At 44.8% G+C, this 57671-nt stretch carries 56 protein-coding genes, 1 pseudogene and 1 other annotated feature (1 of these 58 running past the window's edge); of the genes and pseudogenes, 13 read left to right on the top strand and 44 right to left on the bottom strand.

Annotation, left to right across the window (positions count from 1 at the left end):
* A protein-coding gene (locus MOC09_RS10225) for a DUF441 domain-containing protein (RefSeq protein WP_268370427.1) crosses the window boundary here: on the bottom strand, nt 1-307 show its 5' portion. 158 nt of this gene lie to the left of the window's left edge; 307 of the gene's 465 nt are visible here — the first part of the coding sequence; the start codon lies at nt 305-307; the stop codon falls past the left edge of the window.
* Nucleotides 308-403: 96 nt separating this feature from the next.
* Here MOC09_RS10225 and ytvI point away from each other — a divergent pair, with 96 nt between their 5' ends.
* Nucleotides 404-1519, top strand: coding sequence for a sporulation integral membrane protein YtvI (ytvI, locus tag MOC09_RS10220; protein ID WP_268358993.1), 1116 nt, complete (start codon nt 404-406; stop codon nt 1517-1519).
* A 32-nt stretch (nt 1520-1551) separates the two neighbouring features.
* On the opposite strand, the gene MOC09_RS10215 is transcribed toward ytvI, so the two are convergent.
* The 7 genes from MOC09_RS10215 to dnaE form a co-directional block, all read right to left on the bottom strand.
* Entirely contained in the window at nt 1552-1935 is a 384-nt protein-coding gene (locus MOC09_RS10215) for an FxsA family protein (RefSeq protein ID WP_268370426.1), read from the bottom strand.
* A 93-nt stretch (nt 1936-2028) separates the two neighbouring features.
* Nucleotides 2029-3786, bottom strand: a complete 1758-nt coding sequence (gene pyk / locus MOC09_RS10210; RefSeq protein WP_268358989.1) for a pyruvate kinase — start codon at nt 3784-3786, stop codon at nt 2029-2031.
* 42 nt (nt 3787-3828) lie between these two features.
* Nucleotides 3829-4788 (bottom strand): 6-phosphofructokinase, encoded by a 960-nt coding sequence (pfkA, locus tag MOC09_RS10205; RefSeq protein WP_003237788.1) that lies wholly within the window; start codon nt 4786-4788, stop codon nt 3829-3831.
* Between the two features lie 183 nt (nt 4789-4971).
* Complete coding sequence (gene accA / locus MOC09_RS10200) at nt 4972-5949, bottom strand: acetyl-CoA carboxylase carboxyl transferase subunit alpha (protein WP_268358988.1); 978 nt, start codon at nt 5947-5949, stop codon at nt 4972-4974.
* Entirely contained in the window at nt 5934-6806 is an 873-nt protein-coding gene (gene accD, locus MOC09_RS10195) for an acetyl-CoA carboxylase, carboxyltransferase subunit beta (RefSeq protein ID WP_268370424.1), read from the bottom strand. Before accD ends, accA begins: the two co-directional genes overlap by 16 nt.
* A gap of 327 nt (nt 6807-7133) precedes the next feature.
* Nucleotides 7134-8372, bottom strand: coding sequence for an NADP-dependent malic enzyme (gene maeB / locus MOC09_RS10190; RefSeq protein WP_268358984.1), 1239 nt, complete (start codon nt 8370-8372; stop codon nt 7134-7136).
* 137 nt (nt 8373-8509) lie between these two features.
* Nucleotides 8510-11857 carry a DNA polymerase III subunit alpha gene (gene dnaE, locus MOC09_RS10185; RefSeq protein ID WP_268370422.1) on the bottom strand — a complete coding sequence of 1116 codons (3348 nt, stop codon included), beginning with the start codon at nt 11855-11857 and terminating at the stop codon, nt 8510-8512.
* A 139-nt stretch (nt 11858-11996) separates the two neighbouring features.
* Between dnaE and ytrH the strand changes: the two genes are divergently transcribed.
* The 3 genes from ytrH (at nt 11997) to MOC09_RS10170 (ending at nt 13131) form a co-directional block, all read left to right on the top strand.
* Nucleotides 11997-12338, top strand: a complete 342-nt coding sequence (gene ytrH, locus MOC09_RS10180) for a sporulation membrane protein YtrH (RefSeq protein ID WP_268358980.1) — start codon at nt 11997-11999, stop codon at nt 12336-12338.
* The gene (gene ytrI, locus MOC09_RS10175) at nt 12335-12838 is read left to right on the top strand and encodes a sporulation membrane protein YtrI (protein WP_268370420.1); all 504 of its coding nucleotides are present in this window, start codon (nt 12335-12337) and stop codon (nt 12836-12838) included. Before ytrH ends, ytrI begins: the two co-directional genes overlap by 4 nt.
* Before the next feature lie 101 nt (nt 12839-12939).
* Complete coding sequence (locus tag MOC09_RS10170; RefSeq protein ID WP_003229407.1) at nt 12940-13131, top strand: hypothetical protein; 192 nt, start codon at nt 12940-12942, stop codon at nt 13129-13131.
* 17 nt (nt 13132-13148) lie between these two features.
* On the opposite strand, the gene nrnA is transcribed toward MOC09_RS10170, so the two are convergent.
* Complete coding sequence (gene nrnA / locus MOC09_RS10165; RefSeq protein ID WP_268358977.1) at nt 13149-14090, bottom strand: bifunctional oligoribonuclease/PAP phosphatase NrnA; 942 nt, start codon at nt 14088-14090, stop codon at nt 13149-13151.
* A 130-nt stretch (nt 14091-14220) separates the two neighbouring features.
* Between nrnA and MOC09_RS10160 the strand changes: the two genes are divergently transcribed.
* On the top strand, nt 14221-14523 hold the full coding sequence (locus MOC09_RS10160; RefSeq protein WP_268358976.1) for a YtpI family protein: 303 nt from the start codon (nt 14221-14223) through the stop codon (nt 14521-14523).
* 18 nt (nt 14524-14541) lie between these two features.
* Here the strand turns inward: MOC09_RS10160 and MOC09_RS10155 are convergent, their stop codons facing one another.
* The 15 genes and pseudogenes from MOC09_RS10155 to sppA form a co-directional block, all read right to left on the bottom strand.
* The gene (locus MOC09_RS10155; protein ID WP_268358973.1) at nt 14542-15861 is read right to left on the bottom strand and encodes a CBS domain-containing protein; all 1320 of its coding nucleotides are present in this window, start codon (nt 15859-15861) and stop codon (nt 14542-14544) included.
* 116 nt (nt 15862-15977) lie between these two features.
* Entirely contained in the window at nt 15978-16661 is a 684-nt protein-coding gene (locus tag MOC09_RS10150) for a metal-dependent hydrolase (RefSeq protein ID WP_003245964.1), read from the bottom strand.
* Nucleotides 16662-16723: 62 nt separating this feature from the next.
* On the bottom strand, nt 16724-17491 hold the full coding sequence (locus MOC09_RS10145) for an SDR family oxidoreductase (RefSeq protein ID WP_268358972.1): 768 nt from the start codon (nt 17489-17491) through the stop codon (nt 16724-16726).
* 126 nt (nt 17492-17617) lie between these two features.
* Nucleotides 17618-17749 (bottom strand): hypothetical protein, encoded by a 132-nt coding sequence (locus MOC09_RS10140; RefSeq protein ID WP_003237840.1) that lies wholly within the window; start codon nt 17747-17749, stop codon nt 17618-17620.
* Nucleotides 17750-17814: 65 nt separating this feature from the next.
* The gene (gene argH / locus MOC09_RS10135) at nt 17815-19200 is read right to left on the bottom strand and encodes an argininosuccinate lyase (RefSeq protein ID WP_268358970.1); all 1386 of its coding nucleotides are present in this window, start codon (nt 19198-19200) and stop codon (nt 17815-17817) included.
* Nucleotides 19197-20408, bottom strand: coding sequence for an argininosuccinate synthase (locus tag MOC09_RS10130; protein ID WP_268358969.1), 1212 nt, complete (start codon nt 20406-20408; stop codon nt 19197-19199). Before MOC09_RS10130 ends, argH begins: the two co-directional genes overlap by 4 nt.
* Before the next feature lie 170 nt (nt 20409-20578).
* Entirely contained in the window at nt 20579-21091 is a 513-nt protein-coding gene (locus tag MOC09_RS10125) for a MogA/MoaB family molybdenum cofactor biosynthesis protein (protein ID WP_268358967.1), read from the bottom strand.
* Nucleotides 21092-21173: 82 nt separating this feature from the next.
* Nucleotides 21174-22361, bottom strand: coding sequence for an acetate kinase (locus MOC09_RS10120; RefSeq protein WP_003223511.1), 1188 nt, complete (start codon nt 22359-22361; stop codon nt 21174-21176).
* Between the two features lie 180 nt (nt 22362-22541).
* Nucleotides 22542-22634 (bottom strand): annotated as a pseudogene (locus MOC09_RS10115) (hypothetical protein); the annotation flags it as partial.
* A gap of 72 nt (nt 22635-22706) precedes the next feature.
* Nucleotides 22707-23693, bottom strand: coding sequence for a class I SAM-dependent methyltransferase (locus tag MOC09_RS10110; protein WP_268370418.1), 987 nt, complete (start codon nt 23691-23693; stop codon nt 22707-22709).
* 60 nt (nt 23694-23753) lie between these two features.
* Nucleotides 23754-24257: a thiol peroxidase gene (gene tpx, locus MOC09_RS10105; RefSeq protein WP_003223506.1), complete on the bottom strand. Its 504-nt coding sequence runs from the start codon at nt 24255-24257 to the stop codon at nt 23754-23756.
* A gap of 108 nt (nt 24258-24365) precedes the next feature.
* Nucleotides 24366-24821 (bottom strand): GerW family sporulation protein, encoded by a 456-nt coding sequence (gene ytfJ, locus MOC09_RS10100; protein ID WP_003223504.1) that lies wholly within the window; start codon nt 24819-24821, stop codon nt 24366-24368.
* Between the two features lie 13 nt (nt 24822-24834).
* Nucleotides 24835-25515 carry a DUF2953 domain-containing protein gene (locus tag MOC09_RS10095; RefSeq protein ID WP_268358963.1) on the bottom strand — a complete coding sequence of 227 codons (681 nt, stop codon included), beginning with the start codon at nt 25513-25515 and terminating at the stop codon, nt 24835-24837.
* Between the two features lie 74 nt (nt 25516-25589).
* Nucleotides 25590-26084, bottom strand: coding sequence for an RDD family protein (locus MOC09_RS10090; protein ID WP_268358962.1), 495 nt, complete (start codon nt 26082-26084; stop codon nt 25590-25592).
* Between the two features lie 12 nt (nt 26085-26096).
* Nucleotides 26097-27104, bottom strand: coding sequence for a signal peptide peptidase SppA (gene sppA / locus MOC09_RS10085; RefSeq protein ID WP_268358961.1), 1008 nt, complete (start codon nt 27102-27104; stop codon nt 26097-26099).
* A gap of 186 nt (nt 27105-27290) precedes the next feature.
* Between sppA and MOC09_RS10080 the strand changes: the two genes are divergently transcribed.
* Entirely contained in the window at nt 27291-28094 is an 804-nt protein-coding gene (locus MOC09_RS10080) for an NAD kinase (RefSeq protein WP_268358959.1), read from the top strand.
* A 35-nt stretch (nt 28095-28129) separates the two neighbouring features.
* Here MOC09_RS10080 and MOC09_RS10075 read toward each other — a convergent pair whose 3' ends face one another.
* The 5 genes from MOC09_RS10075 to MOC09_RS10055 form a co-directional block, all read right to left on the bottom strand.
* Complete coding sequence (locus tag MOC09_RS10075) at nt 28130-29716, bottom strand: amidohydrolase (RefSeq protein ID WP_268358958.1); 1587 nt, start codon at nt 29714-29716, stop codon at nt 28130-28132.
* 19 nt (nt 29717-29735) lie between these two features.
* Nucleotides 29736-31325, bottom strand: a complete 1590-nt coding sequence (mbcS, locus tag MOC09_RS10070; protein ID WP_268370416.1) for an acyl-CoA synthetase MbcS — start codon at nt 31323-31325, stop codon at nt 29736-29738.
* Nucleotides 31326-31505: 180 nt separating this feature from the next.
* Nucleotides 31506-31715: an alpha type acid-soluble spore protein SspA gene (sspA, locus tag MOC09_RS10065; RefSeq protein WP_003223491.1), complete on the bottom strand. Its 210-nt coding sequence runs from the start codon at nt 31713-31715 to the stop codon at nt 31506-31508.
* Between the two features lie 91 nt (nt 31716-31806).
* Nucleotides 31807-33012 (bottom strand): tRNA uracil 4-sulfurtransferase ThiI, encoded by a 1206-nt coding sequence (thiI, locus tag MOC09_RS10060; protein WP_268358955.1) that lies wholly within the window; start codon nt 33010-33012, stop codon nt 31807-31809.
* Between the two features lie 3 nt (nt 33013-33015).
* Nucleotides 33016-34161 carry a cysteine desulfurase family protein gene (locus MOC09_RS10055; RefSeq protein WP_268358953.1) on the bottom strand — a complete coding sequence of 382 codons (1146 nt, stop codon included), beginning with the start codon at nt 34159-34161 and terminating at the stop codon, nt 33016-33018.
* Nucleotides 34162-34354: 193 nt separating this feature from the next.
* On the opposite strand from MOC09_RS10055, the gene brnQ reads away from it, so the two are divergent.
* Nucleotides 34355-35692 (top strand): branched-chain amino acid transport system II carrier protein, encoded by a 1338-nt coding sequence (gene brnQ / locus MOC09_RS10050; RefSeq protein ID WP_268362427.1) that lies wholly within the window; start codon nt 34355-34357, stop codon nt 35690-35692.
* Between the two features lie 92 nt (nt 35693-35784).
* Here brnQ and ezrA read toward each other — a convergent pair whose 3' ends face one another.
* Nucleotides 35785-37473, bottom strand: a complete 1689-nt coding sequence (ezrA, locus tag MOC09_RS10045; protein ID WP_268362425.1) for a septation ring formation regulator EzrA — start codon at nt 37471-37473, stop codon at nt 35785-35787.
* Nucleotides 37474-37669: 196 nt separating this feature from the next.
* On the opposite strand from ezrA, the gene hisJ reads away from it, so the two are divergent.
* The gene (gene hisJ, locus MOC09_RS10040) at nt 37670-38482 is read left to right on the top strand and encodes a histidinol-phosphatase HisJ (protein WP_268362424.1); all 813 of its coding nucleotides are present in this window, start codon (nt 37670-37672) and stop codon (nt 38480-38482) included.
* Here the strand turns inward: hisJ and refZ are convergent.
* Nucleotides 38475-39098: a transcriptional regulator RefZ gene (gene refZ, locus MOC09_RS10035; protein WP_268285045.1), complete on the bottom strand. Its 624-nt coding sequence runs from the start codon at nt 39096-39098 to the stop codon at nt 38475-38477. The genes hisJ and refZ overlap by 8 nt on opposite strands.
* A 126-nt stretch (nt 39099-39224) precedes the next feature.
* On the opposite strand from refZ, the gene MOC09_RS10030 reads away from it, so the two are divergent.
* Nucleotides 39225-39716 carry a GAF domain-containing protein gene (locus MOC09_RS10030; protein WP_268370413.1) on the top strand — a complete coding sequence of 164 codons (492 nt, stop codon included), beginning with the start codon at nt 39225-39227 and terminating at the stop codon, nt 39714-39716.
* Between the two features lie 37 nt (nt 39717-39753).
* Here MOC09_RS10030 and MOC09_RS10025 read toward each other — a convergent pair whose 3' ends face one another.
* A complete protein-coding gene (locus MOC09_RS10025) occupies nt 39754-41493 on the bottom strand; it encodes a diguanylate cyclase domain-containing protein (protein ID WP_268370412.1) in 1740 nt (579 codons plus the stop codon).
* Between the two features lie 294 nt (nt 41494-41787).
* Between MOC09_RS10025 and rpsD the strand changes: the two genes are divergently transcribed.
* Nucleotides 41788-42390: a 30S ribosomal protein S4 gene (gene rpsD, locus MOC09_RS10020; RefSeq protein WP_003229304.1), complete on the top strand. Its 603-nt coding sequence runs from the start codon at nt 41788-41790 to the stop codon at nt 42388-42390.
* Between the two features lie 22 nt (nt 42391-42412).
* Here rpsD and sr7p read toward each other — a convergent pair whose 3' ends face one another.
* From sr7p to acsA, 3 genes are all read right to left on the bottom strand, one after another.
* The gene (gene sr7p / locus MOC09_RS10015) at nt 42413-42541 is read right to left on the bottom strand and encodes a small protein SR7P (RefSeq protein ID WP_268370410.1); all 129 of its coding nucleotides are present in this window, start codon (nt 42539-42541) and stop codon (nt 42413-42415) included.
* 131 nt (nt 42542-42672) lie between these two features.
* On the bottom strand, nt 42673-43941 hold the full coding sequence (gene tyrS / locus MOC09_RS10010) for a tyrosine--tRNA ligase (protein ID WP_268370408.1): 1269 nt from the start codon (nt 43939-43941) through the stop codon (nt 42673-42675).
* 51 nt (nt 43942-43992) lie between these two features.
* Nucleotides 43993-44231 (bottom strand) — a binding site (T-box leader).
* A gap of 54 nt (nt 44232-44285) precedes the next feature.
* On the bottom strand, nt 44286-46004 hold the full coding sequence (acsA, locus tag MOC09_RS10005; protein WP_268370406.1) for an acetate--CoA ligase: 1719 nt from the start codon (nt 46002-46004) through the stop codon (nt 44286-44288).
* Between the two features lie 159 nt (nt 46005-46163).
* Between acsA and acuA the strand changes: the two genes are divergently transcribed.
* The 3 genes from acuA to MOC09_RS09990 are packed head-to-tail and all read left to right on the top strand — an operon-like array spanning nt 46164 to nt 48627.
* The gene (gene acuA, locus MOC09_RS10000) at nt 46164-46796 is read left to right on the top strand and encodes an acetoin utilization protein acetyltransferase AcuA (protein WP_268361137.1); all 633 of its coding nucleotides are present in this window, start codon (nt 46164-46166) and stop codon (nt 46794-46796) included.
* 26 nt (nt 46797-46822) lie between these two features.
* Nucleotides 46823-47467: an acetoin utilization AcuB family protein gene (locus MOC09_RS09995; RefSeq protein WP_268370404.1), complete on the top strand. Its 645-nt coding sequence runs from the start codon at nt 46823-46825 to the stop codon at nt 47465-47467.
* Entirely contained in the window at nt 47464-48627 is a 1164-nt protein-coding gene (locus tag MOC09_RS09990; protein WP_268361141.1) for an acetoin utilization protein AcuC, read from the top strand. The genes MOC09_RS09995 and MOC09_RS09990 overlap by 4 nt, the downstream gene beginning before the upstream one ends.
* 11 nt (nt 48628-48638) lie before the next feature.
* Here the strand turns inward: MOC09_RS09990 and motS are convergent, their stop codons facing one another.
* The 9 genes from motS to MOC09_RS09945 all read right to left on the bottom strand — a co-directional run.
* Nucleotides 48639-49358 (bottom strand): flagellar motor protein MotS, encoded by a 720-nt coding sequence (motS, locus tag MOC09_RS09985; protein WP_268361143.1) that lies wholly within the window; start codon nt 49356-49358, stop codon nt 48639-48641.
* Nucleotides 49348-50166, bottom strand: coding sequence for a flagellar motor protein MotP (gene motP, locus MOC09_RS09980; protein WP_268361144.1), 819 nt, complete (start codon nt 50164-50166; stop codon nt 49348-49350). The genes motS and motP overlap by 11 nt, the downstream gene beginning before the upstream one ends.
* 63 nt (nt 50167-50229) lie before the next feature.
* Nucleotides 50230-51234: a catabolite control protein A gene (gene ccpA / locus MOC09_RS09975; RefSeq protein ID WP_101863503.1), complete on the bottom strand. Its 1005-nt coding sequence runs from the start codon at nt 51232-51234 to the stop codon at nt 50230-50232.
* A gap of 278 nt (nt 51235-51512) precedes the next feature.
* Entirely contained in the window at nt 51513-52589 is a 1077-nt protein-coding gene (locus MOC09_RS09970; protein ID WP_268361145.1) for a bifunctional 3-deoxy-7-phosphoheptulonate synthase/chorismate mutase, read from the bottom strand.
* Nucleotides 52590-52824: 235 nt separating this feature from the next.
* Nucleotides 52825-53151, bottom strand: coding sequence for a bacillithiol system redox-active protein YtxJ (gene ytxJ / locus MOC09_RS09965; RefSeq protein WP_268361146.1), 327 nt, complete (start codon nt 53149-53151; stop codon nt 52825-52827).
* A 23-nt stretch (nt 53152-53174) separates the two neighbouring features.
* The gene (locus MOC09_RS09960) at nt 53175-53630 is read right to left on the bottom strand and encodes a YtxH domain-containing protein (RefSeq protein ID WP_268361147.1); all 456 of its coding nucleotides are present in this window, start codon (nt 53628-53630) and stop codon (nt 53175-53177) included.
* A 29-nt stretch (nt 53631-53659) separates the two neighbouring features.
* A complete protein-coding gene (locus MOC09_RS09955; protein ID WP_268361148.1) occupies nt 53660-54082 on the bottom strand; it encodes a DUF948 domain-containing protein in 423 nt (140 codons plus the stop codon).
* Nucleotides 54083-54243: 161 nt separating this feature from the next.
* Nucleotides 54244-55542 carry a UDP-N-acetylmuramate--L-alanine ligase gene (gene murC, locus MOC09_RS09950; RefSeq protein WP_268361149.1) on the bottom strand — a complete coding sequence of 433 codons (1299 nt, stop codon included), beginning with the start codon at nt 55540-55542 and terminating at the stop codon, nt 54244-54246.
* A gap of 248 nt (nt 55543-55790) precedes the next feature.
* The coding region (locus tag MOC09_RS09945) for a DNA translocase FtsK (RefSeq protein WP_268370403.1) at nt 55791-57671 on the bottom strand (1881 nt) is incomplete at its 5' end.

The raw sequence follows: 57671 nt of genomic DNA, 5'->3' as shown, positions 1-57671 counted from the left end.
CGTTTTTGGCAATCAGCGCCACTGCGATTCCTGCTCCCAAGGCGATCCACGCATAGGAAGACCGCACTGCTTCTCCAAGCTGCTTAAATCCGATTTCTCCCGTGGCAATCGGAACGAGAACAGCGATTGTGATAATGGTCACTCCCCAATTAATGCCTTTTGACTGGATGGTTGGAAATAATTTCTGGTCAAGCCCAACGATTTTGATGATCAAAAGGACGGATACAGCAAAGAGCAATGATTGGTTTTTTGCGATAAGTGCAATAGTCAAGAGGATAATTAAAAATAAATTCGCTTGTGTAAACACATGCCATCCCTCCTTTAAGATGAATGTATACATATTCAGCCGGGGCGTGAATACATATAAAAAATAGGACATGCTGACGAGAGGAGGAGCGTTTTCGTGAATCAATCTTATATCACTGTTTTTTTCAGAACCCTCTTTGTCATATCAATTACCGCAGGATCGATAGCTGCGGCCTATTATTCGTTTCCGTTAACTTATCCGTTCCTGATCGCCCTTATTCTCTCATCAGTGATTCATCCTGTTGTTGACTATTTGGACAAAGTGACAGGATTCCCCCGAACGATAAACGTTCTGGGCGTGCTTGCTTTTTTTCTGCTTGCAGCCTTCGGCGTGCTCACCATTCTAGTAGCGGAAATCATAACGGGAACAGCCTATCTTGCGAAAACGCTGCCTCCGCATATCAGCACGTTTATCTTATATTGCGAAAAATTGTTTACGACTCATATCCAGCCGCTCTATAACGAACTGGCCCTCTTGTTTCAAGAATTGGAGACCAACCAGCAGGCTTCGATCGTCACCCATATTCAGACACTCGGTGATTCCGCCGCTAAAAATGCCGGACTGCTGCTGTCCCACATTCTAGAAATGATCCCGAGGTTTTTCGCGCTTCTTCCCAACACGGCGGCTGTTCTGATTTTTTCTCTCCTGGCAACATTTTTTATGACAAAGGACTGGCACAAGCTGAAAGCAATGCTCGTTTCGATTCTGCCGGATCGGGTTACAGCTAACAGCAAGGCGATCAGCAGCGAATTAAAAAAAGCAATGACCGGTTTTATCAAAGCGCAGGCCGTTCTTGTTTTCATTACAATGGTGATTGTATTTATCGGCCTTTCTCTCTTAAAAGTTGAACATGCCGCAACAATTGCCTTTTTAATCGGGCTTGTTGATCTTCTCCCTTATTTAGGTGCGGGCTCCGTATTTGTGCCGTGGATTTTATATTTATCGGTTACCGGACAGCTTCCCCAGGCGATCGGGATCGGGGTATTGTACCTCGTCGTACTTATTCAGCGGCAGCTGACAGAGCCTAAAATATTAAGCAAATCTATCGGGATCGATCCGCTGGCAACGCTCATCGCCCTGTTCGCCGGTTTTAAATTATTTGGGTTTTTAGGACTGATTGCCGGGCCGGCTTTTCTCGTCATGATCCAGGCCTTCATCACAACAGGCGCATTAAAGGAAATATGGTCCTATATCACCGTTCAGCAAAAATAAAACAGCAGCCCATGTTGCATGGCTGCCGTTTTTTATTTGATGATGATCCGCTTGTTCTTCGACATTCCTCTCAGCCATTTGAACAGAATCGGCTTACACCAGCTGCGGGTGAACGGGATAAGCAGACAGGCGCCGGCCAAATCTGATAAAAAGCCCGGAAGCATCAGCAAAAGACCGCCAATGAAAATGCACAGGCCGTCAGCAATCGCTTCCCCCGGCATTTTTCCATATTGAAGATCGCGCTGAACCTTGTAATACACTTCGGTTCCTTGTTTTTTTGCAGCTGCTGCGCCGATAATGCCCGTCAGAACCATTAAAAGGATCGTCGGCAAAATGCCGATCAGCTTGCCTGAAAATAGGAATATGCCGATTTCTATTGCCGGAAACACAATAAAAAGCAAAAATAAAAATCTCATATCCAAGCCCCCCACACGTGTAACACGCCTCTGTTCAACATAAGGCAAGATAAAGAGAAAAGGAAGGGATTCCCCTTCCGTTTTCACCTGTGATTAAAGAACGCTTGCACGGCCTTGGTAAACAGCGCCTCTGGAAGCGTCAACTGTAATATCCTGGCCTTCTGTCAAAATAGATGTCGCATTTTCCATACCCACGATAACCGGAATGCCTAGGCTTAAACCGACTACCGCAGCATGGCTTGTCAAGCCGCCTTCTTCTGTAATAAGAGCAGACGCCTTTTCAAGAGATGCAATCATGTCACGGTCAGTGCTTTTCGTAACAAGAACCGCACCGTCAGTCATTTTTTGCTCAGCTTCTTTTGCATTTTGTGCAATGACAACCGGACCGTAAGCTGATTTGCGTCCGATGCCTTGGCCTTTAGCGATGATATCGCCGACAGTGTAAACTTTCATCAAGTTCGTAGTGCCAGACTCACCGACAGTGCCTGCTGTAATGACGATCAGATCGCCGTGTTTTACAATTCCGCTGTTCAATGATTTTTGGACAGCATCTTCGAGCATCTCATCTGTAGAGCTCGCATTTTGGCCGCTTTCTGCGAATACGCCAGATACGAGGGCAAGCTTTCTGGAAATAGAGTCATTTACAGTAACCGCTACAATCGGCGCCTGTGGACGGTATTTTGCGATCATACGTGCTGTATGGCCGCTTTCAGTTGGCGTTACGATCGCTGCAGCATTCAGGTTGATCGCCGTATGCGCGACAGATTGTCCAATCGCGTCTGTAATCGTCATGCCTACTTGATCTCTGCGTTTTGAAAGAATTTCTTTATAATTTAAAGCTTCCTCAGAACGGGACGCGATATTGTGCATTGTTTGAACCGCCTCAACCGGATAGCTTCCGGCAGCTGTTTCACCAGAAAGCATGATCGCATCTGTTCCATCGAAGATCGCGTTTGCAACGTCACTTGCTTCCGCACGAGTCGGACGCGGGTTGCGCTGCATGCTGTCAAGCATTTGTGTCGCTGTAATAACAGGTTTGCCCAGCGCGTTGCATTTTTTGATCAGTTCTTTTTGCACAAGCGGCACTTCTTCAGCTGGAATTTCCACACCTAAGTCTCCGCGTGCAACCATTAAGCCGTCTGACACTTCGAGAATTGAATCGATGTTGTCAACGCCCTCTTGGTTTTCGATTTTCGGGATGATTTGAATATCCTGAGCATTGTGCTCTTCAAGAAGCTCACGGATTTCAAGCACGTCCGTAGAACGACGTACGAAAGACGCTGCGATGAAGTCTACTCCCTGCTCAATACCGAAAACGATGTCTCGCGCATCTTTTTCAGTAATACCAGGAAGGTTAACGCTGACGCCCGGTACGTTAACACCCTTTTTATTTTTAAGTGTTCCGTTGTTTAGCACTTTTGTTTTGATTTCGCGTTTAGCTGCATCAACATCAAGCACCTCTAGTCCGATAAGGCCGTCATCTAACAGAATCGTTGAACCTTGTTCAACGTCATCGACTAAACCTTCATATGTCACTGAAATTTTATCTGTTGTTCCTACAACCTCGTCCATTGAAATGATAAGCTCTTTGCCTGTTTCAAGCTCAATGCCGCCGTTTTCCATTGTATGTGTGCGGATTTCAGGACCTTTTGTATCAAGCAGGATACCAACGTTTTTGCCAAGCTTTTTGCTTGCTTCGCGAATATTTTTTATTCTTGCACCGTGCTCCTCAAAATCTCCGTGAGAAAAATTCAATCGAGCCACGTTCATTCCTGACTCCATTAATTTCGTAAGCATTTCAATACTTTCACTTGCCGGACCGATGGTACAAACTATTTTCGTTTTTCTCATTTGGTTCACTTCCTTCTGAAATCTTCAGCCTTCACCTGCACATTAGATAGACAGTTCTTTTGAAAGCTGATACATGTTTTGCTCAACTGTGTGCTTTGTCTCCAGTATTTCTATAATATCATGGTCTACAAGCTTATTGTTTTGTATACCTACACAGCGTCCGCCTTTTCCTTCAAGCAGCAGTTCAACTGCATATGCGCCGAGACGGCTTGCCAGTACGCGGTCAGCAGCACTCGGTGAACCTCCGCGCTGGATATGGCCCAATACAGATACCCTAGTTTCAAGATTTGTTTCTTCTTCAATGCGTTTCCCGAATTCAACACCGCTGCCTACACCCTCGGCAACAATAATAATGCTGTGCTTCTTGCCGCGTTCGTGGCCGCGTTTTAAACGGGCAATGATTTCGTGCATGTCATAGTCTGCCTCAGGGATTAAGATTGATTCCGCGCCCCCTGCAAGACCGGCCCACAATGCGATATCGCCGGCATGGCGGCCCATTACTTCGATCACATATGTACGTTCATGAGAAGTCGCTGTATCGCGAATCTTATCAATTGCGTCAATTACTGTATTTAAAGCTGTATCGAAACCGATTGTAAAGTCAGTGCCCGGAATGTCATTATCAATTGTACCCGGTACACCTACACATGGAAACCCGTGCTCCGTCAATTTTTTCGCACCCATATAGGAACCGTCTCCGCCGATGACAACAAGGCCTTCAATACCAAGCTTCTTCAAGTTTTCTATCCCTTTTTCACGGCCTTCAACCGTTTTAAATTCAGGACATCTTGCCGTATAAAGCTTTGTTCCTCCGCGATGTATAATATCGCCTACAGATCCGAGTTCAAGCTTTTCAATCTTTCCGCTGATTAATCCTGCGTATCCGTTGTAAATGCCGTATACTTCAACGTCATGATAAATCGCCTTTCTGACTACTGCGCGAACTGCTGCGTTCATTCCCGGGGAATCCCCGCCGCTCGTTAATACCCCTATACGTTTCATTCTCCATTCACCTCAGCAACATATATGATTAAACATAACATGATCATTGCCATAAAAACAATGAAAAGGGATCTCCATCCTCCCTATGAAACCTTACCTATTATACAATTAAATAAATTGTTTTTAAATAAAATTTAAGGAATGTCACAAAAAATAAACGTGAGCCAAAGGCTTCACGTTTATTTAGTTTACCCCGATATATTGATCTTCAATCGAGACTTTGCCAATTGCTTTATATTTTTCATAGCGCTGCTGGACTAATTCTTCCTCGCTCAGCTTCAGCAAAGTTTTTAACGATTGTTTAAGGGTTTCGTCCATATAGCTTGCCTGCAGCTTTACATCGTGATGCGCTCCGCCTTTTACTTCTTTTATCATATGATCTATAATACCTAATTCTTTTAAATCCGGCGCAGTGATTTTCATTGTTTCTGCTGCTTTTTTAGCAAGACTGGAGTCCTTCCATAAAAGTGCCGCGGCACCTTCAGGAGAAATAACAGAATAAGTAGAGTTTTCCAGCATATGCAAGTGATTTCCAACACCTAGACCTAGGGCTCCGCCGCTTCCGCCTTCGCCAATGACGATGCAGATAACAGGCACTCGAAGGCCGGCCATCTCAAACAGGTTTTTGGCAATGGCTTCGCTTTGTCCTCTTTCTTCCGCTGCTCGACCAGGGTATGCCCCCTTCGTATCAATAAAACAGATAATTGGTCTGTTGAATTTATCCGCCTGTTTCATGAGACGAAGCGCTTTTCGATAGCCTTCAGGATGCGGCATCCCAAAATTGCGGACAAGGTTTTCCTTCGTGTCTTTGCCTCGCTGATGCCCGATTACTGTTACAGGAAGGCCATGGAATTTCGCAATGCCGCCGACAATGGCTTCATCGTCTCCGTAGGCTCTGTCTCCGTGACATTCAAAAAAGTCGGTAAACAGGTGTTCGATATAATCAAGCGTTGTCGGACGGTCCGCCAGACGCGCAATTTGAACACGGTCCCAAGGCTTCAGATTTTTATAAATATCATCCTGAAGCTTAGCGAGACGGTCTTCTAGCCGTGCGATTTCTGCACTCAGATCCATATCGGAGTCCTGGGTGAATTTTTTTAGTTCGGCGATTTTCGTTTGCAGTTCAATCACCGGTTTTTCAAATTCTAATCTTGCAGCCACTCAATGTCACCTCCTGTTTGATGCATATCCAGCAGATTCTTTAACGTTTGTTTCATGTCATCACGGTGAATAACCGCATCAAGCTGTCCATGTTTCAATAAAAATTCAGCCGTTTGGAAGTCCTCAGGCAATTTTTCCCCTATTGTCTGTTCAATAATTCGTCTTCCGGCAAAACCGATCAGCGCGCCAGGCTCAGCGAAATTGTAATCACCAAGTGAAGCAAAGCTCGCTGATACACCTCCGGTAGTCGGATGCGTCATAACTGAGATAATGAGCCCCTGTTCTTCACTGAACAATTTTAAGGCAGAGCTTGTCTTAGCCATTTGCATCAAACTTAATACGCCTTCCTGCATTCTCGCACCGCCTGAAGCCGTAAAAATAATAAACGGAACTTTATCAGCTTTTGCTTTTTCAATCGCAAGCGTGATTTTTTCGCCAACGACTGAACCCATGCTGCCCATTCTGAATGAAGAATCCATGACGGCGACAACCGCCGGAAATCCGCCGATGGTGCCCTTGCCTGTCACAACAGCCTCGTTTAAGGATGTTTTCTCGCGATCTTTTTCAAGCTTTTCCAGATATCCCGGGAAACCAAGCGGATTTTCCGATAACATTCCCTGATTGAATTCCTCAAAGGATTGTTCATCCATCAAGCTTTCGATACGCTGTTTTGCGTTCATCGGGAAATGATAATCGCAGTTCATGCATACCCGCATATTTTTATCCAACTCTTTAGTGAGCATGATTTTTTTACACTTAGGACATTTTGTCATAATGCCTTCCGGTACATCGTGCTTCGCTTGATCAGATGGTACGGAAGCATACTTTTTCTTTTTCGTGAATATATCCTTTAACAAATGATTACCTCCCTTTTGTGAAGGGTTCTCTTCACCGCATGTCATCAATCAGATAGACTTGCTAATAACTTTACCGAAACTATTGTACTTTTTTTGTCAAACGCTGTCATCCTCAATTCGACATCTTTTTATTCAATGACGCGTTCGGAAAGGCTCGTGAGAAATCAGATTAAGCGTTGAACCGACAGGATTGAGAGCGCATTCAAAAATAATGTTAAACCCAGCTGAAATTTTTTCAAGATCAACCCCTAAAAAAATTTCAGCCGCGAGTTTAACTTGAGAACAGCGCGCCGGTCTCCGCCAACGCGCTGCCATTTTTGGAATGAATTAAAATGATTCACCAATAATCGTAAGTTGTCTCGTTTTTTCAGCAACTTCCTCAGGATCAACAGTGATTCTTGCGACACCTGTTTCCATTGCCGCTTTTGCCACAGCCTTCGCAACAGCAGGCGCAACACGTTTATCAAACGGTGCAGGGATGACGTAATCTGCGCTAAGCTCATCTTCTGAAACCAGTGAAGCAATGGCTTCAACCGCTGCAATTTTCATTTCCTCGTTAATGTGAGTGGCACGAACGTCAAGCGCTCCGCGGAAAATACCAGGGAATGCAAGAACATTGTTTACTTGGTTCGGGAAGTCAGAACGGCCCGTTCCGATAACGCTCGCACCAGCTTCACGCGCATCCTCCGGCATAATTTCCGGATTTGGATTGGCCATCGCAAAGATAATCGGATCTTTTGCCATGCTTTGTACCATTTCTTTTGTTAGCGCCCCTGCTACAGACACACCGATAAATACGTCAGCATCAACGATGACATCTTTCAGAGAACCATCCTTGCGGTCCTGGTTTGTGAATTTCGCCACTTCGTTTTTAACATCGTTCATGCCGTTCGGGCGCCCTTCATAAATCGCCCCTTTTGAATCGCACATCACGATGTCGCGTACACCGTAATGGTGAAGAAGCTTGATAATCGCAATACCGGCCGCACCGGCTCCATTTGCGACAACTTTAATGGAGGACATGGATTTTCCAGACAGTTTCAGCGCGTTAACAAGGCCTGCAACAGTTACAATGGCAGTACCGTGCTGATCATCATGGAAAACCGGAATGTTTGTTTCTTTTTTGAGGCGCTCTTCAATGATAAAGCAGTTTGGCGCTGCAATATCTTCAAGGTTGACGCCGCCGAATGTCGGTTCAAGCAATTTTACAGTTTCAACGATTTTATCAACATCGTTTGTGTTTAAAGCAATCGGGAACGCATCTACGCCCGCAAAGCTTTTGAAAAGAACAGCTTTTCCTTCCATAACAGGAAGTGCGGCTTCCGGGCCGATATTTCCAAGACCAAGCACAGCTGTCCCGTCAGTTACAACTGCTACCATGTTCCCCTTCATTGTATAATCATATACTTTGTTAATGTCTTCATGGATATCCTTACATGGTTCAGCAACACCCGGGGAATAAGCAAGGCTCAAATCTTTCGCGTTTCTGACTTCTACTTTTGATTTAGACTCCAGTTTCCCCTGATTGACTTTATGCAGGTGTAATGCTTCTTCTCTTAATGACATTCTCCTAAACACTCCTTATGGATATTTTTTTGATTCGTATACTGCTGCGTTGATTGCTGCATTCTGCGGAGTTAATCTATCTGAATATTTAAACAGGATCACATAATTGCTCCAATTGTATAACAAAAAGTGCATCGTTACCACTGTTTTAAAACGACGTTTTTTTGACCCAACAGCTCTTTTAAGCGATATAACACCTGGTGATCCGCATGGATATGAAACGACTCAGGAAGCTTAATTGTCTGTTTTTGCCTTTCATAATAGAGATAAACGCCTGTTTCCCCTTTATGCTCCAGCAAAATGCGCTTAATTTTTTCCAGGATCTCCTGGCTGTGCTGACTGCTTTCTACTTTTATATAAACCGATGGCGCTTTTTCTGCATCCATATTTTCTAATAATTCTGCCCGGGACATGATGAACTGAACCTTGTCCTGCCTTACTTCACATTTCCCCGCTGTGAACAAAAGGGCGCCTTCCCTTAAAACGGGAGAAAGCAACCTGAATTGTTCAGGGAAAACAACGGCTTCCATTTCGCCGGATTCATCGCTGAGCGTTAAAAACGCCATGTTTTGACCTGTTTTTGTCCGAATTGTTTTGACCTTCGACAGCAGGACTCCGAGAGAAAGCTGCCTTTTGACTGCCTGCTGGGCCTGCAAAATAGTCACTGCACCGTGAGCAGCCAGCTGTTTGCGGAAGGCAGAGAGCGGATGATTTGAAAAATAAATGCCAAGCGTTTCTTTTTCGAACGCAAGCAAATCCACAAGCGGGAGCTCCTCCGTCTCCACATACTTCGGCTTAATCGAAAACGATTCATCTAAAAACAATCCCATTTGATCATCATCTGCAGCGAATAGCTCAGCATGCTCCAAAGCAACGTCAATGGATGCGAGCAGCGTAGCCCGGTTATGGCCGAATTCGTCCATCGCGCCAGAAAAAATAAGTGCTTCAAGCGTTTTGCGATTGACGCTTTTAGACGGCACACGAAAGCAGAAATCGAAAAGATCTTCAAATGGTTTCTCTTTTCTTGCTTTATATATATCTTTGACTGCTGAGACGCCTACACTTTTTATCGCGCGGAGGCTGTATCTGACAGATCCGTCTTCAACTGTAAACGGAAAACTGCTTTTGTTCACTGACGGAGGAAGGATACGAATCCCGCTCCCCTTTGCTTCGTAAAGATATTGAGAAATTTTATCCTCATTGCCAATGACGCTTGTCAGCAATCCGCACATAAAATATAACGGATAATGAGCTTTCAAATACGCAAGCTGGCAACCGATCATGCTGTATGCCACCGCATGGCTCCTGTTAAAGCCATAGTTTGCGAATTTGACGATTAAATCGTAGACTTCATTTGCAGTGTCTACAGAATACTCCTTTTTTAAGCACCCTTCAACAAAATGGCTTCGTTCTCTGTCCAAGATGTCTTTTTTCTTTTTGCTGACCGCCCGTCTCAGCAGGTCCGCTTCACCTAAAGAAAACCCTGCCATACGGGAAGCAATCATCATAATTTGTTCCTGATATACAATGACGCCATATGTATCTTCCAAGATGCTCCTTAAATCTTCATGGGGATAGTGAACAGGCGCCCGGCCGTGTTTACGGTCAATAAATAACGGTATATGTTCCATCGGGCCAGGCCGGTACAGCGCATTGACCGCCACAATATCCTCCAGGCCTGAAGGTTTAAGACGCTTCAGGACGCTTCTCATCCCTGCTGATTCAAGCTGGAAGATCCCTGTCGTATCCCCTTTTGACAGCAAGGAAAACGTTTTGTCATCGCGATAGGAAATACGTGAAAGATCTATTTTAATATTTTCTTCTTTTTCGATCATTGACGTGATGGACTCGATGAGCGTAAGGTTGCGCAACCCTAAGAAATCCATTTTTAAAAGGCCCAAGTCTTCAAGGTGATCCATCGCGTACTGCGTCAAATATATCCCTTCATGCCCTTCCTGAAGCGGGACAACATCCGTTAACGGTTCTTCACTCAGGACAACGCCTGCTGCGTGGGTTGATGTATGCCTTGGCAGCCCTTCTATTTTTCGGGCAATTGCATAGACTTGCTGGAGCAGGCTTGACTCCCGAAGCCGCTTATCCAGCTGCGGTGACTGCTGTCTCGCTTCATCCAGCGTCATGCCCGGCCTTGAAGGAATGAGTTTTGCAAGCTGATCTGCCTCCTTCGGGCTGACGCCGAATACTCTGCCGACGTCCCGAAGCGCCGCCTTTGCCGCAAGTGTTCCAAAGGTGATAATCTGCGCAACGTGCATCGCACCGTATTTCTGCTGAACGTATTGAATGACTTCATCCCTTCTTGTATCAGGAAAGTCAATATCAATATCCGGCATGCTGATGCGTTCCGGGTTTAGAAACCGTTCAAACAGCAGATGATGCTTAATTGGATCAACATCTGTGATATACAGCACATAAGCCACAAGAGAGCCTGCTGCTGACCCCCTTCCCGGTCCCGTTACGATCCCTTTTTCGTGGGCATGCTTCATAAAATCCCATACGATCAGAAAGTAATCACTAAACTTCATCCGTTTGATGACATCTAGCTCATATTGCAGACGGCGAAGATATCGTTCATCAGGCTTGCCAAATCGGCTGTGTAGTCCTGCCATACAGATGTCCGTTAAATAATCATCAGCGGGCGTTCCGTCTGGAGTGGGAAAAGACGGGAGACGGGTCTGCCCGAGGCTGACATCAACCCGGCATTGTTCCGCGATCTCAACAGAAGCTTGCAGTGCTTCGGGATGCTCCCGATAAATGTTTTGCATTTCGTCGAGGGGTTTCAAATCGAGATCAGGCAAATCTTCGGCGGGTGCATCCGTCAGCTTTTCGCCTGCTTTAATCGCTTTCAGACAGCGGTAGGCAGTCTTATCTTCTTTTCTGATGTAATGCACATCGCCTGTAGCCGTCACAGGGATACCCGTTTCTTCTGACAGCTTTAGGACCTGTTCAGACAAGGATGGATTCCCTTTAAAAGGCTGATAGGAGAAATAAAAAGCTCCTTTTCCGAATATAGACTGAAATTCTAGTGCGGCTTGAGCGGCCTGTTCAAACAGCCCCCCTTCAAGAAGCATCTCAATATATCCTTTTTCGCCGGGCGTTATCGCGATAATGCCTTCCCGATAACTGTGAAGCCATTTCTGTTTTAGCCCGCCTTTTGATTTCGATTGCAGGACGCTGCTGATTTTCAGCAGGTTTTGATAGCCTGTATTTGATTTGGCCAGCAGCACGAGCGGGTAGGCTTCAAGCTCGTTATCATCTGTAAAAACAGAAGCCGTCAAACCGATTATTGGGTTGATTCCCCTCGCCTTGCATGCTTTATAAAATTGAATTGCTCCGTACATGACATGATCATCTGTCAGCGCCAAAGACGCATATCCGAGCCTGTCAGCTTCACTGACGAGCTCTTCCACGGCCGCGGCGCTGTTTAGCAGGCTGTACCCACTATGCACTTGCAGGTGAACAAAAGACATGCTATCACCTCTTTCTCATTACGATCCATTTCTTTCTTCATTATAAGGCCGGTTTCCAAAAGAAACAAATGTTCTTTTTTGACTCATCATCATACTTGTCCTGAATGCTCAATATGATATAAAAGGTGAGGTGATAAAGATGGATCAGGAAGCAGGATTTATGGTGAATTTTATCAACAGCTACTTCATAGCGTTAGGGGTACTGATCGGAGGCGCACTCATCGGAGGGCTCGGCGCATATTTAGCAGGCGAAGCACCGCTTACGTCCATTACAAAGCTTGCGAACAAATTAAAAATATGGGCGCTTGTCGCGGCTATCGGAGGCACCTTTGATGCGGTATACAGCTTTGAACGGGGCATTCTTGAGGGCAACACGAGGGATATCTTTAAGCAGCTTCTTTTGATTATCTCGGCTATGGGCGGCGCGCAAAGCGGCTGGCTCATTATTTCATGGCTGACCCAGGAGCATCTTTCTTCATGAGGGTCCCCCAGCATTACAAAAAACCGGGGTGGCAGCGTTTTTTCGCGGGAATGATGTGCGGGGCTGTAATCAGCTGGTTCTTTTTCCTGTTTACTTATGGAACATTCCAAGAGGAGCAGGTCAGCCTCATCGAAAAACAAAAAGAGCACGTAAAAGACCTGAACAATCAAATTTCGATCTATCAGGAAGACCTCCATAAACTGAATGAAGACAATAAAAGAAAACTCTTGATCCAAAGTGTCAGCGTCAAATTAGTGAATGGGGAAAAATATAAAATATCGCAGCCGGATAAAACAAAATTCGAGGAACATGTAAAGGATAATATTTCAGAAGTGATCACAAAAGACATAGAGAGCGTCTATCAAACAAAGGATCTTTTAAAACGGACAATTGAAAACAAAGTCTATATGATCAACGAAAAAAAATACGAGGCAACGGTCAAGGAATTAATTATTTATACGAGACTGACGGTAGAACTTGAAATATCATTCGCCGCATAATTATGGATTTTTTTTAAATTCTCCAAACTTCTGTCGCTTTTTCCCATTCTTTTTTATAAACTATATGTGAGGCTTAATGGCGAAAGGAAGGAGGAAGAGAAATGGAGGTTTACAGTGACCGTCAGTTAGCAAAAGATCAAGCAGCCCGGCTCAGACAAGGTTTTTCTGCGTATGCCGAAACAAACTCACTCGCTTCCCTCATCAAAAAAGAACTTCAATCTCACAATCTCCAAGTCTACGAGGACCTTACTGATTTCGGCTGCTGGTTCATCCCCGTCACAGATGAACACTAAGAGAGAGGGTCTCCCCTCTACTTGTGTTCTTTACATAATGTTTCCAGATCAGCTAAAATCCGATCAGCTTCGTCCCAGCTATAAATAGAGGCACCTGAAGCAAGCGGATGCCCTCCGCCGTTATATTTCCTGGCAAGTCCGTTAATAACAGGCCCTTTCGAACGGAATCTGACTCTGATTTGATCATCTTCTTCTACGAAAAACACCCAAGCGCGAATACCTGAGATATTGCCAAGCGTCCCGACAAGCTGTGACGCTTCAGAAGCCGTTGTGCCGAACTTTTCAAGCGTATCCTTTTTGATGAAAACAGAAGCGGCACCGTTTTCGGACAATGACACATTTTGAAAGATAAAGCCGTTAAGCTTCACCACATTCAGTTTTGTTTCATACAATTGATTAAACAACTCTGAGGAAGAGAATGGATACTGAATGAGCTCGCCTGCATATTTTAATGTTTTTTCCGTAGTATTCGGAAATAAGAAGCGTCCGGTATCTCCGACAATGCCGGCATAGATCAGCTCTGCCGCTTTCGTATTCAGCTTCCAGCCGTGCTCTTTTCCTTCTAAATACAGCTCGTAAATCATTTCGCTTACCGAGCTTGCGCTTGTATCGACCCAGAGAAGGTCACCGTATGGATCTTCGTTCGGATGATGGTCGATTTTCATCAGTTTGGCGCCTGAAGGATAACGCTGATCGTCGATTCTTTCCTGATTTGCCGTATCGCAGACAATGACAAGTGCGCCCTCATATGTTTCATTGTCCACCTCATCAAGGGAATATAAGAAGGAGAGGGACGGTTCAGGCGTGCCGACCGCAAAAATATTTTTTTCAGGATACGTTTCCCGCAGGATTTCCGTAAGTCCGCACTGTGATCCGTAGGCATCCGGATCAGGACGCACATGTCTATGTAAGATAATCGTGTCATATAATGATATGGTTCTGATCAGTTCTGTTTTCATGTGATACTCCTTTATTGTTTTTATTCATTAAATCACATTCTCTGCCGACGGAAAAGAAAAATAACGTCAAAACCAAGCCCGTTTTTGTATAGAATGGGTTTGTAAACTTTTACGATGGAGGATTTCATTTATGCTGGTTCTTGTTTTTTTGATTGGGCTTTCAGCCTGCTTTTATGTGTTCTACAAAGCAAAAGGCGTACGGGCAAAGCAATCTTTAGAAAAAGAAATCTATTCAGCAAAATCAAGCATGGCCTTAGGGTCACTTGTCCTGTTCTACGGCCTCAACCAAATGATATTATTCCATTCTGTATTAACGTTAGTGATCGGCGGTATCTTTATCGTTATCGGAGCAGGAAGCGCTTGGGCAGGTTTAAAAGCCTACAGGCATTACAATCCCCTTCACGCCAAAGAAGCTGAAAGAGATCACGCGTAAGGGGCGCCTGAACGTCCCTTAGCTTCTTTCCATCAGCTGAACCATCAGCATCGCTTTAGACACGATATGGCCTTGGCTGTGCACTTCAACTTCCATTTTTCCGAACTTTCTGCCGGCCTCCAAGATGCGCGGTCTGACTTCGATGACCGATTCCATCTGCACAGGCTTCAAAAAGAAAATGGTGATGCTTTCAATAACGAGTTCGCCGCGTTTTTTCGAGCGCAAAAACCGGTTTGCCGCTTGCGTCAAAATGGTTGTAAACACACCGTAAGAAATGGTTCCGAGCTGATTTGTCATCTGCGGCGTGACTTCGTACTCGTAAACCGTTTGATCCTCTTTCTCATTATCCTCATCTTTAAATCCCCTTGAAACGATATCATCAAGCTTCTCCCCGACCTGGGGCTGCTTTTGAATCATTTGAAGGGCTTTCAGCACGTCCTGGCGGCTGATCATGCCGATCAGTTTTTGGTGGCCGTCGGTGACAGGAAGCACTTCAATCCCTTCCCATACCATCGTTTGCGCCGCTGAGGCGACAGATGTTTTCCCAATAACCGTTACGGGGTTTTTGGTCATGACCTTTTCGATGGGTGCGTTTCGGTCATGGCCGGCAATATCTTTTGATGTCAGAATGCCGTGGATTTTCATTTGATCATCGACCACCGGGAAGCGGCCGTGTCCCGTTTCAAAATTTTTCTCATACCATTTTTCAAGCTTATCCTTAGGCGAAAGATATACCGTGCGGTCAGCAGGCGTTAGGATGTCCTCCACCAGGACAATTTCTTTTTTGATCAGCTGGTCATAAATCGCCCGGTTAATCATTGCAGCAACTGTAAAGGTGTCATAGCTCGTGGATAAAATCGGCAGCTCAAGCTCATCTGCCAGCTGCACAATGCTGTCATCCGTGTTGAAGCCCCCGGTCACCAATACAGCTGCGCCCGCTTCAAGCGCTTGTCTGTGTGCGTTGATTCTATTTCCGACAATCAAAAGATTCCCCGCTGCGGTGTAACGCATCATCGCGTCCAGCTCCATCGCGCCAATGACGAATTTATTCAATGTCTTATGGAGTCCGGCCCGTCCTCCGAGCACTTGTCCGTCTATGACATTTACAACCTCTGCATAGGTAAGCTTTTCAATGTTCTCTTTTTTCTTTTGCTCAATCCTGATTGTGCCCACACGTTCAATCGTGCTGACAAACCCTTTATTCTCTGCTTCCTTGATCGCTCTGTACGCAGTCCCTTCGCTTACTTTCATTTCCTTCGCAATTCTTCGCACAGAAATTTTTTCACCGACAGGCAGTGAATCAATATACGTTAAAATTTGTTCATGCTTCGTCGCCAAGCCTTTCACCTCTAAGGACAGTCTTCTGCTTTTATTATAAGGGCTCGGAGGATTTGTACGCAATGAGCCTGGAAAATAAAAAACCATCTCCTGTCAACCAAGAGATGGTTTCACGTTTAAAGCTCGATCGTCTCACCGACCGACATGACTTTACCGACTCCGCCCGGCAGGCTGTCAGCAAATGCTTCAGGGTCTTGTTCGATGACCGGGAATGTATTGTAATGAACCGGCACGACCTGTTTTGCCCGCAGCCATTCAGCGGCAAGCTTGGCGTCTTCAGGCCCCATCGTAAAGTTATCGCCAATCGGCAGGAAAGCAAGATCAATATGGTTCAATTCGCCAATAAGTTTCATATCAGAGAAAAGAGCCGTATCGCCCGCGTGGAAAATCGTTTTATCTTCTACAGTCAGCAATATACCGGCTGGCATCCCTGTGTATGTGATCGTTTTGTTTTCTTCATCTGTGATGGCTGATCCGTGAAAGGCCTGTGTGAGCTTCACTTTTCCAAAATCGAACTGGCGGGAGCCGCCAATATGCATTGGATGAACATTCAAGCCTTTCCAGCCTAAGTACACAGCGAGCTCGTTCGGGGCTATAACCAGCGCGTTGTTTTGCTTGGCGATTTGTTCAGTATCACCGACATGGTCATTGTGGCCGTGCGTTAATAAGATGACATCCGCTTTTACATCCTCCGGCTTTATATCCGTTAATGAATTCCCTGTTAAAAACGGATCAAAAATAATATGATGGTCCTTCGTTTCCACTGTGATTACAGAATGTCCGTGATATGTCACTTTCATTTCTTTCACCTCGTCACATGATTTTGATTTTTTTATTTTCCCTTTTTAAAAAACTGAAAAACTTATGTTGCTTGATTCTTGTTAATGACATTGAGGCCGCCGGTGGCTTCAATGACAGTGCCTGTCACAAGGTCTGAGTTCTCCTCACACAAGAAAGCGATAATCCGGGCGATATCCTCGCCTGTGCCGGATCTTCCTATCGGCGTTTTTTCTTGGCCGATTCGCATTCTGGCTTCCTCTATCGATGCTTCTTTCATGTCGCCGACAATGTCTCCCGGGCACACCATGTTGGCGGTTATGCCGTATTCAGCTTCTTCAATGGCAATGGTCTTCGTCAAAGAAGCCAAGCCCACCTTCGCAGCGCCAAATGCCGATCTGTGAAGCCAGCCGGGCGCGTGCGCCGCGCCTTGAAATCCGTACGTGATGATGCGTCCAAATTGCTGTTTTCTCATAATAGGAATAACCGCTTTGAATAAATGAAAGACGGCGCTTAAATTCCCTTCCAGCATACCGTACCATTCATCATCAGTATAATCGGCTAACTTTTTACGTTCAAATATGTATGGTCCCGCGTTGTTAATCAAAAAGTCGATCCTACCGAAGCGGTTTAAGGCAGCCTCTGCAATGCGCAGCAGATCTTCTTTTTTGGTGACATCACCTTTTACAAAATGCAGCCGGTCAAGACAATCAGGAAAGGCTTCCTTCAGGCGTCTGACAGCCTCCTCATCCTGCCTGTAATTGACTGTAACTGAATACCCCTTTGCAAGCAACGTCTCAGTCACTTTGCGGCCTAAACCCTTCGAACCGGCAGTAATTAAAGCATGTCGCACATGAATACCTCCCAAAGCAACGTCGCCGCTTTCAATAAAGTGTTTCTTCTTCTACTTTACTATAAAAGCCCATCAATATCACTTTTTACACTTGGACATACAAAAAAAGCTGCCTTTACAGACAGCTTATTCTGCAGAAGACGAAGACTCCTGATCAGGCATATCAACATAACCGCTTTGATATGCTTCAGAAATGAGCCTTGTTGTCTCCTGGCTTTCTTGTTCATCATATATATAGCGTTCCGGTTCTTTTTTCATTTCTTCTGCCTCCCATCATTATAGAGGTAGGTTGGCTATAATGACGGGATTTTATGAAGGAAATTTTAACAAACTCCGGCTGCCACGCAAGCTTTCGCTTTTTCAAGCGCCTGCTCCACTTGTTTGAATCCGGTGCCTCCGGCGCTCATTCTTTTTTCAACTGCGTGATAAGGGTCTAACACAGTGTAAATATCTTCTTCGAACAGTGTGCTCGCCTGCTGAAATTCAGCAAACGGCAAATCGCTTAAATAGATCCCTTTTTCGATACATGTGTACACAAGTTTCCCGACTACTTCATGCGCTTCTCTGAACGGCATTCCTTTTTTCGCCAGATAATCAGCCAGTTCCGTCGCATTTGAAAAGTCTTGTTTTGTCGCTTTCTTCATGACCTCTTTGTTTACAGTCATTGTTTGAATCATGCCTGTGAAGATTTGCAGGCTGCCCTCAACCGTTTTCACTGTGTCAAACATGCCCTCTTTATCTTCCTGCAGATCTTTGTTGTAAGCGAGCGGAAGACCTTTCATAATCGTAAACAGCCCCATCATATCGCCATAAACGCGTCCTGTTTTGCCCCGGATCAGCTCTGCCATATCAGGGTTTTTCTTCTGCGGCATCATGCTGCTTCCCGTTGCGTACGTATCGTCAAGTTCGATGAATTTAAACTCCTGAGAGCACCATAGAATGATTTCTTCAGAGAAACGGGACAGGTGCATCATCAGCATGCTGCTGTTGCTTAAAAACTCCAAAATGAAATCTCTGTCGCTGACGCCGTCCAGGCTGTTCTCATAAATGGAATCAAAACCGAGCAGCTCTGCTGAATAATGACGGTCGATTGGAAAGGTTGTTCCCGCGAGCGCCCCGCAGCCAAGCGGAGATTTGTTGATCCGCTTCATTGAATCCTGAAAACGCTCCTTGTCGCGCTCCAGCATCCAGAAATACGCAAGCAGGTGGTGAGCGAATGAAATCGGCTGGGCGCGCTGCAGATGTGTGTAGCCCGGCAGAATCGTTTCAACGTTCGCTTCCGCCTTTTCGATCAGCGTGCTCTGGAATGCCTCAATCAGCTCGATGATGTGGACGACATGATGTTTCAAGTATAAATGCATGTCTGTCGCCACTTGGTCGTTCCGGCTTCTGCCGGTATGCAGCTTGCCGCCGAGAGGGCCGATTTCATCAATAAGCATTTTCTCAATGTTCAAATGAATATCCTCATAATCAACTGAGAATTCCAATGCCCCCTTCTCTGCTTTTTTCAGAAGGGTATTCAGTCCCTCACGGATTTTCAGTTCTTCTTCCGCTGTCAGGATACCGCATGTTTTCAGCATGGCAGCATGTGCGAGAGACCCTGTAATATCTTCAGTGACTAAATTTTGGTCAAATGATATGGACGCGCCGAACTCGTCGACCCACTTTTCCGGTGTTTTTTGAAATCGGCCTCCCCAAAGCTTCTTCATGCTTGAATCTGCTCCTTCTTTTTCACGATGCTGTTCACTTTTGTCGGAAGTCCCCAAAGCTCAATAAATCCGATTGCCGCATGGTGATCAAACGCATCGTCTTTTGTATATGTTGCAAGTTTTTCATCATATAGAGAGTATTCTGATTTACGGCCTTCAACTATCGCATGGCCTTTAAACAGCTTCACGCGGACAATGCCTGTGACATGCTTTTGCGTTTCTTTTAAGAAAGCGTGCAGCGCGTCTTTTAATGGGGAAAACCATAGGCCGTTATAAATGATTTCTGACATTTTTTGCTCAATGATCGGTTTAAAATGAGCTACCTCTTTCACCAGTGTTAAATCCTCTAATTCTTTATGCGCTTTGATCAGTGTCATCGCACCTGGGCATTCGTATACTTCCCGGGATTTAATGCCGACAAGGCGGTTTTCCACGTGGTCGATACGTCCGACACCGTGTGCGCCTGCCATTTCATTCAGCTTCAAAATCAATTCAGAAAGCGAGTAGGATACTCCGTCAATGGAGACCGGAACACCCTGTTCAAATGCAATTTCAATTACTTCCGGCGTGTCCGGCGTTTTTTCCAGCGGAGCTGTTAAATCGTATGCACCTTCCGGAGGCGCCGCCCATGGATCTTCTAAAATGCCGCACTCATTTGCGCGTCCCCAGAGGTTTTGGTCAATAGAATACGGGCTGTCAAGATTGATCGGAATCGGAATGCCGCGGCTAGCCGCATATTCAATTTCTTCTTCACGTGACCACTGCCATTCGCGTACCGGCGCGATGACTTCAAGGTCAGGGTTTAATGATTTAATGGAGACTTCAAACCGAACCTGGTCATTTCCTTTTCCCGTGCATCCGTGCGCAATCGCCTGTGCATCTTCTTTTTCCGCAATTTCAACCAGTTTTTTCGCAATCAGCGGTCGAGATAATGCCGAAACGAGCGGATATTTCCCTTCATACATCGTGTGGGCTTGCAGAGAGACAAGCGCGTAATCCTGTGCGAATTCTTCTTTCGCATCGATCACGTAGGAGTTTGTCGCGCCGACTTCCAGCGCTTTCTGCTGAACAAATGCCAAATCTTTGCCTTCACCGACGTCCAGGCAGCAGGCGATCACATTATAGCCTTGCTCCTGAAGCCATTTTATTGCAACTGAGGTATCGAGACCTCCTGAGTATGCTAATACGACTTTTTTCTGTTCTGACATCATAAAAATCTCCTCTCAACCGTGTTTCTTTTTTGTATAAAAATAAATTATATTTAATAAAAATACATTTTGTATGTATACACTTTAACAAGTACGATTCTTTTTTTCAAGCCTTTTATAAAAAAAACTTCACCTAAATTTCCAGGTGAAGTTTCGTAGTTTTTATTCATTTACTTGTCTTTTCTGATTTCTCTGACCACATGTGCAAGCTCGGGAATAACCAGCTTATTCATTGCCAGCTTTACCGCGCCGCTTGAGCCTGGCGTTGAGAAAACAGCTGTATGCTGGATAACGCCGGCAGTGGCTCTCGACATGATCGCGGCAGAGCCGATATCCTCTGTATAACTCAGCATTCTGAATATTTCTCCAAACCCAGGCAGTTCTTTCGAAAAGAGCGGCGTGATGGCCTCGATCGTGACGTCTCGATTGGCTATGCCTGTCCCTCCGTTTAAGAGAACCGCATCTGTCTGTTCATCCATGCAGCCTGCAAGCACTGCCCGCTGCAAAGCATCCTTATCGTCTTTTACAATTTCATATGCAGCAATGTGATGACCGGCTTCTTCTAAAAACGAGATCATCAGCTTGCCGCTTTTATCGGTTTCTTCTGTCCTCGTGTCGCTGACTGTAATGACTTTGCACCGAATGATATTGGGAGCTTCCTGTTTATGCTCTTGAACGCTCATTGGCCCACCTCTTTTGTTTTCTGTCTATGATGATCATGCATCAACAAAAAAGCACATTCAAGAGAATGTGCTTTCATGCAATTTATTTTGCTAAACGGACAACGTCACGCGCAATCATGACCTCTTCATCAGTCGGAATGATCATGACTTTAACTGGAGAATGCGGATAGCTGATAAAAGCTTCCTCACCGCGCACGTTATTAAGTGCAGGATCCCAGTATACGCCCATGAATTCCAGGCCGCGAAGCACGCGTTCTCTGACTTCCACACTGTTTTCACCGATACCGGCAGTAAAGATGATCGCATCAACGCCGCTCATTCTTGCAGCGTACGAGCCGATGTATTTGTGGATTCTGCTTGCGAAGACTTCAAGAGCCGTTTCCGCGCGCTCATTTCCTTCTTTCGTTGCTTCAACAATGTCACGAAGATCGCTTGAGAAACCGGAGATGCCGAGCAGTCCGCTTTTTTTGTTTAATGTATTCAGCACTTCATCAGCTGTCTGGCCTGTTTTCTCCATGATGTATGGGATCAGGGCAGGATCGATGTTTCCAGAGCGTGTACCCATTGCAACACCGGCAAGCGGCGTAAAGCCCATGGATGTATCAATTGATTTACCGCCTTCAACAGCAGCAATACTTGCCCCGTTTCCAAGGTGGCAGGAAATCAGGCGTAAGTCTTTTAACGGACGGCCGAGAAGCTCTGCCGCGCGCTCAGTTACATATTTATGTGAAGTGCCGTGGAAGCCGTATTTACGGATGCCGAATTTTTCATAGTATTCATATGGCAGGCTGTAGAGATAAGACTGTTCAGGCATTGTTTGGTGGAATGCCGTATCAAAAACAGCAACCGCAGGAACATTTGGAAGCACTTCTTTGAACGCTTTAATTCCAACGATATTTGCCGGGTTGTGAAGCGGTGCCAACTCAGAAATATCTTCGATTTCCTTAATGGTTTCATCCGTTAATAAAACAGAATCACTGAATTTCTCTCCGCCATGCACGACACGGTGGCCAATTCCGTCAATTTCATTCAAATCTTTAATAATGCCGAATTCCGTTAACTTATTCAGCAGCATTTTAACGGCTACCGCATGATCCGGAATATCAGTTACTTCTGTATTTTTTTCGCCGTTTACAGAAATCGTGAATACACTGTCGGCGATACCGATTCGTTCAACTAAACCCTTCGTTAAAACGGTTTCTGAAGGCATTTCGAAAAGCTGAAATTTCAAAGACGAGCTTCCTGCGTTAATTGCAATAATTTTGGACATGATTGACGCTCCTTTATACTCTGTATCAACAACTTCGTTTTTCGTACTTTTTTCCCGGAAATATCATTATCTTCTCCGAAAAATATCTGACTTTTCCATTTAAACATTGTCATGTCGGCATTTCAAGTCAACTTGTGTATTGATAACGCTTACAATAAGAAGTCGTTATTTTCAGACATATTACCTATAGGTTTTGTATTGATGAACGCTTACATTTTGCGGTTTTTCCCTTTGTATTTTGTGTCTCAAAGGCGGATTCAATTCGTCAGCCTGATCTTCAAGCACCATCATAAAAACAGCTTAAGCATCCATCGTATGACGGCGGCCTAAGCTGCTATTTACCATCTATTTTTCTTTACTGAACCACGTATCCAATTGAGCCATCATATCAAGCATCGCCTTCTGATTGGAGAAAGACGGGAGATTCGCAAGCAGGATTTGCCCCGGTGCTTTCGTCTCCTCTCCTTTTTTCTGAAGTACAAGGATGCTTTTGGCATGAGCCTCGTCTTTAAAAATGGATTGTGGCAGCTGCATCAGCGCATTGATATGAACCTTATCTTTGAAAAACTGTTTCAGCTTATCACTTTGGGAGCTCTCAAACAAATGATTCGGAATCATAAAAAATAAGTAGCCGCCCGGTTTGGTATGCTTGACGCTCTGTTCAATAAACAGATGATGCGCGAAGGAGTGGCCTTCGTCCGCTTTGAGTTCAAATGCTTCTGCCCCTTCGTCATTCGGATAATAACCCACCGGCAGATCGCAAATGACCGTATCAACAGGATCAATAAACAGCGGCTCAAGGCTGTCCTGATGGAAAAGCTCAAGCTCTTTTTTTAACAAATTTGCTTGGGCATATGCGATCTTCAGCAGCACGTCGTCAATTTCGATCCCATAGCTGTTCGCCGTTTTTTCAGACAGCTGGTTCAGCACGGTAAACAGAAGGTTTCCTGTGCCCACAGCCGGATCAAGAACCGTCAGTTCCTTTTTGTCCGCCATAAACTTATTCACCAAATAGCTGATGAAAAGCCCAATCGTGTCCGGCGTCATTTGTCTGTTCGGATGAGAGATATCCTTCAGGCCTTTCAGGACGGCAAGCTGAAAAGCTTTGCGCACCCACTCGTGCTCATATGTGCTGAATTCCGCTTTGTCAAGCAGAGCCTGAAGCTGTTTGGTTTTCTCATCAGACAGTTTCAGCTGATCCGCTTTTTCAAGAAAATACATTTCTCCCGCTTCGGCCAGCGCCTCTATATATGAAATCTGCAATTCATTCTTTATGATGATCGCGGCTTCGTCTAACAGCTCGTACACCGCGCCTACATGGTCTTTTTGCATTCTGTGTTCCTCCTTGCCATAAAAAAAGCTCCGGCGGCAGCCTGGAGCTTTTTTCCCTGCTTACTTCACTAATGCCTTGGCAGCCTCAATTGGCTTTTCATAGTTCGGGTGGTTTGTTGCTTCGCTTACATATTCAGCGTAAACGACTTTTCCATTCTCATCAAGGACAAATACGGAACGCGCCAGCAGGCGAAGTTCTTTAATATACACTCCGAACGCTTCGCCAAATGACATATCTCTGTGGTCAGAGAGCGTCTCCACTTTGTCAATTCCGTTAGCACCGCACCAGCGCGCTTGTGCGAATGGAAGGTCTGCACTGATTGTATAGACGTTGACATCTCCAAGCTTTGCAGCTTCTTCGTTAAAACGGCGTGTTTGCGCATCACATACACCTGTGTCAATTGAAGGGATAACAGAAATAATCGTTACCTTTCCTTTCATATCAGCTAACGATTTTTCTTCAAGGCTGTTAGTCAGCACTGTGAAATCAGGAGCTTGATCTCCTACCTTCACTTCTTGTCCGACAAGTGTAACCGGACCGCCTTTAAATGTAATTTCAGCCATTATAATTCCTCCCTTTTGTATGTATGTCTCTATCATAGTAAAGTTTCCTGCAAACTGCAAAGTTTATGCCAAAAAAAAGTTAACTGCGGCCGGCGCAGTTAACCTTGATTAATAATTCATATTGTTCATTTGATTTTGGTTTTGTCCCTGGCCTTGGTTCTTGTTATTTTTCTTGAACATTTGCTGGATGCGTTCAAGGGTTTGAGGGGCTGCGTCTAAAATTTTTTCAATCAAATGGGTATTTTCATCTAAATGAAGCATTCTGATGCCTGTCGATCCGACAATTAAAAACGCGATCGGCGTAATGGACACACCGCCCCCGCTTCCGCCTCCGAAAGGAAGTTTTTGCTCTCTTGTTTCATCGTCTTCCGATTTCTTTTCTGCCGGCTTTCCGCCAAACTCGCTCCCGCCTGCAGCGAATCCGAAACCAACCTTAGAAACGGTTAAAATCACGCTTCCATCCGGCGTTTCAACCGGATCTCCGATGATCGTGTTAACATCAATCATTTCTTTCAAGTTTTCCATTGCGGTTTTCATTAAACCTTGGATGGGATGGTCTGCCATATTCGCTTCCTCCTTAAACTGATGAATCATTCTTTGAAGTCATTCGAGACGATGGATTCTTCTTTAATACGGACAGCTCCCGCCCGTATTTAACGAATTTGAAAGCTGCAAGCATAGCATGTCCAAAGCGAAAAAAGAATATACACTGAAAATGGGTCTTGGAGACAGGGACTTGGAACGATGGAATTACTTCATAGACGGGTTTATTCATGAAGTCCAGATGATCATACAGCATCGCAGCGATACCGCCTTTCACACCCCATACAGCACCTGTTAACACGCCTGTCACTGCTGCATCATGAATCCCGACAACTGTGACCCATTCGAGCTTTGTGATATGCAAATGCGCCAGAATAGAGGCGCTGGTTTTCCTTAAATTAGTAACCCGATGCACAAGCATCTCAATTTTATTGATGCTTTGCTGCACATCATCAAACGTAATTTTTTTCTTGCTGCTGCTTTTTTTCACTTTGGACTTTGATTTCTGTTTGACATCGACTGTTCCATCATTTTTGTTTACCTTAATCGCCGGAATTGTTTTATTGACCCGGATCAGGCCAAACAGCGCTGTGACTTTTAAGGTCAGTTTGTCGTTATCATCAGCGTGAAGATACTCTACTGCGACATAAATTTTCATTCTGAGAAGCAGCACGATACCTATAAGAATAAGAATGGCAATCAGCACATATACCATATTCTTCACTTCCTCTAGGTGCATTATCGCCAATTCCTAAAAAAATAAACCCGGACAGGGTCCGGGTTTGTCGGTTATTTACGGTATAGTTTTTCATGCACAACTGTCGTATCAGCAATGTAATCATGAATTCCCTGCTTTGTAGGTGAAAAAGCAACGACGATATATAAAATCCATATTTTATCAATATACCGTCCAACGACTTCACGAAAAATCACGGTCCCCCATGTCAGCTTACGATCCGGCTTCACAGAAATCACTTTGAGGCCAAACACCATTTTTCCAAGCGTTTGCCTGAAGCATTTTGTCATAATCGCAAAATAGGCAAGGTACACAACAAGCGTTGTCACACTGTAGGCCGAGAAGGTGAACATGCCGGATGTTTTCGGCAGATCCAATACGGTAAAGAGGGGAGAAACAAGTAAATGGTTTAATCCCCATATCACGAGCCAATCAAGCAGGAAAGCCCAGAAACGAACCCAAAAGCCCGCATAGGCATGTGTCAGCTGCTCCGCTTCTTCCGGGCCCTTGATGTCATTGCGCTCAAACTCTTCATATGTCGCATCCATTATTGATCCCTCCTACTTCGCATAGAGATACATCATTCTCGGCGAACCAGATTGTGAAAGGATTTCTCTCATATTCAGAAAATCGATTTCACTTTTAAACATTTTGTTCGCGCCCATTGTAAACAGTGAGCCTAAACCGAAGCTTTCCTCGTATGAAATAACTGAGGCGTTTTTCAAATCCTTATGATCCTTCTTCATTGCTGTAATGGTATCGTCATAAAAACCAAGCTCATCAACGAGATTCAGTTTTTTCGCCTGCCGTCCGTCATACACGCGTCCGTCCGCTATTTTCTTAACCTCTGCTTTTGACATGCCGCGGCCTTCAGAAATAACATCAACAAAGCCTTCATAAGAATGATCAACCATCGATTGCATGATGTTCTTTTCTTCTTTTGTCATCTCACGGGAAGGAGACATAATATCCTTATGTGCCCCGCTCTTAATCGTTTCAAAAGAAATGCCGAGCTTATCAGCAAGTTTTGAATAATTGACACTTTCCATAATAACGCCGAGTGACCCGGTCAGGGTTTCCGGTGTCGCAAAAATCTTATCAGCTGCCGTTGAGATGTAATAACCGCCGGATGCTGCCATCGATCCCATCGACACGTAAATCGGTTTTTTCGTTTCTTTCTTGATTTCTTCCAGCTTCTTATGTATTTCAGCACTTTCATATACTCCGCCGCCTGGCGAATTCACCTTCAGGACGATGCCTTTGACTGCCTTATCATCTTTTGCACGCTCAAGGTTTTTTAAGAACGTTCTGTGATTATATCCGTCTGAACCGAGCAGACTGCTTGAATCCCCATTATCCTGAATGGTGCCGCTGACCTCCAATACGGCAATTTTACTTGAGAGACTGCCGTTTTCCAGCGTCTTTTCCTGCGATTCATCCGTCAGTGATGTGAGATCCGTTTGAGCGCCTTTGACACTTTCAAAGAAGCTCATTGAGATGCTGACGATGATGGACACGCCGAAAATCCCCAGAGCAATCACTAATGCAATCCATCTTTTTGCATTCATTTTTTCTCCTCCTTTTTCCCCAAACTCTCTCATTATACGATTCAATATAAAAAATGTTTCAATTAATGAGAAAGCTCCGGCTTAACGGGCTGCCGGCAAACATGGTACACTTATGGTCAAAGGTATTTTATCACAAATACCGGATGGCAGAAAAACTTAAATATGACAGCAAAGGGGAAATGGGATATGACCGATCAACGCCGTAATGTTTATTTTTTTCACAAACAGGACCAGGAAACAAACGAAGAAGCCAGCTCTTTAACACAATTGGCTGAAGAGCATGGATTTACCGTAGTGAATCAGCACTCAGACGCCAATATTATCGCGAGCATTGGCGGGGACGGCACATTTTTGCAGGCAGTCAGAAAGACGAATTTCCGTGACGACTGCTTGTACGTCGGCATTACCAAAAAGGGGAAAGCTCATTTATATTGCGACTTTCATAGTGATGAGCGTGAAAAAATGGTCGATGCGATGACGTTTGAACAAATTGAAGTCAGAAAATATCCGCTGATTGAAGTGACTGTGGATAACGCCAGTCCTTTTCACTGCTTAAACGAGGTTTCCATCCGTTCAAGCATTATTAAAACCTTTGTAATGGATGTGCTGATTGACGATCTGCACTTTGAAACATTTAGAGGTGACGGAATGATTATCTCAACACCTACCGGCAGCACCGCATATAACAAGTCCGTTGCAGGAGCGGTTGTTGATCCGCTGCTTCCATGCATGCAAGTATCTGAGCTTGCATCCCTTAACAATAACACCTACCGGACACTCGGCTCGCCATTTGTCCTCAGCGCTGACCGAAAGCTGACCCTTCGAGTGGTGCAAGACGGCAATGAGCATCCAATCATCGGCTTGGACAACGAAGCCCTCAGTACAAGAAACGTAAAAACGATTGAAATTAAACTGTCTGACAAAAAAATCAAAACGGTTAAACTAAAGGACAATTCATTTTGGGAGAAAGTGAAGCGTACTTTTTTATAGAAAATAAAAAGGACAGGCTGCCGCCTGTCCTTTTGTTATTTCTCATATACAATCTGGCCGTTGATCACGGTTTTTTTGACGTCTAATAGATGAAGCTGTGCAGGGTCAATTGTAAACGGATCATCGCTGAGAACCGTAAAATCCGCGTCATAGCCTTCGGCAATTTTTCCGCGTGACTTCGCTTTATAAATGATTCCGGCGCTTCCCTCAGTATAAAGCCTAATCGCTTCATACACAGTTAAACATTCGCTTTCATTATAGCTCGGCCCGGTCGGCTCGTTGCTGCTTTTCCGGAGCACCGCGGACTGGATGCCGAGAAGCGGATCAACTGGCTCAATCGGGGCGTCAGAACCGCCCGCGCACAAAATGCCTTTAGATATCAGTGTTTTCCACGCAAAGGCTGTGTTCATCCTGTCTTTTCCGAGACGGTCAATGACCCACGGAAAATCGCTGGCAACAAAATGAGGCTGAAGATCAAGTGCGATTGGCATGCGCGCTGCTTTTTCGATTAATTCGTCATTCAGCACTTGGGCATGAATCAGCCGGTCATGCCGGCCGTTTTGGGGCGGATGCTTCTCTATTGCATTCAGCACTTTTTCAAATGCAAGATCGCCGATTGCATGAACGGCAATCTCCATGCCTTTTTTTCTCGCTTTTTGAACGAGCCGGTCAAGGGCTTCGTCATCGTGTACTTGAACACCATTCGTGGATGGATCGTCCTGATATGGCTCTTTCAATAATGCTGTTCTCCCGCCAAGCGCCCCGTCTGCAAAGATTTTCATCGCACCGAACTCTACATACGGGCCGGACGGCTTCTCCAGCTGCTCCCATCGATCGACCGCTTCGTGATGAACGAGCAAATGACAGCGAAACGGATATTTTCCGCTGGCGGCAGCTTTCTCATAAGCCTTCATCGGCACCGACACATCACCATAATAGGATAAGTCTTCCGAATGTCCGCCCGTCAGGCCTTTAGTCCAGCAATCCTTTATCGCAGCCGTAAGCGCCTTATCAACGTAGTGCTGGGAGACTGGCGGGACAGCCTTCAGGACCAAATCCTGCGCCTTATCAAACAGAAGCCCGGACGGCTCGCCATTTGCCTCTTTTACGATGACTCCGCCCTCAGGATCAGGAGTGTTCCGTGAAATCCCTGCCGCTTGAAGAGCAGCAGAGTTGACGGCTATCGCATGCCTGCATATTCGCTTGAGCAAGACAGGCCTGTCGGGAAAGAAACGATCAAGATCCTGTTTAGTCAAATAGTCCGGTATCTCAAACTGATTTTCATTCCAGCCCTCTCCAATAAGCCAATCGCCTTCCGGAAGCAGCCGCTCTCTTTCCTTCGCTGCCTGTAAAATAGCGTCTTTCGTCGTCAAAGCAGACAGGTCGAGCTGAAGCTGTTTCTCACCGTGGCCGATCAAATGCAAATGGCTGTCGACAAATCCGGGAAACATCACTGCTCCGTTCAGGCTGATTTCTTCTGTTTCCGGGGACCCGTACTTTTTCTTCAGACTCTCAAAGCTGCCGGTGCCTTTTATGACACCATCCTCAACATAAACTGCCTCTGTCCGGTCGCCTTCTTCGAGCATCGTATAAATGAAACCGCCATGCCATATCGCCTTCATTCACATTCACTCTCTTTCTCTACGCCTTTTTGTTGGCTTTGAGCTGTTCTTCTCGTTTTCTTAATTCCACTCGTCTGATTTTTGCAGAAGCCGTTTTCGGCAGGCTTTCCACAAATTCAATCTCTCTAGGATATTTGTACGGAGCGGTAATGGTCTTCACATGATTTTGCAGCGTTTTGACAAGCTCATCACTGCGTTTATCGTGGTCTTGCAGGACAACATATGCCTTCACGATGGAGCCTCGGATTTCATCTGGGCTTGCGACAACAGCACATTCCTTAACCTCAGGGTGCTTCACGAGCGCATCTTCCACTTCGAATGGCCCAATCGTGTAGCCGGAGCTGATAATGATATCGTCATTTCGGCTTTCAAACCAGAAGTAACCTTCCTCATCCTTTTTCGCTCTGTCCCCTGTCAGGAAATAATCGCCGCGAATTTGTGTTTTCATTCTTTCCGGGTCTTTGTAATATTCTTTAAAGAGCGCCGGCGTGCTGAGGTGAACAGCGATATCGCCAACCTCACCAGGCTTGCAGATTTCACCGTCTTCATTAATGATCTCCACTTGATTTCCAGGCGTCGGTTTTCCCATGCTTCCCGGTTTAATATCCATATCCTTCAAGACACCGACTAAAAGCGTGCTTTCTGTTTGGCCGTATCCATCCCGCACCTTAAGGCCAAAGTGTTTTTGGAAAACATCAATGACTTCACGATTGAGCGGCTCGCCTGCGGAAACGGCGCTGTGCAGGGCAGAAAGATCATAACGGTCCAAACCTTCGACTTTCGCCATTAAGCGGTATTCCGTCGGCGTACAGCAGAAGACATTGATTTTGTACCGGTTTAAAAGTTCTAAATATTTTTCTGCTTTGAATCTGCCGTGGTACACAAAACCCGTTGCTCCGCTGCCAAGCACCGCTAAAAACGGGCTCCACACCCACTTTTGCCACCCTGGTGCAGCAGTCGCCCAGACGATATCCTTTTCAGAAATATCAAGCCAAGCGCCGGCAGATGTTTTTAAATGAGCAAATGCCCAACCGTGTGTATGTACAACACCTTTAGGCTGACCTGTTGTTCCGGATGTATAAGATAAGAAGGCCATATCCTCTCTTGTTGTGTCTGCTGTTTGGAATTGGCTTCCATCCGCTTGAATCGATAAGAGATTTTTCCAGCCGGCATCGTTTTCTCCAATAGAGAGCTTAATCAGTTTGTCAGCGGTACTGACATCACGGAAAGCGCCGATAAATGCAGAATAGACGACAACGCCTTTCACTTCGGCATGTTCAATCCGGTATTCAAGATCTTTCGCGCGAAGCATTTCAGAGCATGGGATGACAACCATTCCTGATTTCAGGATCGCCAAATAAACAGCATAGGCTTCAAGCACCCGAGGAACCATTACAATCAGCTTGTCCCCCTTTTTAAATCCAAGGTCAGCCAAAGCCGCTCCAATTTTATTTGTTTCTTCCATCAGCTTTTCATATGACCAAGATTCTTGCTTGCCTGACTCATCCTCCCATAAAAGGGCAGTTTTTTGTCCAGCGGCACTGAACTTTTCCATTTCATTTACTAAATTATATTGCATAGGGGCGATTAAATCTTCTCGTTTTAACACGAACAACTCCTCACTTTCTCCACCCATTATACATAAATACAGGCTCTTTCCGTAAGGATATGCCTAAAACCAAGCTCCGTAAACCTAGGATTTTATAGGCCGCTGGTCCTTTTTTATCTATATAAAATGAAAAAGAGTGGGGAAAAACCCCACTCCTAAGCCATTATGTGAAATTGTAAATTAGAATTGTCCTCCGCCCATGTTTTGTTGAGCAAAAGATACAAGACGTTTTGTGATCTCTCCTCCAACAGAACCGTTAGCGCGAGAAGTTGTGTCTGCTCCAAGGTTTACACCAAATTCAGAAGCGATTTCTAATTTCATTTGGTCGATAGCTTGAGCAGCTCCTGGTACTAAAAGGTTGTTGCTGTTACCTGAGTTATTGTTAGCCATGTGTCTCACCTCCTTGTGAGTATAGAATGTGTTAAAACACATGGCTTCATTCAAAAAAACGTTGGTAATTGTATACAGGAGCCGGAGCTATTTAAAAAAGTTCTGCAAATTTATCGTTTGCTTCTTGATCACTATAAAGCGTCATTGTTTCAATGTTATCAACCGCTTCCTGAATATACGGCTCAAAGTCAACAAAGCTTTCAAAGTGTTCGATTTTTTCTTTTTTAGGGCGCGTTTTCGGACTTGGCGGCGTAAAGATTGTGCAGCAGTCTTCAAACGGCTGAATGCTTGTCTCATATGTGCCGATTTCTCGTGATTTCTCGATGATTTCTGTTTTATCCATGGCGATTAACGGACGCAAAATCGGTGTTGATGTTACCGCATTAATTGCATACATGCTTTCAAGCGTTTGGCTCGCTACCTGACCGAGGCTTTCTCCCGTAATGATGGCAAGCCCGTTTCTTTTTTCTCTGATTCTGTCGGCAATTTGAAGCATGAGGCGGCGGGTTGCCGTCATTGTGTAGTTCTCAGGTATTTGTTTTTGAATGAGCTCTTGCGTTTTCGTAAACGGAACGATATGAAGCGTCATGCTTCCCCCAAAGCGGGACAGGCATTTTGCCAGATCCATTACCTTTTGCTTTGCGCGCTCGCTTGTGTATGGCGGGCTGAAGAAATGAACAGCTTCTACCGACAATCCCCGTTTCATCGCATAAAAACCGGCTACAGGGCTGTCAAAACCGCCGGAAAGCATCAGCATCGCTCTGCCTGCTGAACCAACAGGCAGGCCTCCCGCACCCTTTTCATCGCGAATCGTCAAAAAGGTTGCTTCCTCCCTGATTTCAATTCTGAGCGCGATGTCTGGGTTACGGACATCGACCGTTAATCCTTCTGTATGTCTCAAAATATGGCCGCCGATTTCAGCGTTCATTTGATTTGTATCTAATTCAAATTGTTTATACGCTCTCTTCGTCGCAACTTTAAACGTATCGCCAGGCTGATACTGATCCTTGATGGCCTGGAGCGCTGTTGCCTTAATATCATCAAGGCGGCTGTCACACTTAATCGCCAGGCTGAAGCTTTGAATGCCAAATACCTGTTTTAAATGAGGAAAAAGAGCCTCCGGATCTTGTCCATTTAATGTAATCGTCATGCGGTCCCGGTTGGAAAAATATTTTAAGTTCGGATAGTCTTTCAGGACGAGTCTGACGTTTTGTTTTAAGCGCTCAATAAAGCTTTTTCTGTTTTTGCCTTTGGTCGATATTTCCCCAAAACGAATTAATATATGATCGTAATTCATGTTCTACCTCATCATTTTCTTTAATTTTTTGATGCCAGGACGGAGCGCGTTCATAAACGGTTCTGCCACATCGCTTGTCTGGCTGTAGTTTAAGCTGATTCTGATACTGCTTCCGGCAATCTGCTCTCCCTTGCCCATCTGTAAAAGAACTTTGCTGGGCTTGTGTTCTTTTGCCGAGCAGGCCGATGTTGTTGAGACGAAAATATCCTGTTCCTCAAGCATGTGCAAAAGCACCTCTGCTTTAATCCCGGGAACAGAGAAATTAATAATGTGCGGCGCACTATTTAGTTGAGGCGTGTTGACAACGACACCTTCAGTTTCACTCAGCCTCTTCATGAACAATTCTTTTGCGGCAGCCATTGTGTCAAGCCGGGTCTCAAAATCAGCTGCGGCAAGGTTAATGGCTTTGGCAAGTGAAACCGCACCCGCAGTATGTTCCGTTCCGGCCCGTATGCCCTTTTGCTGAGAGCCCCCCGTTATCAGGGGGATAAGGCGAGTTCCTTCTTTTACAAAAAGCGCCCCTGTTCCCTTCAGCCCGTGAAATTTATGCCCGGAAATCGAACACAGGTCAATGCCTGCTTTTTCAATTGCCAAAGGCACTTTATAGATGCCCTGAACATAATCGACGTGAAACAAAATATTCGGGTGCTGCTTCAGCATGTCCCCTGCCTCTTCAATCGGCTGTACGGAACCGACTTCATTGTTCACATGCATCATGCTGACAAGCACGGTATCAGGACGGATGGCATTTTTTAATTCTTCTATTGAAACAAATCCGTCTTCGTTCACTGAAAGATAAGTGACCTCAAACCCGAACAGCTCTGTCAGCTGTTCTAACGATTCCGTAACGGACGGGTGCTCAATAGAAGTGGTAATGATATGTTTGCCTGTTTTTATTTTAGACAAAGCCGCTCCTTTTAAAGCTGCATTATTGGCTTCAGTGGCGCCTGACGTAAATACAATATCATATTTTTTGAGCCCTAAGGCCCTTTTGATTTGATTTTTGGCTGCCTGAAGCAGCTGTTCCGTTTCGGCTCCATATCGGTGTAAAGATGAAGGATTGCCAAAATACCGGCTGCTTGTCTGTTCATACACGTTCAAGACTTCATCATAAGGCTTCGTCGTTGAACTATTATCTAAATATATCATCTAACTTACTCCTTTATGAAAGCGGTACAAGGTATGATATTTATGTTACCATAGCAAAATTTAATAGAAAATTACGAAAAACTAGTATTGACTTCTAATTTTTTTACCATATAATAAGATTTGTTCATTTCGTCATATTATCTGACAATTAATTGACAGAATATTTTAACATAATTATTAGGAGGATTTTTTCATGAAACACTCACTGCCTGTCAAAGATACCATTATTATTGGTTTCATGCTATTTGCGTTATTCTTTGGAGCAGGGAATATGATTTATCCGCCGGAACTTGGACAAGCAGCCGGACACAACGTCTGGAAGGCCATCGGCGGATTTTTATTGACCGGAGTAGGCCTGCCGCTTCTCGGTATTATCGCCATCGCATTAACCGGCAAGGACGCTAAGGGACTTGCTGATAAAGCACACCCTGTTTTCGGCACAGTTTTTACTGTCGTGCTTTATTTATCAATCGGCCCATTATTTGCCATTCCGAGAACAGGAACTGTTTCATATGAAATCGGCGCTGTTCCGTTTTTGACTGGCGTTCCGGAAAGACTTTCTTTATTTGTATTTACACTTATTTTTTTCGGCATTACGTACTATTTAGCCTTAAACCCATCCAAGGTTGTGGATCGAGTCGGAAAAATTCTTACTCCAATCAAATTCACGATTATTTTAGTGATTGTACTTAAAGCTATTTTCACACCGATGGGCGGATTGGGTGCAGTTACAGAAGCATATAAAGGAACACCGGTATTTAAAGGATTTTTAGAAGGCTACAAAACAATGGATGCACTTGCTTCTATCGTATTTGGCGTTGTTGTTGTAAATGCTGTAAAAAGCAAAGGCGTTACACAGTCTAAAGCTCTTGCCGCAGCATGTATTAAAGCGGGTGTGATTGCAGCTTTAGGCCTGACATTCATTTATGTATCCCTTGCATACCTGGGTGCAACAAGTACGAACGCCATCGGTCCTGTCGGCGAAGGTGCTAAAATTTTATCAGCGTCTTCTCATTATCTATTCGGTTCATTAGGCAACATCGTACTCGGATCAGCGATTACAGTCGCATGTTTAACAACAAGCATCGGACTTGTCACTTCTTGCGGCCAGTATTTTTCAAAGCTCATCCCGGCATTATCATATAAAATTGTCGTTACAATTGTCACGTTATTCAGCTTGATCATTGCGAATTTCGGACTCGCGCAAATTATCGCGTTTTCTGTTCCTATTTTATCAGCAATCTATCCGCTTGCCATTGTCATTATTGTTCTTTCATTTATTGATAAGCTCTTTAAGGAAAGACGTGAAGTGTATATCGCATGCTTGATCGGTACAGGATTATTCAGTATTTTAGACGGCATCAAAGCAGCCGGCTTTTCACTTGGATCTTTAGATGTATTTCTAAGTGCGAACCTTCCTCTTTACAGCCTCGGAATCGGCTGGGTGCTTCCGGGAATCGTCGGAGCGGTAATCGGCTATGTGCTGACCTTATTCATCGGCCCATCCAAACAGCTTAACGAAATAAGTTAATGTCACAGACGCCTGCGTTATTGCGCAGGCGTTTTGCAATAAAAAAAGAGCCCGCTCATACACTGCGGGCTCTTTTTCATGATCAAGATTGATTAAGCAGATAAGTCAGCTTTAATTTTTTCAACTGCACCTGGCGCAGCCTTCTCTACAGCGGCAGCTGCAATTTCATAAGAGTCTTCATAGTCAAAAGCATAAAAACGTCTTTCCGCTTCTTTCAGCTGTTCAGATAGAATATGATTCTGGCTTCTGAACCGGTTTCCGAACTGAATGATTTTTTCAATGAGGATGACCTGCTCGACAAGTTCCTCTGATTCCCGGCTTGCCCTGTTGACGATATCTTCTGCTTGCTTCAGATGGGCTCCGGCTTCTTCCATATTTAATGGCAATTCGTTTAGTTGATTGACTGTTTCTTGAATGTGATGATGCGCGTTTTCCAGCATCTCTTGAATATGGCTCGGGATGCCTGGAATGTTGCTTGTCTTCAGCAGTCTTGCTGTATCAGATATTGTTTTTTTCAAATTGCTGAGCGTCTCTCTCGCCTGAAGCTCTTCTTTTCTCAGCGCTTGCAGCTTTTCCCGGTATTCGTCATGCTCTTTTTTCACTTCTTCAATCTGCTTCTCTATCCCGGCAACCTCTTCGACTAAAAGAGAGTAGGCGACATGCTCTGCATCGAGCTTATCTTTAACGGATGAGAGCAGCTTGCCAATTTCATCAAGGCGTTTTTCAAAGGCCTGCTGTTTGCCGAGCTCGCCAGCTGTCAGTCTGTAGCTTTCCTTCACCAGCTCAGTTTCCGCCTTTGTATGCTCTTTCTCTTCTATCAGCTTGTCATAAGCAATGATCAATTCAGGCATTTTGCTCAGCACGGATTGGCCTGCTTCGACTTCGCCCTCCAGCTGCTGATAAACCGATTGAATATTCTCGTCTATGAGCTGCAGGATGGCGGACGCTTCATCAATATCCAGCTCAGTCATCAAAACATGTTCCGCCCGTTTCAGCTGATTTGACAGATTATCTAATTCCTTATCAAGCTGGATATGCTCAAGCTTATATCCTTTCTCTTTCATTTCGCGATAGCCGTCCTTAAGCTTTGCAATCTGGCCGGGCACCGTCTGCTTGCAGTCTGCTAACAGCTTCGGCACGTCATCTATGTATGACTGAAGCCGTTCAAGATTGCGGTCCTGCTCAAGCAGCACTTTTCGTGCGGTAATATAGTTTCCGCCTTCTGTTTCTTCTTCAAATTGTTTAATACCGCTCCAAATTTCGTCAAGATCCTTTTCAAGGCTGTCATAAAGCTCTCCGTATAAATGGCTGTAAGCCAGCAGGTTTTTTCGCGATTTGGAATAGCGCTCTCTCACCTGTTCAATCTCTTCACGGCTCTTTTCCTCACTTGTAACGAGGTCGCTGATTTCCCGCAGAATTTTTTCAATGTTCGATTCCGCCGCTGTCAGCAGATCGTCGATATGAACGAGCACTTGGTTGGCCTTTTTAAACCGGTATTTGTCTGCATTTTCCTCGGCATCATAAAGGAGCTCTTCAACTTTCGGCATGTGGGCTGTGACAATCTCATCCCATTCTTCACGCCATTTCTCAAAGAACTCTTCTGTCTGACCCGTCATTTTTAAATGTTTGATTTTGGACATTTCTTCCACAATCGACCGGTTCAGAATTTCAATCTTCCACGATTCCAGCCGGTCGATTTCGGCGTAAATTTTTTTCCTGAAAAAGTAGCCTGCCGCAAACAGCGCAAGCAGTACAATTAATAATCCAATGACAAACTCCATAATGAGCCCCCTTGCTGTTAACCTTAATCTGTCAGGGTGTTTTATTTATTCAGAAAGATTTCAGGATATGTATTGAGAAAAACTGTCGTTTTCATTGTTATTATGATACCATGTAACCAACATTTTTTGACCAGAAATCAAAAACTTTTTGTGTAAAATCGGCAGGATTTGACTATTTTTTCACGGGGTGACGCCAATGCAAAAGCGAGACGGACATATTCACACACCATTTTGTCCTCACGGCACAAATGACACACTCAGACAATATGCAGAAGAAGCTTTAAAAAAAGGCTTTGAATCGATTACGTTTACGGAACACGCCCCATTGCCGCCCTCTTTCACTGACCCGACTCCGCTAAAAGACAGCGCGATGGCGCAAGGCTCATTGGAACGCTATATCCATGAAATTTCCGGATTGCAAAAAGAATATCGCGGACAGCTTACCATACGGACGGGGCTTGAGGTCGATTATATTGCTGAATTTGAAGATGAAATTACATTATTTCTGGATACATATGGTCCATATGTAGATGACAGCATCTTATCCGTTCATTTTTTGCGCGCAGGTTCTTCCTATCTGTGCCTTGATTATGATGAGCATACCTTTCAAGAGCTGATTTCAGCCTGCGGAAGCATTGAAGCTGTATACGAACTGTATTACCGCAGCATCTATTCTTCCATTGTAGCATCTCTCGGCAGCTATAAGCCAAAAAGAGTCGGTCACATCACACTTGTCCAAAAATTCATCAAGCTGTTTCCGTACAGCATGTCTGATCATATTCGCGGACTCGTTTCACAGTGCCTGAATGCTATTGAAAAAAGCGGAATGGAGCTTGACTTCAATACTTCCGGCTTAAGAAAAACCTATGCAGGCGGCATTTATATCGAGGATTGGATGCTGGATGAAGCAAAGCAAAAGAAGATCCCGCTTGTGTTCGGGTCTGATGCCCATCAAGCGGGAGATGTCGGGTACGCGTATGAGGCGTTTTTGGAGAAGTGTGCTAATTGATAAGCGCCACGTCTCCCGTCCGGAAGACGCTTCTGATCCAAATCTTGATTTCTTCAAAATACATTTTATAAAAGTATGGCTCGTGCGGCTGCATGTAGAGCACTTCTGAAATATATTGAGGCTGGAGATAGGGCATCATCAAGAGAGATTTTAATTGGAGAATAAAATGAGGCAGCGGCAGCGTTAAATGTTCTCGCTGTTTTTCTCCTTCCTCAATGATCAGCTGGAAGATATACTTCTCCTTCATAAGATATGTCGACATAATTTCTCTGATTAACGTGGAGTCAATCGTGACTTCCCGGTAGACAAAACGAGTTAATTGACGATGGTTATGCTGATAGGATAAAATATCGAAAACCAATTGGAGCAGCTGTTCCTGCGTGCTTTGAGAAGAGACATTGCCTGCCGCTGTTTCAAGTGTTTTGTTGTAGCCTTCGTAAAACTCTGAAACTAAGTGTTCCATCAAACCTCCTTTGCCTTTAAAATAGTAGGAGATGTGCGCAACATTTACACCAGCTGACTTTGCGATTTCACGGACAGACGTGCCAGAAAATCCTTTTTGGTTAAAAAGCATGACAGCAGATTCAATAATTTTGTCTTTGGTGCTTACTTTCATTCGGCTCACTCCTTCCTCTTGATACTATTCAAGCAGAAGACCGCTGTTCCTGTAAGAACTTATCGACAAATGCCGGCAGAAAAGCCGGAACTTTGTTTTATATTATAGAAAAAGTGAGGGTTTTCCATGTTCCATGTCGAAAAACAATCTGGAGATAAAGAAAAAGACTATCAGCTTCTGCTAAAACAGCTCGAAGCCATGATCGAAGACGAAACAGATCAAATTGCAAACTATGCAAATGCCTCAGCGCTCCTTTATCATACGTTGCCTGAAGTGAACTGGGCGGGTTTCTATTTTGCCAAGGAAGAGGATGGACAGCTTGTGCTGGGGCCTTTCCAAGGTCTTCCGGCATGTGTTCGGATTCCTTTCGGCAGAGGCGTTTGCGGCACAGCATATGCAAACGGAAAGGTGGAGCGCGTTGAGGACGTTCATGCGTTTCCGGGACACATCGCCTGCGATGCTGCTTCTCAATCAGAAATTGTGCTTCCGATTCATGTAGGCGGGAAAGTTGTCGGCGTCTTGGACATCGACAGCCCCGTAAAAAACCGTTTCGACGAAATCGACGAAACGTATTTGTCGCAATTTGTCAAAAAGCTTGAAAAAGCATTAGCACAGTAACAAAAAAAGCCCAAAACGATATCGGTTTTGGGCTTTTTTATTTTATTGACTCGTGAATCATCATACGGTTTTTTCCGCTTCGTTTCGCGCTGTAAAGCGCTTCATCAGCTTCATGCACAAGCTCTTTCAGAGACTTTCTAGTTTCGGCCGTCCAGCAGGAAATCCCGCAGGAAATCGTCACCTCGGGTTTCGTGTTTTTTCTGACTGCATAAACCAGTCGCTCAGTAATCCGTTTTCCCACCGCAACCGTCACATTCGGCAAATATATCGCCAGCTCCTCGCCCCCCCAGCGGGCGCCGACATCATGCTTTCGGATGTTGCTTTTAATCACCGAAGCCACTTGAATTAAAATCTCGTCCCCAGTCTGATGACCGTACGTATCATTTACGCTCTTGAAATTATCAATATCAACAAGAATAAAAACACCCTTTTGATGGATTTTCATGCTGTATTGAATTTTTTCATCTAAATACACCCTCGAATACAGCTCAGTCAGCTGATCTGTTTTGACAAGATGCTCTAGGCGGTCGCGGAGCATTGAGTTGGTTACAGCCAGTGTCGCGTGATGGATCAGCGCCTGAAACAGCTTGTACATTTCAAAAGTAAAAGCGTACATCTCCTGTTTCAATAAGACCGCAAAGCCTAAAAGCCTGTCGTTCTCAATCATTGGAACAGCCATCAGCGAACCGTAGCCGGCCTCCCCGAAAACAGACTGGCCATTACCGATGAAAACCCCTTTTTCTCCTTCATACAGCTTTTCTTTCAATTCATTATAAAAATCAGATGGCTTCTCTTCTTTGAAAAATGCTGTGCTGCCAGGGAGCAGTGTTTGATTTTCAAAATGGTCTATATGAAAAAAACCCACTTCTTCTGCTTGAAACGATTCTGCCATTCTCACAGCCAGATCATTCATCGTATCCGTCAGCGTCAGCCGCTGGTTCAGACGGCGTGACGTTTCATTGATCAATTCCAAATTTGCGATGCTTGCTTTGGATTGTTCATAAAGCTGAGCGTTTTCAAACGCTTTTCCCGCAGCGTTTGCGATCAGCCCCATTTCATCCAGGTAAGCGTCAGTCAGAAAACTGCCGCCCGTTCCTTCAGCCCTCAAAACCCCGTACGTTCCCTGCTGCCCTTTGATCGGAATGTAAGCGGCAGATTCATTTTTCCGTAAAATATCCCCGGTCAAATACACTTTAAGCGCAAAGGAATCGGATTTTTCCCCTTCCATATACAGCTCTTTTGCAGGAACGCCTAAACATTGATCTTGGTCGTGCGATATAAATAAAGAGAATTCAAACAGAGAAAACGTGCGGGTTAAGCTTTCTAAAAGCTGCTTCAGCACTTCTGTCTGATCAAGCAGAGAGTGGAACAGCTCTGTCATTTTGTATATCTTTTTTTGATAGATCGTTTTGATATAGAGTCTTTCCTGTCTCATGGACTGGTTTAAAAATGAAGCAACCACGTCCGGAAGCCCTTCAGGAATCTCTCCATCCTGCTTGCAAGTCAGATGAAAGCGCCTGCCGGAGGCGTCTTCAATGATATATAATGAAGCGTTAATTTTCGAAACAAAAAAACGCACTTCATCATCTTCCAATTTTGCCGCAGAGTTTGATGGTGACGTTGTAAGCGAAACACAAAGGGATGAAAAATAGGTTTGAATAGCGGAAGTCAGCCATCTGAAAGAGTCGGTAAATGTGACTTTTTCAGATTTGGTTAATAAAAAATCGAGCATATGATAATGAAAGGCAGATAATTGATCTTTAGTTTGTTCTATCATGTTTTTATCACCTAAAAGTTTACTACTAATTTTTGTTTATTATATCATAAACGGCGAATCATTAATGGAGGAATGGTTGACTTCAAAACAAATAAATTATATAATGACGTTTGTGTGAAATATTGCAGCCTTTTTGTTCAGCTTCTATGTTTTCATTTTGTTCCTTTACCATAAGGTGTATCGTGTAACTCTCTGCTGCTGGAGCGAGGATACATGAAAACAAAATGTGCATGGTCGAATAGAGCAGACGGTTTTTATTTTCCACAAAAATAAAACCAAAGGAGGAGTCACATTATGGCTCGCTATACAGGTCCATCTTGGAAACTGTCCCGCCGTCTAGGAATCTCTCTTAGCGGTACAGGAAAAGAATTAGAAAAACGCCCTTACGCTCCAGGTCCACACGGTCCAGGACAACGTAAAAAATTATCAGAATACGGTTTGCAATTGCAAGAAAAGCAAAAGCTTCGTCACATGTACGGTGTAAACGAACGCCAATTCCGCACTTTGTTTGACAAAGCTGGCAAACTAGCTGGTAAACACGGTGAAAACTTCATGATTCTTTTAGATTCTCGTCTTGATAATGTTGTGTACAAGCTAGGTTTAGCACGTACTCGCCGTCAAGCTCGCCAATTGGTTAACCACGGTCACATTCTTGTAGACGGAAGCCGCGTTGACATCCCGTCTTACCTTGTGAAACCTGGCCAAACAATCGGTGTTCGCGAAAAATCAAGAAACCTTTCTATCATCAAAGAATCTGTTGAAGTGAACAACTTCGTTCCTGAATACCTTACTTTCGATGCTGAAAAGCTTGAAGGTACTTTCACTCGTCTTCCTGAGCGTTCTGAACTTGCTCCGGAAATTAACGAAGCGCTTATCGTTGAGTTCTACTCTCGTTAATCGTTTTAAAAAACCCCTGCCGCTATGCGGTCGGGGTTTTTTTATCGTCTGATTCGTCTTTTGCCTCTGGCTGGCCAACACTTTCTCGCGCCTGCTGTACCCAATAGTCCCGCTGCAGCCTTTCTTTTGCAATCGTGCACATGAGATTCACGGTAAGCGCTCCTTTCTGTTAAAAGGTGTTGATTGGTCGTGTTTGCCCTATCTAATATACTCTTTTCCTGTTATTTGTATGCGATAAACAAAAAAGATCCTTTGCCCATGGCGGCAAAGGATCTTTTTTGTTTATTTATACGTCACAAGGAAGTATTTTTTCTTTCCGCGGCGCAGAACAGTAAATTGATCTTCGATGCGGTCTTCAGCCGATAAGATATAATTAATGTCCGTCTGGCGTTCACCGTTAATGTAAACAGCTCCGTTTTGAATGTCTTCACGCGCTTGGCGTTTAGAAGGACATAATGTAGATTGCACCAATACATCTACAAGTGAAAGCTCCTGGCTTCTGTCAGCTTCCATAGAAGGAACATCTTTAAAGCCAACTTTTACGTCTTGGGCAGAAAGCTCTTTAATATTGCCGCTGAACAACGCTTGAGAAATGTTGATCGCTTGCTCCAGCGCCTCGCGTCCGTGAACGAGCGCTGTCACTTCTTCTGCCAGGCGTTTTTGAGCTTCACGCTTTTCAGGCGCCGTTTCTGTTTTCTCAGCGTATGCTTCAATTTCCTCTTTTGATAGGAATGTAAAGTATTTTAAGTATTTGACAACGTCACGGTCATCTGTGTTGATCCAGAATTGATAGAATTCATAAGGAGATGTTTTTTCCTTATCAAGCCAGATCGCGCCGCCTTCCGTTTTTCCGAACTTCGTGCCGTCTGCTTTTGTGACAAGCGGAATCGTAAGACCGAACGCTTTTGCTCCTTCTTCTTCTGATTTTCTGATCAGTTCAAGACCTGCTGTAATATTGCCCCACTGATCGCTTCCGCCGATTTGCAGCTTACAGTTTTTATCTCTGTACAGATTTAGGAAATCATAAGATTGAAGAATCATGTAGCTGAATTCCGTGTATGAAATGCCGGATTCAATTCTCGAGCTGACCGTGTCTTTTGCCAGCATGTAATTGATGCCGAAGTTTTTTCCGACGTCACGAAGGAAGTCGATCACATTCATTTTGCCAATCCAGTCAAAGTTGTTCGCGATAACAGCAGGGTTTTCTGCTGCATCAAAATCAAGAAATCTGGACAGCTGATTTTTGATTTTTTGGGACCATTCAGATACGATGTCAGCAGTATTTAATGTACGCTCCGCTTTTTTTCCGCTCGGATCGCCGATAAGGCCTGTCGCGCCGCCCACAAGCGCAATCGGATGATGCCCCGCTAGCTGAAAACGTCGGAGTGTTAAAATAGGCAGCAGATGTCCGATATGCAAGCTGTCTGCAGTCGGATCAAAGCCTGAGTACAGGCGGATTTTTTCTTCATTCAGTTGTTTATTTAACCCTTCTTCATCCGTCATTTGCTGAATCAATCCGCGGAAGGATAAGTCTTCAAGTAAGTTTGTCATAAGATATGGCTCCTTTTTTAAACTAAAATAAAAAACGCCCCTTCGTTTACACGAAGGGACGATTGATCATCGCGGTACCACCCTACTAATAAGAGAACGCAAAACATTCGTCTTATCACTTTGCCTGATAACGGATCAGGTCCGTTCTTTCACTACTGAAAGCCTGCTCTGGCTTTGTTTGCAAAAGCGGTTCATGAGTGTATTCGATATATCCGTCTGTGCTGATTTTCACCGGCCATCAGCTCTCTGGAACGTAAGGATATTCTACTTGTCTCAATCTTTACCTTTTCATATGAAGCTATATCATTTTTAACATAAATAAAATTCCGTGTCAACGCTGCCTTTTAATCCTCCATCGTTGACAGGTCTCCGGCCGGCAAATTAAGCTCCCACGCCTTCAGCACGCGTCTCATGATTTTTCCGCTCCGGGTTTTCGGAAGCTTATCTTTAAATTCAATTTCACGCGGAGCCGCATGGGCTGCAAGCCCCTGCTTCACAAATAGGCGGATCTCTTCTTTCAGTTTATCGGACGGCTCAAATCCTTCTCTGAGTGCAATAAAAGCTTTAATGATTTCTCCCCGCACCGGATCAGGCTTTCCGATTACCCCTGCTTCTGCAATGGCCGGATGCTCGACAAGCTTGCTTTCCACTTCAAATGGGCCGACGCGCTCACCGGAGGTCATAATGACATCATCAACTCTGCCTTGGAACCAGAAATATCCCTCATCATCCATGTAAGCAGAATCGCCGGACACATACCAGCCGCCCGGCATGAAATACGATTCGTACTTTTCAGGGTTATTCCAAATGGTATGCATCATGGACGGCCAGCCCTTTTTTATGGCGAGATTGCCCATTCGGTACGGCGGAAGCTCGTTGCCCTGATTGTCAACGATCGCTGCCTCCACACCGGGAATCGGCTTACCCATTGAGCCCGGTTTGATATCCATGCAAGGATAGTTGCAGATGAGCTGGCTGCCCGTTTCTGTCATCCACCATGTATCATGGATTCGTTTGTTAAACACTTTGTGCCCCCATCTGATGACTTCCGGATTTAACGGCTCACCGACACTGAGCACATGCCGGAGTGAGGTTAAATCATATTTCGCAGCCATCTCATCCCCCGCTCCCATCAGCATGCGAAAAGCGGTCGGCGCGCTGTACCAGACATTGACGCCAAGCTGCTCAATCGTTCCATACCAGCTCTCCGGGCTGAAGCGTCCGCCGACGATGACATTTGTTGCTCCGTTCAGCCACGGTGCAAAAATGCCGTATACCGTACCTGTCACCCAGCCCGGATCAGCTGTGCACCAGTAAATGTCTTCTTCCTTTAAATCAAGAACCCACTTTCCTGTTTGGTATTGCTGAATCATCGCTTCATGGACATGAAGCACGCCCTTTGGCGTTCCAGTAGAACCCGATGTATAGTGAAGCAGATAGCCGTCTTTTTTGTCCATCCATTCGATATCCAGCCTTGTGCTCTCCTGTTTAGCTGCTTCGTCATAATTGATGATGTTTGAGCCGCTAACATCCTCTCCGCCGACTACGAATATATGCTGTAATTGAGGCAGTTTGTCAGCCGGTATTCTCTCCAGCAGCTCAGGCGTCGTGACAACAACCTTCGCCTCGCTGTTTTCAAGCCGGTCTTTCACCGCTCCCTCCATAAATGCTTCGAACAGCGGTCCGGCGATGGCACCGATTTTGATAGCGCCAAGCATAATAAAATAAAGCTCGGGTGATCTCGGCATAAAAATAAAAACGCGGTCCCCTTTTTCCACATTTCCATACCGTCTCAGTACATTCCCGGCTCTGTTTGATTCTTCTTTCATTTCTTTAAATGTGTATTTTTCATCCCGGTTTGCGTCTTTATAATAAAGCGCTACTTTGTTTTTTCGAAACGATTCGGCATGGCGGTCAATCGCTTCATACGCCGCATTCAGTTTCCCTGTCTCATACCAGGAGAAATGCTTCTCTGCCTCGGCCCAATCAAAATGCCGGTACGTTTCTTCATAGTTTTTTAGATTATGGTCCCCCTCTATTGCTGGTAACGCTTTCAAATTCATGCCCAAACATCCCCCTTTGCTGAAGTTGTCACAATTATTATAGTATATATTCATATTCTTCTCAATTTTTAAAATATAAACCATGTTGAAAACGCTTTATAATTTGGTATTCTTAAAGGAGGCATGTATTTTTATAAGAATTGATGGGACGGTGAATTAGTGGAACATCATAAAACATATCATTCAGCAAACATCAAAACAGCAACCGGCTCTTTACTGATAGAAGGGCCTGTCTCTCCAGAGGATTTGGCAGGTTATGAGTTTCATAAAGATTTAACCGCATTTCGCCCGCCTCGTGAGCAGCATGAAGCGTTAGTTGACATTGCAGGCCTTCCCGAGGGGCGCATTATTATTGCCAGAGACGGCCGAACCATTGTCGGCTATGTGACGTATTTATATCCTGATCCGCTCGAAAGATGGTCTGAAGGACATATGAAGGATTTGCTTGAGCTCGGTGCCATCGAGGTGGCGCCAGCCTATCGGGGATGTTCTGTCGGAAAGACGCTTCTGGCCGTCAGCATGATGGATGAACAAATGGAAAACTACATCGTGATGACGACGGAATATTACTGGCATTGGGATTTAAAAGGGATGAAAAAAGATGTGTGGGAATATAGAAAGATCATGGAAAAGATGATGAACGCAGGCGGATTGGTCTGGTTTGCAACGGATGAGCCGGAGATCAGCTCTCACCCTGCAAACTGTCTGATGGCCCGCATCGGAAAAAACGTCAGCCAAGAATCAATTGAACAATTTGACAGGCTCCGTTTTTACCATCGTTATATGTATTAACTGACACTGACAAAGGGGTAAAAATAATGATTGTTGAGCAAATCATGAAAAGGGATGTCATTACATTAACGAAGACGGATACGCTTGAAACAGCAATATGCAAACTGAAAGAGTTCCATATCAGGCACCTGCCTGTTGTAGACGAAAACTGCCATGTGATCGGCATGATTACAGACAGAGACATGAAACAGGCCAGCCCGAGTATTTTTGAGGAAAGCAAACGGAGCCGATTTCTCACACGGAGCGTAGATTCAATTATGAAAAAAGAGGTCGTCTGCGCCCACCCGTTAGATTTTGTCGAAGAAATATCTGCCGTGTTCTACGAGCATGGCATCGGCTGTCTGCCAGTGGTGCAGCATCAAAAATTAGTAGGCATTTTGACAAAAACTGATTTGCTGCGGACGTTTGTCAAATTGACAGGAGCTGACCAGCCGGGATCGCAAATCGAAATCAAAGTAAACGACATCACCAAAAGCCTAGCGGAGATCAGCAGTCTTTGCCAAGACCTTCAAGTGAAAATATTAAGCGTGCTTGTTTATCCGCATGATGATCCCGGTGTAAAAGTGCTTGTCTTCCGTGTGAAAACGATGAATCCGCTGCCGTTTTTGCAGGCATTACAAAGAAATGGGCACCACGTCATATGGCCGTCAGAGCAAAGGGATCTGCTATGAGAGACAGTGTATTTATCTATTCTCCATCCTACCAAACCTATATGTTTCATCAGGAACATCCCTTTAATCAGCAGCGGGTTCTGTTAACATATGATTTGCTTAAGGCGATCAATGCCTTTGATGATGGAGACATTGTCAGCCCCAGAATCGCTGCAGAAGAAGAGCTTGCCCTTGTCCACACGGACGATTACATTCAGGCGGTAAAGCTTGCGGGCGCGGGAAAACTTCCCGCTGAAGAAGGAGAAAGCTACGGGCTCGGCACAGAAGATACACCCGTCTTTGCCGGCATGCACGAAGCGGCATCACTCTTAGTCGGCGGCACCTTAACGGCCGCAGACTGGGTGATGTCGGGACAAGCCCTGCATGCGGCCAACCTTGGCGGAGGCCTTCATCACGGCTTTCGGGGGAGAGCTTCAGGGTTTTGCATATATAATGACAGCGCTGTGGCAATTCAATATATCCAGAAAAAATACAGCGCCAGGGTGCTTTATATTGATACGGACGCCCACCACGGAGACGGTGTGCAATTTACGTTTTACGATAACCCTGGCGTATGCACGCTGTCCATTCATGAAACTGGAAGGTATTTATTCCCTGGAACCGGCCAGATCCAAGAAAAAGGCAGCGGAAAAGGATATGGCTATTCCTTTAATATCCCGCTAGACGCTTTTACAGAGGATGATTCTTTTCTTGAGGCTTACCAGACAGCGGCTTCAGAAGTCGCCGCTTATTTTCAGCCGGATGTCATTATCAGCCAAAACGGCGCCGATGCCCATTACTATGACCCGCTTACGCATTTATCTGCAACCATCAAGATATACGAAGAAATTCCCCGGCTTGCACACACGCTAGCCCATCAATATTGCGGAGGGAAATGGATTGCAGTCGGAGGCGGCGGATATGATATTTGGCGTGTCGTGCCCCGTGCCTGGGCCAGAATATGGCTTGAAATGAAGGGCATTGATCCAGGACTCGATATCCCGCCGGAATGGATCGCCAAATGGCAAAAACAATGTCCCGTCGCCCTTCCGCCCAGCTGGAGCGATCCGGCCGATTTATATCCTCCGATTCCCCGCAAGCCTGAAATCACAGAAAAAAATGCCCAAACCGTCAGCAAAGCATTATATGCGATACGGTCTGAGCAGCAAAGAACAAAGTAAAAAAACGACCTTCACGAAGAGGTCGTTTTTGATTTTTTGATGACGATTTCCACACGCCGGTTTTCTTTCATGTGTTCGTTTGTCTTGTTATCCTTTACCGGCTTTGTATCCGCATAACCGACAGCAATAAAGCGCTTGGAGGGAAGTTTCTCTTTTGAGGTGAAGTATTGAATCACTCCGCTCGCCCGTGCTGCTGAAAGCTCCCAGTTCGACGGGTATCGGTAAGTCGAGATGTTTCGGCTGTCTGTATGGCCCTCCACCTGAATGTCATTTGGAATTGTCTGAAGAAGAACGGCAATCCGGTGAAGAAGTGTTTCAGCATTTTTCAGCACCTTTGCCTCACCTGAATCAAACAGCACAGCCTCCTGCAGAACGAGCACGACACCGCGTTCATCCCGTTTGGCTGTCATTAGGGTGTTCAAATGATTGTCTTTTATATATGTATTTACTTTGTTAAGGAGCTGATCCTCTTGCTTCTTCGCATCGGCTGGCGATGTGTTCTTTTTCTCTATGGACGATTGGTCTGGCTGGAGCCCGCTGCCTTCTTTTTGAATCGATTCAACTGCCGTTTTAAATTTTTGCAGATCAATTTGGGACATTGAAAAAAGTAAAATAAAGAACACAAGGATCAAAGTGATCAGATCTGTAAAGGTGACCATCCAGCTGGGTGAAGATTGACTGTTTTTCCCGCTTCCATTCCTTCTTTCAAAACGTTCTCTTCTAAGCTTCATGTACAGATCCCTTTTTTGTTTTTACTTGATTCGGCTGCTTCTGCCATTCTTCCCGAGAGCTGAAAACGACAAGCTGGCTTTCGAGATTGCGAGGATTTTTTCCGGATTGGATTCCGATAATGCCCTCAACCATGACCTGCTTGATAAAGATTTCACTTTCCGTTTTTTCCTCAAGCTTAGCCGCAATCGGGTTGAAGACCATGTTTGCCAGCAATGAACCGTATAAGGTCGTCAGAAGTGCAACGGCCATATTCGGCCCAAGCATATTCGGGTCATTTAGGTTTTTGAGCATCAGCACGAGCCCGACGAGCGTTCCGATCATTCCCCATGCCGGAGCAAATTCTCCTGCCTTCTCAAAAACACGCCGTCCTTTGCGGTGCCGTTCCTCCATTGCTGCGATTTCTGAGTCCATGACGAGCCGAATCGTTTCTTCATCCCAGCCGTCAACTGCTAATAACAGCCCTTTTTTCAAGAAAGGATCTTCAATGTCCCGAGCCTGGTCTTCCAGTGATAGCAGCCCGTGTTTTCGCGCATGATCAGAAAGAGAAACAAAGGTTTTCACCAGATCTTTCACATTGTCTTCCTGGCGGATAAAAGCCTGCTTTAACACAGACGGCGATTTTTTCAGCTCTCTCGGCGGAAAACTGATAAAAACAGCGGCGCAAAGCCCCCCTGTTACGATAAAGAAAGAAGTCAGATCAAGAAAAGAACGGAAACCGCTTACTCCCGATCCCGAAATAATCCCGATCACAATAATAACCGTTCCTAACACAAAACCAACAGGTGTAAGATAATCAAAACGTTTCATCATTTCTCCCCATGAAAAAAGCAAGAATTCACCTAAGAGGTGAAGCTTGCTCTCTTGTTTTTCTTATGACTTAGTTGACTTTCTTAACTCTATACGGTGCGGCAGTTCGACGATATGCTCTTCAACCGGTTCTTTATTCATGAGCTTCGTCAGCAGTCTCATCGCCACGGCGCCAATATCATATGTCGGCTGAACCACTGTTGAAAGCTGCGGACGAACCATGAGGCTTAATCTTGTATTATCAAATCCGATAATGTCGAGATCCTCAGGAATGGATAAGCCCTGATCCTGAGCGGCATGGATAATGCCGAGTGCCATTTCATCAGTTGCAGAAAGAATGGCTGTCGGTTTTTTGTCCAGGCTCATCAAATGCTGCAGCGCTTCAAGTCCGGAATCATATGTGTAATCCCCTTCAGCGACAAATTGTTCATTAAACGGAAGGTTCGCTTCTTCAAGCGCACGTTTGTAGCCTTGCAGTTTTTTTGAGCGGTTGATCGGTTCTGTCATTGGTCCGGAAACGAATGCGATGTCTGTATGTCCTTTATCAACCAAAAGCTTCACTGCATCATAGATCGCCTGTTCGTAATCAATCGCGACTGACGGTGTTTCCCCCTGCTCTTCTACTGAAGCGGCAAGTACAATCGGCACTGGAGAACGCTTAAATTCCGCAACATGCTCGTCCGTAATGTTTCCGCCCATAAACACGATGCCGTCCACTTGTTTGCCGAGCATTGTGTTTAACAGGTGCAGCTCTTTCTCCAGGTTTTGGTCAGAGTTGCTCAAAATGATATTGTATTTATACATTGTCGCGATATCTTCAATCCCGCGTGCTAGCTCCGAATAGAAAATGCTGGAGATATCGGGAATGATGACACCTACAGTTGTTGTTTTTTTGCTTGCCAGCCCTCTTGCCACCGCGTTTGGACGGTAGCCGAGACGGTCAATGGCTTCCAAGACTTTTTTCCGTGTTGTCGGTTTTACATTCGGGTTGCCGTTCACGACACGGGAAACGGTTGCCATGCTTACATTAGCTTCTCTCGCTACGTCGTAGATCGTAATATTGCTCATCCTAAAAAACCACTCCTTTTACTGGATACACTTATCCTTATCTATAGCATAAACACTTTATGTAGAGAAATGTCATAATGTCCGAATTTATGTCGTTTATGATTTGTAAGCGTAAGTCAGTAGTGTACATTATTTTTCATTATTCATCAAATTTAAATACTTCTCATGAAATTATACACGTTTTTATAGATGATGAAAACGTATACTTGGATTTTATAACTAAATAAACGAGAAAGCATAAAAAAAGGCCGCAGACGCGGCCTTTTAAGATTGATCAATTAAGCGTTGACTTTCACCATTGGTTTCAGTTCATTCAGCCATTTTTCGAATTCAGGAATCGCCATTTGCTGAGCAGAGTCAGAAAGTGCAACTGACGGATCAGGGTGAACCTCAGCCATTACACCGTCTGCGCCGATCGCTAAAGCGGCTTTAGCAGTCGGAAGCAAGAGATCGCGGCGGCCAGTTGAATGCGTAACATCAACAAAAACAGGCAAATGCGTTTCTTGTTTCAAAATCGGTACAGCCGAAATATCCAGCGTGTTTCTCGTTGCTGTTTCGTATGTTCTGATCCCGCGCTCACAAAGGATAATTTGGTCATTTCCTTGTGACATGATGTACTCAGCGGCATTGATGAATTCAGAGATTGTTGCAGCAAGTCCGCGCTTGAGAAGCACTGGCTTTTTCACTGCGCCTGCCGCTTTCAGCAATTCGAAGTTTTGCATGTTGCGCGCTCCGATTTGAATCACATCAATGTAGTCAAGCGCTTCTTCGATATGAGCCGGAGTTACAATTTCACTGATAACTGCCAGATCAAATTCGTCCGCTACACGTTTTAAAATTTGCAGGCCTTCAACACCAAGCCCTTGGAAATCGTATGGGCTCGTACGAGGCTTAAAGGCTCCTCCGCGCAAAATTTTAATTCCTTGTTTTTTCGCAGCTGCAGCCACTTCAGCTACCTGCTCGTAGCTCTCTACTGCACATGGGCCGACAATGAATCTTTGCTGGCCGTCTCCGACTTTTTCACCTTTGATATCAACAATTGTATCTTCAGGTTTTTTCTTACGGGAGACAAGCAGCGCTTTGCTGTGATCTTCTTCCTGAAGCTCTAAACCGGCTTTGAATATCTCTTTAAAAATGTGCTGGATGGTAGAATTTTCGAAAGGCCCGTCATTGTTTTCAATGATTTTGTTTAACATTGTGCGTTCTCTGACAGGGTCAAAACGATTGACACCTTGTGCTTCCTTCGCTTTACCGATCTCTTTTACAACATTTCCGCGTTCGTTGATTAATTTTAATATTTGTAGGTTTAGTTCGTCTGCTTTCTGCCTTAAAAGCTCTAACTCTGTGTTGCTCATTGTTTTCATCCTTTCCCTGCACATTCATTTTTTATTTTGTAGTTATCATGCATCTTACTATAAGTAATTCCAAATGGAAATACTGAAATACAAAAAATTTTATAAAAACTCTACTTTATTACCCAAACGCTTTTAAGTGATAAAGTAATCTATGAAGCTATCCTACATGATGTGAGGGCAATGTTCAAGGGTTTTTTCAAAAAAAAAAGCGCCAGATCATATCTGGACGCTTTTTTTATGACAGGTGCTGCTCAATAGCCGCTTCTGTAATTTGTGAATGTGAGGTATGCCATTTAACCTCACCGTTTTGGATGACGAAAACCTGAGGGCTTTCGTGTTTTACGCCGTATGTTTCTGCAATGAAATTTGACAGCGGCCGGGCTTCTTGTACTTGCAGGTAGTAAGCCGGCACATCCTCGTGCTGATTTGCAAAGGCATCAAACTCATGAAATGCTGCCTGGCTGATCGGGCATGTGGTGCTGTGTTTAAAGAAGACGAAAAGGCCTTCCTGTTCGGCAATCCGTTTAAATTCTTCCTCAGATTGAATAAGCTGTTTTGCCATTACTCAAGCTCTTCCTTCCCTGCTTAGCGATTGATATGCTCAGCCTGTTTTTGTGCATCTTTCAGTTCGTCTTTTACATCTTCTTTCGTTTGGAGGACTTGATCTTTTGTTTCATCAGCCGCCTGCATCGCTTCTTCTCTCATCTCTTGCATTTCGTTTGATGAATCAGTTTTTGCAGATTTGGAACGGTCTCTTAAATCCTTCACCTTGTTCATGATCTGCCCTGACTGATCCGCTACAAGCTGTGTGATGTTGGATGTTTTGTCTTTTGCGATGCTGACATATTGCGTGCCTTTTTCCTTCGCATCTGCCGTCATTTTGTCAGTTTTGTCCCGTAAAGCAACCGCTTGGCTGCCGAGATCGTCGCGAAGCTCTTTGCCTGATTTAGGCGCTAGAAAAAGTGCGGTAGTGGCACCGATGATTCCCCCGATTAAAGTTCCGATTAAAAAATCTTTACTATTAATTCCATCTTTGCTCATCATTATTCCTCCTCATCGTATTTTTTCTCTTACAGAGCCGATTTTTTTCTTTGCTTCCATTTCTCCCAAATTTCCATCGCTGCTTGGCTCCATGTGACAACTTGATTGATCTTGTCTTGATTTTCTCTTACTGATGCCGATACAGACCCTGCTGCCTGTTTCATGGATGTATTGAACTGCTGTACAGAAGTTCCCACTCCTTGAACAGCATGAACGACCGTGTTCAGCTTTTCTGATTTTTCCTGAATATCTTCAGCCAGGCGGTTGGTCTTATGTAAAAGCTCGGCTGTTTCAGTTGTAATGCCTTTCATTTGTCCCTCCAGCCCTTCGAGAGTGGATGCAACGTGTTTTAGTGTCAGCTGCAGTGACTTCAATGTTTTAGACAAGTAGATCACTAATACGAGAAATGCGACTGCGATGAGTGCAACGCTTAAATAAAGAATGATAATCATCTCAAACCTCCTTGCTGCAGGATATACTGCTGTTTACCCGTTTTCTTCAATCATAAACATGTGTGCTGGGCTGTATACATATTATTCTCCGTTTTGTCAGAAAATCCTTTAACAAGCTTTTCCAGCAGATAAATAAAAAGCAGTGAGATCACTGCTTTTTATTATGCCATGACGTTTTCGTAGGCTCTCATATATTTTTGGATATCTCCTGCTCCCATAAAGATGAGAACGGCTTTTTCATGAGCTTTTAAAACAGATGTGTCATCTTCTTCAATCAGCTTAGCATTATGAATTTTTCCTTGGAGATCGCCGATCGTCAGCTTTCCTGCGTTTTCTCTGGCAGAGCCGAAGATGTCGCATAAATACACACAGTCAGCCCCGCTCAGGCTTTCTGCGAATTCGTCTAGAAATTGCTGCGTCCGCGTAAATGTATGAGGCTGGAATACCGCGACAATTTCACGATCAGGATATTTCTGTCTTGCTGCCTCAATTGTCACTTTTATTTCTGTTGGGTGATGAGCGTAGTCGTCAATCAGGACTTGATCACCGAGCTGCTTCTCATTGAATCTGCGTTTGACGCCGCCGAATGATTTAAGGGCATGCTTAATGATGCTGGAATCAATTTCTTCATAATGGCATAACGCAATGACCGCCAATGAGTTTAATACATTGTGGTGGCCGTACGCAGGAATGTAAAACGTATCATAGAATGTATTGCGGACAAATACATCGAAAGTTGTCCCTTCCGTGCTTTTTACGATGTTTCTGGCTTGAAAATCATTTTCTTCCCCCGTGCCGTAATACACAACAGGGACGTTTGCATGAATTTTCGGCAGATGCTCATCGTCTCCGCAGGCAATAATGCCTTTGTTGACTTGGAGAGCCATCTCTTGGAAAGCGTCAAACACATCGTCAATGCTTGAGAAGTAATCAGGATGGTCAAAATCAATATTCGTCATGATCGCGTAGTCAGGCTGATAGCTTAAGAAATGGCGGCGGTATTCACACGCTTCAAATACAAAATATTCGCTGTTTTCATTTCCCTGGCCTGTTCCGTCCCCGATTAAGTAAGACGTCGGTTTTGCGTTTTGGATCACGTGAGCCAGCAGCCCCGTAGTCGACGTTTTGCCGTGTGCACCCGTAACGGCAACACTTGTGAATTTTTTCATGTAGTCGCCTAAAAACTTATGATAACGTATCACCGGAATTCCTTCAGACATGGCTTTTTCAATCTCTGGATGCGTGTCTGGGAATGCATTACCGGCGATGACTGTCATGCCGGGTTTAATATTTTCAGCGCTAAAAGGAAGAATCGTAATATTTCTTTTTTCAAGCGCTGTTTGTGTAAAAATAAATTTTTCGATATCCGATCCTTGGACAGTATATCCATTATCATGAAGTATTTGGGCAAGCGGACTCATACCGGTCCCTTTTATTCCAACAAAATGATAAACAGTCATAATTGTACCTCCAACAAACGTCTATCTGTTCCCCAGTATATGACGCTCATTTCAATTTGCGACCGCGGCGGCTGAAAAGCAACCTTAGCGGCGTATTTTATATGTTTTGTAATGTTTAGTATCCGGTTATTTCTTTCCGATTAAACCTAGATATCAAGATTTGTTTATGCGCACCTGCTGTAAAGCGGCATAGCTGTTAAATGCTCTAAACACTATCATACCATGTTTGGTGTGAAAATGAACCTATATTATTCGTTTATTAAATCACTTGCTGTGATCAGCACTTCTCGCGGCTTGCTTCCTTTTGCCTCAGAGATCATGCCCTCCGCTTCCATCATATCAATCAGCCTTGCCGCGCGATTGTATCCGATTCTGAACCTTCTTTGCAGGCTTGAAGTACTCGCGCTGTTTTGCTTAACAACAAACTCGCACGCATCATAAAACAGTTCATCCTCTTCCTTCAGGGCTGATCCTTGTCTAACAAGCTCTTCTTGTTCAAATAAATAGGTTGGCGGCATTTGGTTTCTGACATGGGAAACGACGCGGTCGATTTCTCGGTCCGACACAAAATTACCTTGCAGGCGGACAGGTTTTCCTGAACCGTTTTCCAAAAAGAGCATATCCCCTTTTCCAAGAAGCTTTTCTGCACCGGCTATGTCAATGATCGTTCGGGAATCAACCTGGCTCGAGACAGAAAATGCAATTCTCGTCGGGATATTCGCCTTAATCAGACCGGTAATGACATCGACTGACGGCCGCTGAGTCGCGACGAGCAGATGGATTCCGCACGCTCTGGCTTTTTGGGCGATCCGTGCGATGCTCTCTTCGACATCATTTGGCGCCACCATCATCAAATCAGCCAGCTCATCAATAACCACCACTAAATACGGCAGCTTTTCGCCCGTGTGATGATCGGCTGTTAATTGATTAAACCGGTCAATGTCGCGGACACCGGAATGGGCAAACAGCTCATAGCGCCGCTCCATTTCCTCAACGACCCATTTTAAAGCAGCCGTAGCCGCTTTGGCATCAGTAATGACTGGGCTGACGAGATGAGGAATTTTGTTGTAAGGCGCAAGCTCAACCATTTTCGGATCAATCAGAAGCACCTTTACTTCACTCGGATCTGCTTTATAAAGCAGGCTGACTAAAATGGTATTGATGCATACGCTTTTTCCCGAGCCCGTAGCGCCGGCAATCAGGCCGTGCGGCATTTTCTTTAAGTCGATGACGACAGGGTTTCCTGAGATATCCAACCCAAGCGCTGCCGTGAGCGGTGACTTGCTTGTCCTGAAAGCTGAGCTGCGAATCATCTGGCGCAAATCAACCACCTTGCTCGTCCGGTTCGGCACTTCAATTCCAATCGTGTTTTTCCCCGGAATCGGCGCTTCAATCCGAATATCTTTTGCGGACAGGCTGAGTTTAATATCATCAGATAAGTTGGTGATTTTATTCACCTTCACGCCTGGTTCGGGATGCACTTCAAACCTCGTGACAGACGGCCCCTGGGTCACATGAACCACATTGGCGCGGACATTGAAATTTTTCAGGGTCAAATCAAGAAGCTGACGCTGTTCTTCGATCCACGCAGTATCGTCCTGAACTTGCGCTGGCGGGACATCTAGCAGTGCGACATTCGGAAACACATAGCTGCCGCGGCGCTCCTCTGCTTTTTGCTGTTTATGCGTATCACTTTTCAGCATCATGACATTAAAAGGAACGGACGGCCCTTTTTGAGAAGAGGTGCTTCGTCCAGTACGCTTCTCCTGCATGACAGGCCTTTTTTGCGTCTTCTCTTGAGCTGCATATGATTCTTCCGGATGGACTTCCTGCCGATTTTCATGGGCTGCAGAAAACGGTTTGGAGTCCTGTTCCGCTTCTGTAAGGCTTTCTGGCTGCCTGTCTATCGCCGTGTCCTCAGCTTCTGCTGGGATTTCGTACTGATTGTTTATTATTTCTGATAGCCCTTCTGCTTCTTTGGCCCCAGTCTCTGCTTTAGTCAGAGCCTCATATGCTGAATGCTCGTGGTCAGCATGTATGATAGACTCTTCTCTTTGTTCTTCCTGAACAGATGTCTCAGCAGCTTCCGCCGCGATCTCATCATGAGCATTTATTATGCTGTCTGACGG

Origin of the sequence: Bacillus sp. N12A5 (genome assembly GCF_026790125.1) — a bacterium.
Taxonomy (GTDB): Bacteria; Bacillota; Bacilli; order Bacillales; family Bacillaceae; genus Bacillus.
Note: the sequence above shows the minus strand (reverse complement) of the source record. Positions and strands in the feature narration are given on the sequence as shown.

Excerpts from the sequence above, each read along its gene's own strand:
- MOC09_RS10030 (WP_268370413.1), top strand. The coding sequence starts at position 39,225 with ATGTTCCATGTCGAAAAACAATCTGGAGATAAAGAAAAAGACTATCAG.
- MOC09_RS10170 (WP_003229407.1), top strand. The coding sequence starts at position 12,940 with ATGGAGGTTTACAGTGACCGTCAGTTAGCAAAAGATCAAGCAGCCCGG.
- MOC09_RS10110 (WP_268370418.1), bottom strand. The coding sequence starts at position 23,693 with ATGCAAAAAGACCATGTAGGCGCGGTGTACGAGCTGTTAGACGAAGCC.
- MOC09_RS10025 (WP_268370412.1), bottom strand. The coding sequence starts at position 41,493 with ATGATAGAACAAACTAAAGATCAATTATCTGCCTTTCATTATCATATG.
- refZ (WP_268285045.1), bottom strand. The coding sequence starts at position 39,098 with ATGAAAGTAAGCACCAAAGACAAAATTATTGAATCTGCTGTCATGCTT.
- MOC09_RS10080 (WP_268358959.1), top strand. The coding sequence starts at position 27,291 with ATGACCGATCAACGCCGTAATGTTTATTTTTTTCACAAACAGGACCAG.
- ytrH (WP_268358980.1), top strand. The coding sequence starts at position 11,997 with ATGGATCAGGAAGCAGGATTTATGGTGAATTTTATCAACAGCTACTTC.
- MOC09_RS10055 (WP_268358953.1), bottom strand. The coding sequence starts at position 34,161 with ATGATATATTTAGATAATAGTTCAACGACGAAGCCTTATGATGAAGTC.
- MOC09_RS10120 (WP_003223511.1), bottom strand. The coding sequence starts at position 22,361 with ATGTCCAAAATTATTGCAATTAACGCAGGAAGCTCGTCTTTGAAATTT.
- nrnA (WP_268358977.1), bottom strand. The coding sequence starts at position 14,090 with ATGAAAACAGAACTGATCAGAACCATATCATTATATGACACGATTATC.
- MOC09_RS10075 (WP_268358958.1), bottom strand. The coding sequence starts at position 29,716 with ATGAAGGCGATATGGCATGGCGGTTTCATTTATACGATGCTCGAAGAA.
- sspA (WP_003223491.1), bottom strand. The coding sequence starts at position 31,715 with ATGGCTAACAATAACTCAGGTAACAGCAACAACCTTTTAGTACCAGGA.
- ezrA (WP_268362425.1), bottom strand. The coding sequence starts at position 37,473 with ATGGAGTTTGTCATTGGATTATTAATTGTACTGCTTGCGCTGTTTGCG.
- rpsD (WP_003229304.1), top strand. The coding sequence starts at position 41,788 with ATGGCTCGCTATACAGGTCCATCTTGGAAACTGTCCCGCCGTCTAGGA.
- motS (WP_268361143.1), bottom strand. The coding sequence starts at position 49,358 with ATGAAGCTTAGAAGAGAACGTTTTGAAAGAAGGAATGGAAGCGGGAAA.
- MOC09_RS10090 (WP_268358962.1), bottom strand. The coding sequence starts at position 26,084 with ATGGATGCGACATATGAAGAGTTTGAGCGCAATGACATCAAGGGCCCG.
- MOC09_RS10130 (WP_268358969.1), bottom strand. The coding sequence starts at position 20,408 with ATGTCAGAACAGAAAAAAGTCGTATTAGCATACTCAGGAGGTCTCGAT.
- MOC09_RS10095 (WP_268358963.1), bottom strand. The coding sequence starts at position 25,515 with ATGGTATATGTGCTGATTGCCATTCTTATTCTTATAGGTATCGTGCTG.
- MOC09_RS09960 (WP_268361147.1), bottom strand. The coding sequence starts at position 53,630 with ATGAGCAAAGATGGAATTAATAGTAAAGATTTTTTAATCGGAACTTTA.
- MOC09_RS10125 (WP_268358967.1), bottom strand. The coding sequence starts at position 21,091 with ATGAGCGTTCAAGAGCATAAACAGGAAGCTCCCAATATCATTCGGTGC.
- MOC09_RS09995 (WP_268370404.1), top strand. The coding sequence starts at position 46,823 with ATGATTGTTGAGCAAATCATGAAAAGGGATGTCATTACATTAACGAAG.
- ytrI (WP_268370420.1), top strand. The coding sequence starts at position 12,335 with ATGAGGGTCCCCCAGCATTACAAAAAACCGGGGTGGCAGCGTTTTTTC.
- ytxJ (WP_268361146.1), bottom strand. The coding sequence starts at position 53,151 with ATGGCAAAACAGCTTATTCAATCTGAGGAAGAATTTAAACGGATTGCC.
- argH (WP_268358970.1), bottom strand. The coding sequence starts at position 19,200 with ATGAAGAAGCTTTGGGGAGGCCGATTTCAAAAAACACCGGAAAAGTGG.
- MOC09_RS09955 (WP_268361148.1), bottom strand. The coding sequence starts at position 54,082 with ATGATTATCATTCTTTATTTAAGCGTTGCACTCATCGCAGTCGCATTT.
- acsA (WP_268370406.1), bottom strand. The coding sequence starts at position 46,004 with ATGAATTTGAAAGCGTTACCAGCAATAGAGGGGGACCATAATCTAAAA.
- murC (WP_268361149.1), bottom strand. The coding sequence starts at position 55,542 with ATGACTGTTTATCATTTTGTTGGAATAAAAGGGACCGGTATGAGTCCG.
- sppA (WP_268358961.1), bottom strand. The coding sequence starts at position 27,104 with ATGAATGCAAAAAGATGGATTGCATTAGTGATTGCTCTGGGGATTTTC.
- tpx (WP_003223506.1), bottom strand. The coding sequence starts at position 24,257 with ATGGCTGAAATTACATTTAAAGGCGGTCCGGTTACACTTGTCGGACAA.
- dnaE (WP_268370422.1), bottom strand. The coding sequence starts at position 11,857 with ATGTCTTTTGTTCACCTGCAAGTGCATAGTGGGTACAGCCTGCTAAAC.
- tyrS (WP_268370408.1), bottom strand. The coding sequence starts at position 43,941 with ATGACAAACTTACTTGAAGACTTATCCTTCCGCGGATTGATTCAGCAA.
- MOC09_RS10150 (WP_003245964.1), bottom strand. The coding sequence starts at position 16,661 with ATGAAAGTGACATATCACGGACATTCTGTAATCACAGTGGAAACGAAG.
- pyk (WP_268358989.1), bottom strand. The coding sequence starts at position 3,786 with ATGAGAAAAACGAAAATAGTTTGTACCATCGGTCCGGCAAGTGAAAGT.
- MOC09_RS10215 (WP_268370426.1), bottom strand. The coding sequence starts at position 1,935 with ATGAGATTTTTATTTTTGCTTTTTATTGTGTTTCCGGCAATAGAAATC.
- maeB (WP_268358984.1), bottom strand. The coding sequence starts at position 8,372 with ATGTCATTAAGAGAAGAAGCATTACACCTGCATAAAGTCAATCAGGGG.
- brnQ (WP_268362427.1), top strand. The coding sequence starts at position 34,355 with ATGAAACACTCACTGCCTGTCAAAGATACCATTATTATTGGTTTCATG.
- motP (WP_268361144.1), bottom strand. The coding sequence starts at position 50,166 with ATGAAACGTTTTGATTATCTTACACCTGTTGGTTTTGTGTTAGGAACG.
- MOC09_RS09970 (WP_268361145.1), bottom strand. The coding sequence starts at position 52,589 with ATGAGCAACACAGAGTTAGAGCTTTTAAGGCAGAAAGCAGACGAACTA.
- ytfJ (WP_003223504.1), bottom strand. The coding sequence starts at position 24,821 with ATGGCAGACCATCCCATCCAAGGTTTAATGAAAACCGCAATGGAAAAC.
- ccpA (WP_101863503.1), bottom strand. The coding sequence starts at position 51,234 with ATGAGCAATATTACGATCTACGACGTAGCGAGAGAAGCTAATGTAAGC.
- pfkA (WP_003237788.1), bottom strand. The coding sequence starts at position 4,788 with ATGAAACGTATAGGGGTATTAACGAGCGGCGGGGATTCCCCGGGAATG.
- thiI (WP_268358955.1), bottom strand. The coding sequence starts at position 33,012 with ATGAATTACGATCATATATTAATTCGTTTTGGGGAAATATCGACCAAA.
- MOC09_RS10140 (WP_003237840.1), bottom strand. The coding sequence starts at position 17,749 with ATGAAAAAAGAACCGGAACGCTATATATATGATGAACAAGAAAGCCAG.
- MOC09_RS10160 (WP_268358976.1), top strand. The coding sequence starts at position 14,221 with ATGCTGGTTCTTGTTTTTTTGATTGGGCTTTCAGCCTGCTTTTATGTG.
- hisJ (WP_268362424.1), top strand. The coding sequence starts at position 37,670 with ATGCAAAAGCGAGACGGACATATTCACACACCATTTTGTCCTCACGGC.
- MOC09_RS09990 (WP_268361141.1), top strand. The coding sequence starts at position 47,464 with ATGAGAGACAGTGTATTTATCTATTCTCCATCCTACCAAACCTATATG.